This is a genomic window from Streptomyces polyasparticus, from assembly GCF_014493765.1.
In the GTDB taxonomy this organism is placed as follows: Bacteria; Actinomycetota; Actinomycetes; order Streptomycetales; family Streptomycetaceae; genus Streptomyces; species Streptomyces polyasparticus.
In genome coordinates, this window is record NZ_JACTVJ010000006.1 from 513,385 (window position 1) to 568,729 (window position 55,345).

At 71.4% G+C, this 55,345-nt stretch carries 52 protein-coding genes and 1 pseudogene (2 of these 53 running past the window's edge); 28 read left to right on the plus strand and 25 right to left on the minus strand.

From position 1 onward, the window contains the following. From H9Y04_RS14235 to H9Y04_RS14245, 3 genes are all read right to left on the minus strand, one after another. Positions 1-108 carry the start of a phosphocholine-specific phospholipase C gene (locus H9Y04_RS14235; protein WP_187814175.1) on the minus strand. The gene continues 1,950 nt to the left of window position 1, outside the view, so only the first 108 of its 2,058 coding nucleotides appear in the window; the start codon lies at positions 106-108; the stop codon falls past the left edge of the window. A 177-nt stretch (positions 109-285) separates the two neighbouring features. Then, positions 286-1,176, minus strand: coding sequence for an NAD(+)/NADH kinase (locus tag H9Y04_RS14240; RefSeq protein ID WP_187814176.1), 891 nt, complete (start codon positions 1,174-1,176; stop codon positions 286-288). Next, a complete protein-coding gene (locus H9Y04_RS14245) occupies positions 1,176-2,189 on the minus strand; it encodes an SPFH domain-containing protein (RefSeq protein WP_187814177.1) in 1,014 nt (337 codons plus the stop codon). Before H9Y04_RS14245 ends, H9Y04_RS14240 begins: the two co-directional genes overlap by 1 nt. 521 nt (positions 2,190-2,710) lie before the next feature. On the opposite strand from H9Y04_RS14245, the gene H9Y04_RS14250 reads away from it, so the two are divergent. From H9Y04_RS14250 to H9Y04_RS14260, 3 genes are all read left to right on the plus strand, one after another. After that, a complete protein-coding gene (locus H9Y04_RS14250; RefSeq protein ID WP_187814178.1) occupies positions 2,711-4,996 on the plus strand; it encodes an ATP-binding protein in 2,286 nt (761 codons plus the stop codon). A gap of 23 nt (positions 4,997-5,019) precedes the next feature. Then, positions 5,020-5,769 carry a sulfite exporter TauE/SafE family protein gene (locus tag H9Y04_RS14255; RefSeq protein WP_187814179.1) on the plus strand — a complete coding sequence of 250 codons (750 nt, stop codon included), beginning with the start codon at positions 5,020-5,022 and terminating at the stop codon, positions 5,767-5,769. Between the two features lie 88 nt (positions 5,770-5,857). Continuing rightward, positions 5,858-6,253, plus strand: coding sequence for a hypothetical protein (locus tag H9Y04_RS14260; protein ID WP_187814180.1), 396 nt, complete (start codon positions 5,858-5,860; stop codon positions 6,251-6,253). A 50-nt stretch (positions 6,254-6,303) separates the two neighbouring features. Here the strand turns inward: H9Y04_RS14260 and H9Y04_RS14265 are convergent, their stop codons facing one another. Both H9Y04_RS14265 and H9Y04_RS14270 read right to left on the minus strand, forming a co-directional pair. Further along, complete coding sequence (locus H9Y04_RS14265; RefSeq protein ID WP_187814181.1) at positions 6,304-7,065, minus strand: crotonase/enoyl-CoA hydratase family protein; 762 nt, start codon at positions 7,063-7,065, stop codon at positions 6,304-6,306. Positions 7,066-7,135: 70 nt separating this feature from the next. Then, entirely contained in the window at positions 7,136-7,930 is a 795-nt protein-coding gene (locus H9Y04_RS14270; RefSeq protein WP_187814182.1) for a maleylpyruvate isomerase family mycothiol-dependent enzyme, read from the minus strand. Between the two features lie 121 nt (positions 7,931-8,051). On the opposite strand from H9Y04_RS14270, the gene H9Y04_RS14275 reads away from it, so the two are divergent. After that, the gene (locus H9Y04_RS14275; protein WP_187814183.1) at positions 8,052-8,918 is read left to right on the plus strand and encodes a GNAT family N-acetyltransferase; all 867 of its coding nucleotides are present in this window, start codon (positions 8,052-8,054) and stop codon (positions 8,916-8,918) included. Positions 8,919-8,938: 20 nt separating this feature from the next. Here H9Y04_RS14275 and H9Y04_RS14280 read toward each other — a convergent pair whose 3' ends face one another. The 5 genes from H9Y04_RS14280 to rho form a co-directional block, all read right to left on the minus strand. Next, entirely contained in the window at positions 8,939-9,583 is a 645-nt protein-coding gene (locus H9Y04_RS14280) for a response regulator transcription factor (RefSeq protein WP_187814184.1), read from the minus strand. Positions 9,584-9,605: 22 nt separating this feature from the next. Next, entirely contained in the window at positions 9,606-11,084 is a 1,479-nt protein-coding gene (locus tag H9Y04_RS14285) for a sensor histidine kinase (protein WP_236070799.1), read from the minus strand. Continuing rightward, the gene (locus H9Y04_RS14290) at positions 11,077-11,874 is read right to left on the minus strand and encodes an ABC transporter permease (RefSeq protein ID WP_187814185.1); all 798 of its coding nucleotides are present in this window, start codon (positions 11,872-11,874) and stop codon (positions 11,077-11,079) included. Before H9Y04_RS14290 ends, H9Y04_RS14285 begins: the two co-directional genes overlap by 8 nt. Then, positions 11,871-12,635, minus strand: coding sequence for an ABC transporter ATP-binding protein (locus H9Y04_RS14295; protein WP_187814186.1), 765 nt, complete (start codon positions 12,633-12,635; stop codon positions 11,871-11,873). Before H9Y04_RS14295 ends, H9Y04_RS14290 begins: the two co-directional genes overlap by 4 nt. Positions 12,636-12,763: 128 nt before the next feature. Then, positions 12,764-13,939 carry a transcription termination factor Rho gene (gene rho / locus H9Y04_RS14300; protein ID WP_187814187.1) on the minus strand — a complete coding sequence of 392 codons (1,176 nt, stop codon included), beginning with the start codon at positions 13,937-13,939 and terminating at the stop codon, positions 12,764-12,766. Positions 13,940-14,366: 427 nt separating this feature from the next. Between rho and H9Y04_RS14305 the strand changes: the two genes are divergently transcribed. Continuing rightward, the gene (locus tag H9Y04_RS14305) at positions 14,367-16,253 is read left to right on the plus strand and encodes an ABC transporter ATP-binding protein (RefSeq protein ID WP_187814449.1); all 1,887 of its coding nucleotides are present in this window, start codon (positions 14,367-14,369) and stop codon (positions 16,251-16,253) included. A 98-nt stretch (positions 16,254-16,351) separates the two neighbouring features. On the opposite strand, the gene H9Y04_RS14310 is transcribed toward H9Y04_RS14305, so the two are convergent. Both H9Y04_RS14310 and H9Y04_RS14315 read right to left on the minus strand, forming a co-directional pair. Then, the gene (locus H9Y04_RS14310) at positions 16,352-18,835 is read right to left on the minus strand and encodes a penicillin acylase family protein (RefSeq protein ID WP_187814188.1); all 2,484 of its coding nucleotides are present in this window, start codon (positions 18,833-18,835) and stop codon (positions 16,352-16,354) included. A 115-nt stretch (positions 18,836-18,950) separates the two neighbouring features. Next, positions 18,951-19,529: an ankyrin repeat domain-containing protein gene (locus H9Y04_RS14315; protein ID WP_236070853.1), complete on the minus strand. Its 579-nt coding sequence runs from the start codon at positions 19,527-19,529 to the stop codon at positions 18,951-18,953. Between the two features lie 561 nt (positions 19,530-20,090). Here H9Y04_RS14315 and H9Y04_RS14320 point away from each other — a divergent pair. The 4 genes from H9Y04_RS14320 (at position 20,091) to H9Y04_RS14330 (ending at position 23,293) form a co-directional block, all read left to right on the plus strand. Further along, positions 20,091-21,359, plus strand: a complete 1,269-nt coding sequence (locus tag H9Y04_RS14320; RefSeq protein WP_187814190.1) for a DUF418 domain-containing protein — start codon at positions 20,091-20,093, stop codon at positions 21,357-21,359. A 100-nt stretch (positions 21,360-21,459) separates the two neighbouring features. Beyond that, the gene (locus H9Y04_RS47500) at positions 21,460-21,588 is read left to right on the plus strand and encodes a hypothetical protein (protein WP_268980473.1); all 129 of its coding nucleotides are present in this window, start codon (positions 21,460-21,462) and stop codon (positions 21,586-21,588) included. Positions 21,589-21,640: 52 nt separating this feature from the next. Further along, positions 21,641-22,645, plus strand: coding sequence for a LacI family DNA-binding transcriptional regulator (locus tag H9Y04_RS14325; protein ID WP_187814191.1), 1,005 nt, complete (start codon positions 21,641-21,643; stop codon positions 22,643-22,645). 129 nt (positions 22,646-22,774) lie between these two features. Then, on the plus strand, positions 22,775-23,293 hold the full coding sequence (locus tag H9Y04_RS14330) for a 2'-5' RNA ligase family protein (RefSeq protein ID WP_308800976.1): 519 nt from the start codon (positions 22,775-22,777) through the stop codon (positions 23,291-23,293). A 46-nt stretch (positions 23,294-23,339) separates the two neighbouring features. Here H9Y04_RS14330 and H9Y04_RS14335 read toward each other — a convergent pair whose 3' ends face one another. After that, on the minus strand, positions 23,340-23,486 hold the full coding sequence (locus tag H9Y04_RS14335) for a hypothetical protein (RefSeq protein ID WP_187814192.1): 147 nt from the start codon (positions 23,484-23,486) through the stop codon (positions 23,340-23,342). A 114-nt stretch (positions 23,487-23,600) separates the two neighbouring features. On the opposite strand from H9Y04_RS14335, the gene H9Y04_RS14340 reads away from it, so the two are divergent. Then, positions 23,601-24,302, plus strand: a complete 702-nt coding sequence (locus H9Y04_RS14340) for a ribonuclease H family protein (protein WP_187814193.1) — start codon at positions 23,601-23,603, stop codon at positions 24,300-24,302. Between the two features lie 46 nt (positions 24,303-24,348). Here H9Y04_RS14340 and H9Y04_RS46710 read toward each other — a convergent pair whose 3' ends face one another. After that, a complete protein-coding gene (locus H9Y04_RS46710) occupies positions 24,349-24,663 on the minus strand; it encodes an alpha-L-rhamnosidase C-terminal domain-containing protein (protein WP_308800989.1) in 315 nt (104 codons plus the stop codon). A gap of 59 nt (positions 24,664-24,722) precedes the next feature. After that, a pseudogene (locus tag H9Y04_RS46715) lies at positions 24,723-27,503 on the minus strand (family 78 glycoside hydrolase catalytic domain); the annotation flags it as partial. A 221-nt stretch (positions 27,504-27,724) separates the two neighbouring features. Here H9Y04_RS46715 and H9Y04_RS14350 point away from each other — a divergent pair. The 8 genes from H9Y04_RS14350 (at position 27,725) to H9Y04_RS14385 (ending at position 35,329) form a co-directional block, all read left to right on the plus strand. Continuing rightward, on the plus strand, positions 27,725-28,507 hold the full coding sequence (locus H9Y04_RS14350; protein WP_187814194.1) for a CoA transferase subunit A: 783 nt from the start codon (positions 27,725-27,727) through the stop codon (positions 28,505-28,507). A 1-nt stretch (position 28,508) separates the two neighbouring features. Continuing rightward, positions 28,509-29,183, plus strand: coding sequence for a CoA transferase subunit B (locus H9Y04_RS14355; protein ID WP_187814195.1), 675 nt, complete (start codon positions 28,509-28,511; stop codon positions 29,181-29,183). A gap of 72 nt (positions 29,184-29,255) precedes the next feature. Then, complete coding sequence (locus H9Y04_RS14360; protein WP_308800977.1) at positions 29,256-30,539, plus strand: extracellular catalytic domain type 1 short-chain-length polyhydroxyalkanoate depolymerase; 1,284 nt, start codon at positions 29,256-29,258, stop codon at positions 30,537-30,539. Between the two features lie 177 nt (positions 30,540-30,716). Then, on the plus strand, positions 30,717-31,901 hold the full coding sequence (locus H9Y04_RS14365; protein WP_187814196.1) for a substrate-binding domain-containing protein: 1,185 nt from the start codon (positions 30,717-30,719) through the stop codon (positions 31,899-31,901). Continuing rightward, positions 31,898-32,683: an ABC transporter ATP-binding protein gene (locus H9Y04_RS14370; protein WP_187814197.1), complete on the plus strand. Its 786-nt coding sequence runs from the start codon at positions 31,898-31,900 to the stop codon at positions 32,681-32,683. The genes H9Y04_RS14365 and H9Y04_RS14370 overlap by 4 nt, the downstream gene beginning before the upstream one ends. Further along, positions 32,680-33,375 (plus strand): ABC transporter ATP-binding protein, encoded by a 696-nt coding sequence (locus H9Y04_RS14375; protein ID WP_187814198.1) that lies wholly within the window; start codon positions 32,680-32,682, stop codon positions 33,373-33,375. The genes H9Y04_RS14370 and H9Y04_RS14375 overlap by 4 nt, the downstream gene beginning before the upstream one ends. Further along, a complete protein-coding gene (locus tag H9Y04_RS14380) occupies positions 33,372-34,238 on the plus strand; it encodes a branched-chain amino acid ABC transporter permease (RefSeq protein WP_187814199.1) in 867 nt (288 codons plus the stop codon). The genes H9Y04_RS14375 and H9Y04_RS14380 overlap by 4 nt, the downstream gene beginning before the upstream one ends. Next, the gene (locus H9Y04_RS14385) at positions 34,235-35,329 is read left to right on the plus strand and encodes a branched-chain amino acid ABC transporter permease (RefSeq protein ID WP_187814200.1); all 1,095 of its coding nucleotides are present in this window, start codon (positions 34,235-34,237) and stop codon (positions 35,327-35,329) included. The genes H9Y04_RS14380 and H9Y04_RS14385 overlap by 4 nt, the downstream gene beginning before the upstream one ends. A 49-nt stretch (positions 35,330-35,378) precedes the next feature. Here H9Y04_RS14385 and H9Y04_RS14390 read toward each other — a convergent pair whose 3' ends face one another. Next, positions 35,379-36,044: a TetR/AcrR family transcriptional regulator gene (locus H9Y04_RS14390; RefSeq protein WP_187814201.1), complete on the minus strand. Its 666-nt coding sequence runs from the start codon at positions 36,042-36,044 to the stop codon at positions 35,379-35,381. Then, positions 36,041-36,739 carry an NADPH-dependent F420 reductase gene (locus tag H9Y04_RS14395; RefSeq protein ID WP_187814202.1) on the minus strand — a complete coding sequence of 233 codons (699 nt, stop codon included), beginning with the start codon at positions 36,737-36,739 and terminating at the stop codon, positions 36,041-36,043. Before H9Y04_RS14395 ends, H9Y04_RS14390 begins: the two co-directional genes overlap by 4 nt. A 211-nt stretch (positions 36,740-36,950) precedes the next feature. On the opposite strand from H9Y04_RS14395, the gene panD reads away from it, so the two are divergent. The 4 genes from panD (at position 36,951) to H9Y04_RS14415 (ending at position 38,923) form a co-directional block, all read left to right on the plus strand. Continuing rightward, complete coding sequence (gene panD / locus H9Y04_RS14400; RefSeq protein WP_187814203.1) at positions 36,951-37,382, plus strand: aspartate 1-decarboxylase; 432 nt, start codon at positions 36,951-36,953, stop codon at positions 37,380-37,382. A 79-nt stretch (positions 37,383-37,461) separates the two neighbouring features. Beyond that, positions 37,462-37,806: a GNAT family N-acetyltransferase gene (locus H9Y04_RS14405; RefSeq protein ID WP_187814204.1), complete on the plus strand. Its 345-nt coding sequence runs from the start codon at positions 37,462-37,464 to the stop codon at positions 37,804-37,806. Between the two features lie 92 nt (positions 37,807-37,898). Next, on the plus strand, positions 37,899-38,336 hold the full coding sequence (locus tag H9Y04_RS14410) for a hypothetical protein (protein ID WP_214661191.1): 438 nt from the start codon (positions 37,899-37,901) through the stop codon (positions 38,334-38,336). A gap of 152 nt (positions 38,337-38,488) precedes the next feature. Beyond that, entirely contained in the window at positions 38,489-38,923 is a 435-nt protein-coding gene (locus tag H9Y04_RS14415; protein ID WP_187814205.1) for a nitroreductase family deazaflavin-dependent oxidoreductase, read from the plus strand. A gap of 403 nt (positions 38,924-39,326) precedes the next feature. Here the strand turns inward: H9Y04_RS14415 and gnd are convergent, their stop codons facing one another. Continuing rightward, positions 39,327-40,766 (minus strand): NADP-dependent phosphogluconate dehydrogenase, encoded by a 1,440-nt coding sequence (gnd, locus tag H9Y04_RS14420; RefSeq protein ID WP_187814206.1) that lies wholly within the window; start codon positions 40,764-40,766, stop codon positions 39,327-39,329. A 128-nt stretch (positions 40,767-40,894) separates the two neighbouring features. Between gnd and H9Y04_RS14425 the strand changes: the two genes are divergently transcribed. Further along, positions 40,895-41,881 (plus strand): acetylxylan esterase, encoded by a 987-nt coding sequence (locus tag H9Y04_RS14425; protein WP_187814207.1) that lies wholly within the window; start codon positions 40,895-40,897, stop codon positions 41,879-41,881. Positions 41,882-41,991: 110 nt separating this feature from the next. Next, the gene (locus H9Y04_RS14430; protein ID WP_187814208.1) at positions 41,992-43,293 is read left to right on the plus strand and encodes a transglycosylase family protein; all 1,302 of its coding nucleotides are present in this window, start codon (positions 41,992-41,994) and stop codon (positions 43,291-43,293) included. On the opposite strand, the gene H9Y04_RS14435 is transcribed toward H9Y04_RS14430, so the two are convergent. Further along, positions 43,283-44,452 carry a DMT family transporter gene (locus H9Y04_RS14435; protein WP_187814209.1) on the minus strand — a complete coding sequence of 390 codons (1,170 nt, stop codon included), beginning with the start codon at positions 44,450-44,452 and terminating at the stop codon, positions 43,283-43,285. The genes H9Y04_RS14430 and H9Y04_RS14435 overlap by 11 nt on opposite strands. A gap of 202 nt (positions 44,453-44,654) precedes the next feature. Then, entirely contained in the window at positions 44,655-45,371 is a 717-nt protein-coding gene (locus H9Y04_RS14440; protein WP_187814210.1) for a carbonic anhydrase, read from the minus strand. Positions 45,372-45,501: 130 nt separating this feature from the next. On the opposite strand from H9Y04_RS14440, the gene H9Y04_RS14445 reads away from it, so the two are divergent. The 4 genes from H9Y04_RS14445 to glgC all read left to right on the plus strand — a co-directional run bounded on the left by H9Y04_RS14445 (position 45,502) and on the right by glgC (position 49,856). After that, positions 45,502-46,263 carry an HAD family hydrolase gene (locus H9Y04_RS14445; RefSeq protein ID WP_187814211.1) on the plus strand — a complete coding sequence of 254 codons (762 nt, stop codon included), beginning with the start codon at positions 45,502-45,504 and terminating at the stop codon, positions 46,261-46,263. A 118-nt stretch (positions 46,264-46,381) separates the two neighbouring features. Continuing rightward, entirely contained in the window at positions 46,382-47,275 is an 894-nt protein-coding gene (locus tag H9Y04_RS14450) for a (2Fe-2S)-binding protein (RefSeq protein ID WP_236070801.1), read from the plus strand. Between the two features lie 77 nt (positions 47,276-47,352). After that, complete coding sequence (gene glgA, locus H9Y04_RS14455) at positions 47,353-48,516, plus strand: glycogen synthase (RefSeq protein ID WP_308800990.1); 1,164 nt, start codon at positions 47,353-47,355, stop codon at positions 48,514-48,516. A gap of 122 nt (positions 48,517-48,638) precedes the next feature. Then, complete coding sequence (gene glgC, locus H9Y04_RS14460) at positions 48,639-49,856, plus strand: glucose-1-phosphate adenylyltransferase (RefSeq protein WP_187814213.1); 1,218 nt, start codon at positions 48,639-48,641, stop codon at positions 49,854-49,856. 19 nt (positions 49,857-49,875) lie between these two features. On the opposite strand, the gene H9Y04_RS14465 is transcribed toward glgC, so the two are convergent. From H9Y04_RS14465 to H9Y04_RS14485, 5 genes are all read right to left on the minus strand, one after another. Further along, positions 49,876-50,898, minus strand: a complete 1,023-nt coding sequence (locus H9Y04_RS14465; RefSeq protein ID WP_187814214.1) for an ABC transporter permease — start codon at positions 50,896-50,898, stop codon at positions 49,876-49,878. Next, positions 50,895-51,857, minus strand: a complete 963-nt coding sequence (locus H9Y04_RS14470; RefSeq protein ID WP_187814215.1) for an ABC transporter permease — start codon at positions 51,855-51,857, stop codon at positions 50,895-50,897. The genes H9Y04_RS14465 and H9Y04_RS14470 overlap by 4 nt, the downstream gene beginning before the upstream one ends. Further along, positions 51,854-53,389, minus strand: coding sequence for a sugar ABC transporter ATP-binding protein (locus H9Y04_RS14475; RefSeq protein WP_187814216.1), 1,536 nt, complete (start codon positions 53,387-53,389; stop codon positions 51,854-51,856). Before H9Y04_RS14475 ends, H9Y04_RS14470 begins: the two co-directional genes overlap by 4 nt. Before the next feature lie 2 nt (positions 53,390-53,391). Beyond that, entirely contained in the window at positions 53,392-54,546 is a 1,155-nt protein-coding gene (locus H9Y04_RS14480; protein WP_187814217.1) for an ABC transporter substrate-binding protein, read from the minus strand. 212 nt (positions 54,547-54,758) lie between these two features. Beyond that, positions 54,759-55,345: the 3' portion of a LacI family DNA-binding transcriptional regulator gene (locus H9Y04_RS14485; RefSeq protein ID WP_187814218.1), read on the minus strand. 439 nt of this gene lie beyond the right edge of the window; 587 of the gene's 1,026 nt are visible here — the last part of the coding sequence; the start codon falls outside the window, past its right edge — the gene reads right to left on this strand; its stop codon occupies positions 54,759-54,761.

Here is a 55,345-nt window from a genome sequence, read left to right on the forward strand (position 1 = left end):
ACGGGCCGCGGGCAGCGAGGCGGCCCGGGCGATGCTGTCCGTCAGCGCGGCGAGACCCGCGCTCGCGCCGGCGATCTTGAGGAAGCGGCGGCGATTCAGTTCGGCCATGAGTGGGGGACCTCGGGGGCTCGTGGGGATGGGTCGGTGGAGTGTTCCAAGAGACCCCGGAGAGGGAAAGGGCGCGTGGTCCGGAAGTGAAAGAACACGGTACGGATGTCCAACAGCTGCACTCGAACGTGGTGTTCCGGATGTGTCAGCGCTCTTGACCTGCGTACATTTTCACTCTCAACCCAACAAATTCAATGCGGTGGCCGCCACGCCCACCCGCACGGTCTGCCCCCACACCAGCTCCAGTGCGTCCTGCTCCATCCCGTCGCCGAACGCGACGAGCCGGTCGGACTCGACGGTGAGCTCCAGCCGTGCGCCGGCGGGCAGTTCACCGGAGACCAGCGAGGTGCCGGTGGCGGGCGAGGGCCAGGCCTCGCGGACGAACCACAGCAGGCGGCGTTCGTCCGGCGCGGGCAGCCGCAGCGCGCTGCCCCGCTCCTGCCACAGCGACCGCAGCCAGCCCGTGGCCCCCGTGCCCGTACCGACGAGCACGCCGGACGAGGCCTGTGCCTCGGCGGACTCGCCGCTGCCGATCCGGTAGCGGACCGTCTGATGACCGGGCGGACCCAGATAGATCTCGTTGAGGGCGAGCAGCCGCTGGGTGTCGTCCGCCACGGCCTCGACCATGGTCAACTCCTCGCCGCCCGTGCCCTGCCGCAGGGCGGACGCGAGCAGCTTCGCCGCGTCGGGAGCCCGGTGGCGCACCAGGACGCCGGGGTTGCGGCCCGGGTCGGTGTCGATGCCGACCACCGGCTGCCCCGCCAGGTACTTCGCGGTGTTCGCCACCAGGCCGTCCTGCCCGACCACCACGACCACGTCCTCGGGACCGAACAGGAACCGGTCCAGATCCGCCCGCTCCACCCGGCTCTGCCGCCACGTGAGCGGCACGGCGGCCGCGACGTCGGCGAGCGCCGCGGCCGTACGGTGATGGCGCGCGGCGATCTCGTCGACGGAGCGGCCGCGTGAGGCGAGGAAGAACGCGGCTTGGCCGTGCGTACCGTGCCGGGCGAGCAACTCGGCGTACTCCGTGGTGCGGTGCACGAGCACCGCGCGCGGCGCGAGCGCCATCAGCGCTCACCGGCGCCGGCGGACGAGCCCAGCTTGGCGAGCAGTCCGGTCAGCACGTCGGGCGACAGCGTGAGGCTCTCGATCCGCGGCAGGTTCTCGGCCACGCGGCTCGCCGCTAGGGCGTGCAGGACCGCGGGATCGGTCCGCCCGTGCACCTCGAGCCAGGCCGCCTGTGCCTGCGCCCGTGCCGCGCCGACCTCCCGCGCCGCCTCGGCCTCCGCCTTGGCGATCCGTACCTTGCGGGCGGCCTCCGCCTCGGTGCGCACGCCGTCCGCCGCGGCCTTCGTCTCCGCCTCGCGCCGGGAGTTGGTGCCACGCTGGTCGACCAACTCCTCCTCGCGCCGGGCCAGTTCGATCTGGCTGGCCAGCTCGTTCTCGGCGATCGCCCGTTCGCGCTCGACGGCGACCGCGCGCCGCTCGTAGGTCGCGCGGTCGGCCTCCTGCTGGATGAGCTCGCGCGCCGGAGTGCGCAGCGCGCGCTCCACCTCGGCCTCGGGCCGGATCGCCACCACCCGTACCGCGACGACCTCGATCCCGGTGGCGGGCAGACGGGGTTCGGCCGCGAGCCCGGCGGCGATGCGTTCGCGCACCGCCGCGACACCGTCCACCAGAGCGGCGGCGAGCGGCGTACGGGCCAGGACGTCCAGGGCGTGCTGCTGGGCCGTCTCCGTGAGCAGGGTCGCGAGCTGCTCCAGGGGAGCGCCGCGCCAGGCGCCCGTGTCCGGGTCGATCGAGAAGTCGATACGGGCCGCGGCCGTCACGGGGTCGCTGATCCGGTACGTCACCGTGGCCTGGGTGGACACGTCCTGGAAGTCGGCGGTGCGGGCATGGAAGCTCATCGCCAACTCGCGGTCGTCCACCGGCACTTCGGACAGGGCCGCGCTGAGCGAGCGGTACCAGAAGCTCACCCCGGGACCGTCGTGGACCACCTTGCCCGCGCGGAGATGACGGATGTGCGCCGTGGGCGCGGAACGCAGATGGCGCAGACCGAAGCGCCGGGTGATGTCGGCCATGGACCCCCCTTAATGTCACTGCGACGATAATCGCGTACGACGGCTTTAGTGTCAAGGTGACTACATCAAGGGATGAGGGGTGCACAGGAGTTGATGTGGAGTGCACAGGAGATGGCGATCTCCGTCCTGCGGGAACCGGAGGTGCCCGTGCGAAGGGAGAGGCTGCAGCGGGGGAGGTGGACACCCTGACCCCGGGCGCCCCGCAGGCCCACGACCCTGAGGCCGGGGCGGAGGGGGAGCGCGGAACGGCGCCCGGGCGGGCGCTTCGGCCGGCTGGCTCACCGACAAGCCAGCCGACCGAGCTCGTGCCGTACGCGCACGAACTCGCTTGTGCCGTACGGGCAACACTTTGCCTGGTGGTGACCGCTTCCGACAGCGACGGCGGGCCTGATGCGTATACGGAACTTCTCCTGGGCCGGTCCTAGGTATACCGAGGACGTCCGGGCGGCCGACGCGTATCGTCGACGGCGGGAAGCGGAGGCGAACGCGCCGCACCCGTCGAACGCGCAGTGAGGATGGGAATGACATTGGCTCTTGTCCGCCGCAGGCCGGGGGAACTGCCGGTGGAGGTGACCGGGTTCGTCGGGCGGGGCAGAGAACTGACCCGCGTCGACGAGGCGTTGCGGCAGGCCCGCATGGTGACCGTGACGGGTCCCGGCGGAGTGGGCAAGACCCGGATCGCGCTGCGCAGTGCCGCGCGGGTCGCGGGCCGCTATGAACACGGGGTCTGTCTGGTCGAGTTGTCGCAGCTGCGCGATCCCGAGCTGCTGCCGCACACCGTGGCGGGCTGTCTGGGCTTGCCCGAGGGGGACACCCGTCCGCCGCTGGATGCCGTGCTGGACCATCTGCGGGAGCGCAAGCTGCTGCTGATCCTCGACACCTGTGAGCATCTCGTCGACGCCTGCGCGATGCTCTCCGACATCGTGCTGCACGAGACGACCGGTGTCTCCGTGCTCGCCACCAGCCGGCAGCCGCTCGACGTGCCCGGCGAACACATCTGCCAGATAGCACCGCTGCCCGTACGGGCCACCGGCGGCGACGCCGTCGAACTGTTCGCGCAGCGGGCGAAGGCGGTCGACCCGGCCTTCGAGGTGCACGACGGCAACCGCGCCGACGTGATCGCGCTCTGCCGCCGGCTCGACGGCATGCCGCTCGCCATCGAACTCGCCACCGTGCGGCTGCGGGTGCTGCCCCTGGAACAGCTCGTGGCCCGTCTGGAGGACCGCTTCCGGCTGCTCACCGGAGGCCGGCGCACCGCCCTGCCGCGCCACCAGACGCTGCGTACGGCCATCGAGTGGAGCCACGAACTGTGCACCGAGCAGGAGCAGTTGCTCTGGTCGCGGCTCTCGGTCTTCGCGGGCAGCTTCGACATCGCCGCCATCGAGGAGGTCTGCGCGGGCGGTTCGCTGCCGCGTGAGGAGATCCTCGAAGCGCTCGTCGGGCTCGTCGACAAGTCCGTGGTGCAGCGCGAGGGTGCGGACGGCTCGCGCTACCGCATGCTCGACACCCTGCGCGAGTACGGCGCCGAACACCTCGCGGCGCTCGGCGAGCAGGCTCAATTGCGTGAGCGCCACTACGCCCGCTATCTCAAGCTCGCCGAGGACTTCGACCGGCGCTTCCTCGCCGACGACCAGATCCAGCGCTACCACGCGCTGCGCGAACAGCACGCCGACATCCGCCTCGCCATCGAGTACGCGCTCGCGGCGCCCGGCAAGGACCACGAAGCCGCCGCGCTCGCCGGCGCCCTGTGGCCGTACTGGCATATCGCCGGCCTGCACACCGAGGGCCGCTACTGGTACGCGAAGATCACCGACCGCTTCCCCGGCCCCGTACGGGAACGGGCCTGGGCTCTCGCGCAGAGCGCGTATCTCGGTGCGTTCCAGGCCGACCCGAAGGCGCTCGAAGAGGCCCAGGAGTGCGTGCAGATCGCGGACGATCTCGACGATCCGGTGGTCGCCGGACGCGGACGGGTCTACCTCAATCTGTCGCTCACCTTCATGGAGCGCCACGAGGAGGCGGCCAAGGCCGCGGACGAGGCGTACCGGATCCTTGAGGAGGCCGGGGATGTCGTCGGCCTCGTGACGCTCGAGACGCAGATCGGCTACATGCGGCATCTGAGCGGTGAGCTCGATGCCGCGCTCGAAGTCTGCGAGCGGGGTCTGCGACGGCTGGGCGAGGGCTCCACCGAGGGCTGGGTGCGCGGCTATCTGCACTTCGTGATCGGTGTGGCCCGCTTCCGCCGCGGCGAGTACCAGCAGAGCCGTGCCTCGGGCGGCACCGCGCTGCAGATCAAGCACGAGCTCGGCGACGGCGTCGGCATGGGGTACTGCCTCGAACTGCTCGCCTGGCTGGCCGGCCACGACGGACGCCATGAGGAAGCCGTCTGGCTGCTCGGCGCCGCCGATCCGCTGTGGGCCGGCGCAGGGGCGCGGCTCGGCGGCACGAGTCTGATGGAGGAGTTCCATCAGTCGGCCGTGCGGGCCGCGCACGAGGCGCTCGGCGAGGAGCGGTGCAGAGAGCTGAGAGCGGACGGGGCGGCGCGCCCTCTGGAGCAGGTCGTCGCGCTCGCCACCGGCCGGGAGCAGAAGCAGGTGATCCCCGCGCCGCGTACCCAGTCGCACGACCTCACCCGGCGCGAGCACGAGGTGGCGCTGCTCGCCTCCGAAGGTCTGTCGAACCGCGAGATCGCGGAACGGCTCGTCATTTCGAAACGTACCGTTGATGCCCATCTGGAGCGGATTCTGGCGAAGTTGGGTGTTCCGGTACGCGGGGAGATCGCGGGACGCCTGGGCGAACTGGACGGCTGACGTCCCGTAGCATCCGTCCCCGTATGGACATATCGATCGGGGAATTCATCGTCCTCGCGCTCGCCGCGGCGCTCGTCGGCTTCTCCAAGACGGCCGTCAGCGGGGCGAACACGGTCAGTCTCGCCGTCTTCGCGGCCGTGCTTCCCGCGCGGGAATCCACCGGAGTGCTGCTCCCGATCCTGATCGCCGGGGACATCCTCGCCGTCCTCACCTACCGCCGTCATGCCCACTGGCCCACGCTGTGGCGGCTGTTCCCGGCGGTCGGCGCGGGCGTGCTCGCCGGAACCCTCTTCCTGATGTGGGCGGACGACACCGGGGTGCGCACATCGATCGGGGCGATTCTGCTGCTCATGGCCGGGGTGACGGTCTGGCGGCGGCGGGTCGCGGCCCGCCAGGAGGAGACCGCGGCAAGCGGCCGGGCGCGCTGGAAGGCGCCCTCGTACGGTGTGCTCGGCGGGTTCACCACGATGGTCGCCAATGCCGGCGGCCCCGTGATGTCGCTCTATCTGATCTCCAGCGGGTTCCAGAAGCTGGGCTTCCTGGGCACGTCCGCATGGTTCTTCCTGATCGTGAACACCTCGAAGGTGCCCTTCAGTATCGGCCTCGGCCTGATCTCCTGGCGGTCGCTGCTGCTCGACGCCGCACTGGTGCTCTTCGTGGTGCCCGGTGCCTGGCTGGGCCGCAAATGCGTGGACCGTATCGACCAACTCCTCTTCGAGCGCCTTGTGATCGGGGCGACCGTTCTGGGCGGAATTCAGTTGCTCGTGCGATGAGGGCGACGGCGATACAGGAGCGAGGGACGACGGCGATACGGGGGAGCGGGGTCCGCTCCGTACACATCAGCGATTACGATCGTCGGCCATGAGCTCATCCGATCAAGAGGCCGGCACCGCAGTGGATCCCCCGAAGACCGGCAGCGCCGCGGACGCCCCGGAGGACGCGAGCGCACTGGAGCCCGCGACCGCGACCGCGTCCGGCTCACCGGAAGCGGGCGACCGGCAGGGGATGACTCCGCGCCAGGCGCGGCGCCTGCGCATCACCGTGGCCTCCGCTCTGATGGTCCTGGCCGCCGTGGTCCTCGCGGTCCGGCTCGCCAGCCGCTCGTCCGTCCTGGTCGTCGGGGTCTACGGACTGCTGCTCGTGCTCTGCGGCCTGGTGATCGAGCTCAGCCGCCGGGGCCGTACGCGACTGGGAACGTATCTGCTGGGTGCGGGACTTGTGGGAGCACTGCTCGGGGACTGGGTGCTGCTGCCCTGAAGCGTGGCTTTGCCGCGGCCCTGAGGTTCCCAGCGGCGGCCGTGACGTTCCTAGGAGCCGAACGACCCGTGCCGGCCCGCGCCCGCCGCGAACCGGGCCGCGCCGTCGAGGCTCTCCACGAGCACGTCGGTGCCGCGCTTGAACTCGCCCGCGATGGCGGCGCGTTCGTCCAGACCCTCCTGGTCGAGTGCGGACGCACGGTCGCTGCGCAGGCAGGCCTGTGGGAACGCGGCGATCTCCGAGGCCAGTTGCTCCGCCGCGGTACGCGCGCCGCCCGTCGGCACCACACGGTCGGCGAGCCCCATCGCGTACGCCTCGGACGCCGGCACCGGACGGCCCGTGAGGATCATGTCCATCGCGCGGCCCGCGCCGACGATCCGCGGCAGCCGCACCGTGCCGCCGTCGATCAGCGGAACGCCCCAGCGTCGGCAGAACACCCCGAACACGGCGTCCTCCTCGGCGATCCGCAGATCGCACCAGAGGGCGAGTTCGAGTCCGCCTGCCACCGCATGCCCGCTGACCGCCGCGATCACCGGCTTGGACAGGCGCATCCTGGTCGGTCCCATCGGCCCGTCGCCGTCCGCGGTGACCTGGTTGCCGCGCTCCGTGCCGATCGCCTTGAGATCCGCGCCCGCACAGAACGTGCCGCCCTCGCCCCACAGCACCGCGACACTCGCCGAGTCGTCGGCTTCGAACGCGCGGAACGCGTCGGCGAGCAGCGCCGCGGTCGGCCCGTCGACGGCGTTGCGTGCCTCGGGGCGGGAGAGGACGACGGTGGTGACGGAGCCCGAGCGTTCGATGCGTACGGTCATGGCCGCAGTCTGCCGTGTGCAGAGCCTGTCTTTGAACCCCTGCATGCGCAGCGACGCCCCGCACGCACCCTCAGCGCCGCAGCCAGTCCCCTGCGGCGTGCACCCAGTCGGTGAACAGGCCCTCTTCACCGAAGACTTCGAGCGCGGCGTCCGGTGCGCGGCGTTCGTACAGGGCGAGCAGCAGGTCCTTGAGCGGGCCGCGCACGGCGGTGGTCGCCTTGTGGTGGCCGTGGCTCCAGCGCATCGGCGACCCGCCGAGGTCGATCAGCCACTCGCCCTGCCCGTCCGCCGCGTCCGTGCCGTGCAGATGGAGCGTGCGGTCCCGGGCGATCAGCCGCTGTTGCGCCTGGGGTGACGCGTAAGCCTGGGGGAGGGTGCTGAAGCCGAGCCACTCCTCGATGCCGTCGGCCGCCGTGGCGGCGTCGACGCGGTACGTTCCGCCCACCGCGGCCGTCGCGTCATGGCGGTGCACGACCGTCTCGTACGTCATACGGCGGGCCCAGAAGGCGGGCCTGCCGCTGGGCGCCACCGTCCACACCGGGGTGTCCTCGGGGGTGTCGAGCAAGGTGGCCGCGAACTGCTCGGCCCCGTCGAGCAACCAGGTGCTGAGGCCGGCCAGTTCGTCGTCCTCGCCGGGCGTGACGTCATTGACCTGATCGTCGGAGACGGGCGCGGTCGCCCGCGTACGGATCACGGTCTCGGCCCAGCGGTGGGCGCCCCCGACATGGCGGAGCAGATGCGCCAGCGTCCCGCCGCCGAGCCCCGGTACGGGGGTGGCGGCATCCGAACCTTCCACGGCAGCGGCCAACTGGCGGGTCTGGTCGGTGATCCGGGCGGCGTAGAGCTCATGGACTGATCGCGTCATGGTGGCACCGTAACGCGGCCGCATGGACCGTCCTGTGCGCCACCTGCCGCAAGGGCCAGGGGAGTTGGCGGCGGCGAAAACCAGGTGCGGCCGGACGCCGCGCCGGTGTGGGATACGGGGCATGACGATCGTTCTGCACGAGCCCGGCGTCGACGGACCGACCAGGGCCGTGGACGCCCTGCGCGCATGGCAGGACGACCGCACTCCGCTGCAACTCCATCCGGGGGACCTCGGCTGGGCCTGGGCGCTGGGTGCGGAGCGGCTGGCCGCGGCCGTCCGTATCTGGAGCGCCGGCGGACGGATCATCGCCGTCGGCTTCCTGGACGGCCCCGATGTGCTGCGTCTGACGACCGCGCCGGACCTGCGGCAGGACGGCGAGCTGGCCCGCCGGCTCCTCGCGGACCTCGACGATCCCGGGCGCGGGGTCCTGCCGGCCGGGAAGGCCGGCCTCGAAATCCCCGACAGCGCCCTGCTCCGAGAGGTCCTCCTGGCCGCGGGCTGGTACCTGGACGAGCCGTGGACGCCGCTGTGCCGCGACCTCGCCGGGCCCGTGCGGGACTCCGGGCTTCGGATCGAGGTGGCCGGTCCGCGGACGGCGGGAGTACGGACCGCGGTGCACCGCTCGGCGTTCGGCAGCCCGCGGTTCACCGAGGAGGTCTGGCACGTCCTCGCGGCCGCGCCGGTCTACGCCGACGCGCGCTGCCTGATCGGCTACGACGACCATGGCGACGCGGTGGCCGCGGCGACGGTCTGGTCGGCGGGACCGGGCAAGCCCGGCCTCCTCGAACCGGTCGGTGTGCACGCCGACCATCGCGGCCGTGGCTACGGGACGGCGATCAGCGTCGCCGCGGCGGCGGCGCTGCGGGAGATGGGTGCGTCGAGCGCGCTCGTCTGCACGCCGAGTGCGAACGCGGCCGCCGTCGCGGCCTACAGGGCCGCGGGATTCGTCCCGTCGGCCGAACGGCTGGACATCAGCCGCGGCGCGTGAGCAACGAAGCCGGCCTGCTCCTAGTCGCGCAGAAAGCGCAGCACCGCCAGGACGCGGCGGTTCATGTCCTCGGAGGCGGGCAGGCCCAACTTGCCGAAGAGGCTGGCCACATGCTTCTCGACGGTGCCGGCGGAGACATGCAGCGCGGCCGCGATCGCCGCGTTGGAGCGGCCCTCGGCCATCAGGCCGAGCACGTCGCGTTCGCGGGCGGTCAGGGTCGCGAGATCGTCGGTGCGGCGGCTGGCCCCGGCCAGCTGCGTGACGACCTCGGGGTCGAGCGCGGTGCCGCCGGCCGCGACCCGGTCGAGCGCCGCGGTGAACTCGGCGATGTTCGCCACGCGGTCCTTGAGGAGATACCCGACGCCCGCCGAACCTCCCGCCAGCAACTCGGTGGCGTACTTGGTCTCCACGTACTGCGAGAACAACAGCACGCCCGTGGCCGGGTGTTCACCCCGCAGGGCGATGGCCGCGCGCAGCCCCTCGTCGGTGTGCGTGGGCGGCATCCGGATGTCGACGATCGCCACATCGGGCCGGTGCTCGGCGACAGCCGTGCGCAGCGCCTCGGCGTCCGGCACGGCGGCACACACCTCGTAGCCGCGGTCGTCGAGCATCTGGACCAGCAACTCCCGCAGTACGGCGGCGTCCTCGGCGATCACTACACGCATGGCGCCCATGCTGGCACGACCGTCACGCACGCGGGGGCAGATCGACCGTGATCATGGTCGGGCCGCCCTGCGGACTGCGGATCTCCAGGGTGCCGTCGACCGTGCGCACCCGCTGCAGCAGCCCCGTCAGGCCGCTGCCCGTACCCGCTTCCGCGCCGCCGTGGCCGTCGTCGCCGATCTGCAGCCGGAGCGTGCCGTCGGGCCGGGTCACGGCGGAGACCGTGGCCCGGGCCGCCCCACTGTGCTTGATGACGTTGGTGAGCAGCTCGGCCGTGCAGAAGTACGCGATGGACTCGATCGCGGGTGAGGGGCGTTCGGACACGTCCACCGTGAGCTGCACCGGCACGGGCGCGCGGGCCGTCAGCGTCTCCAGGGCGTGCGCCAACCCCTCGTCCAGGACCGGCGGATGGATGCCGCGGGCCAGATCGCGCAGTTCGGTGAGCGCCTCCGTGGCGTTGTGGTGCGCGCCGTCCACGAGCCGCCGTACGGCGTCGAGATCCAGCGTGGACTCGTCCGCCAGCTTGGACTTCACCATGTCGAGGCCGAGCGCGAGGGCGACCAGCCTGACCTGCGCGCCGTCGTGCAGATCCCGCTCGACGCGGCGCAGCAGGGCGACCGAGTCGTCCACGGCGAGCGCGCGGGTCTCCTCCAGATCGCGGACGCGCTGGGCCAGCGACCCGGGACCGAGCAGCGCACGCATCAGCCGGCGGTCGACGAGCGCGACCGCCCGCGTGAACCAGGGCGCGATCAGCAAGGTGACCAGGCCCATGGGGATGCCGAGCAGCGTGCCCGTGAAGGAGTGCGCGGTCGGGCTGCCGCCCGCGGGCAGCGGCGTCATCAGGAGGATCCCGCCGCCGTCGCCCTGGCCGAACAGCCCCCAGCGCACCGGCGCGGTGAGGTTGATCAGTCCGATCACCCACCACTGCACGGCGTACAGGCCGACGAGCGACAGCGGCAGCTTCGCCAGGACGTAGCCCACCTGCCGCCAGCCGCTCACGTCCCGCAGCCGGTGGTCGAGGCGCCCGAACAGGCCGGCATCCGCGCGTGCGCCCGGCGCCCGGGGCGCCGGGATCCGCTCGCCGAGCAGCGTGGCGGCAAGCCGCCGGTGGAGCCGGCCTTCCGCGCGTGCCAGGCCGAGGCCGGCGACGGTGAGCAGCAGCCCGAGCACGGCGCCGAGCAGCGAGAGGACGAATCCGAACCCGAGGGCGAGCAGCACGAGCAGCAGCACGGCGCCGGTCAGGCCGGTCAGGCCGGTGATCAGGAGGTACGCCGCCTCGCGCCAGGCGCGGCGGTTCAGTGGGGCGCGCAGCACCTCGGTGAGCAGACCGGTGGGCGACGGGGCGGCGGGAGCGGAGGAACCGGCGGGCATGGCGTCGATGATCCCGTGTTCGGCGCCGGGATGCGCAGCGGGTGCCGCCCCGGCGCGTTCGGTCAGCTCACCGTCGCCGGGCCGCCGTTCGCCGGCCAGGCCGCCGACGCCCGCCGGCCCCGTCTCACGCATCGCGCCGCACCAGGACCCGCAGCCCGCCCGCGTACACGACGGCGGTGTAGACGAGCAGCAGGGCGAACCCCGTCCAGGGGGTGAGCATGTCCGGCATCGGACGGGACACGGCCAGCGAGTTCCCCGCGATCATCGTGGGGAAGAACTTGGCGACCGTCGTCCCCGTGGTGCCCGCGAGCATCGCCGGCACGACGAAGAGCAGCCCCACCAGAGCGCCGATTCCGCTCGCCGTGTGCCGGGTCAGCGCGCCGATGCCCACCGCCATCACGGCGACCAGACCCAGGTACGCCCCGGACATCAGGACGGCCCGCAGCACGCCGCCGTCGGTGAGCGAGGGCTGGGGGATCGCCGGGTCGAGGGCCGTGCGGCCCGCGAGGAAGGTGACGAAGGCGACGGCCTCGCTGAGCACCAGCGTCACCCCGCCGAACACCGTCGCCTTTGCGGCGAGCACCAGCGGACGGCGGGGTACGGCGGCCAGCGTGGAGCGCATCGAGCCCGAGGCGTACTCGCCCGTGACGAGCAGCACGCCGATCACTCCGACGACCAGCTGGCCGAGTGCCACCCCGGCGAGGACGTTGTTGGTGGGGTCGAAGCCGGCGGTCTTGTCGGCCGAGGGCACCTTGGTGTTGGCCATGGTGACCACTCCGATGGCGACCATGCCGGCCACCACGACGAGCAGCGCCCACCAGGTGGAGCGCAGACTGCGCAGCTTGATCCACTCCATGCGCAGCGCATGCGCGAAGCCGTAGCCGCCTGTGGGCAGTGCGGGGGAGAGGGCGGCGGTGGTCATCGGGTCCTCCGGGGGGACGAGCTGGCAGAGGTAGGGGGCGTGACGTTGGTGCCGCGATATGCAGCCGAGCCGCTCGTCAGCCGGAAGAAGGCCTCCTCGAGCGACCCGCCGTCGGCGGTGAGCTCTGCGACGGTCGTGTCGGCGAGCAGCCGCCCCTGCCCGATCACCACCAAGTGCTCGGCGGTGAGCGCCATTTCGCTGATCAGATGGCTGGAGACGAGCACCGTACGGCCCTCGGCGGCCAGGCTCTTCATCAGGTCCCTGATCCAGCGCACACCTTCGGGGTCGAGGCCGTTCACCGGTTCGTCGAAGAGCAGCACACCGGGATCGCCGAGCAGCGCACCCGCGATCCCGAGCCGCTGCGACATCCCGAGCGAGAACGTGCCCGCGCGCCGGTGCGCGACCTCGCTCAGGCCGACGGTCTCCAGGACTTCGCCGACCCGGGCGCGCGGAATGCCGCCGCCCGCCGCGAGCGCCGACAGATGCTGGTGGGCGCTGCGGCCCGGATGGTACGTACGGGCTTCTAGCAGGGCGCCCACCTCGCGCAGCGGCCAGGTCAGTTCCGCGTACGGGCGGCCGCCGATCAGGGCCTGGCCCGCGTCCGGGGCGTCCAGGCCCATGATCATGCGCATGGTGGTGGACTTCCCCGAGCCGTTGGGCCCGAGGAAGCCGGTCACCGCGCCGGGCGCCACATCGAAGCTCAGCTCCTCGACGGCGACGGCCCTGCCATAGCGCTTGGTCAGTCGGTGGACCGAGATCATCACAGCTCCCTCGGGCGGATTCGGACGGTCGTCTTCGTGCTCATGCTTCGAAGCTAGATCCGCCCGCGCGCCTCTGGAACGCGGCTTTCCTCCGTCATCCCTGGGGGAAATCCCCCAGGTCGGAAGCGCTACGCGCCCGGCACGGTCTGCTTGACCTGCCGCAGGAAGGCCGGGTTGTCGGGAGACTTGCGCAGTTGCTCGATCAGCGCCTCCGTCGCCTGCCCGTTGCGCGACTGCAGTGCGCGACGCAACGCCCGTACGGCCGTCAACTCGGCATCCGGTACGAGGAGTTCCTCGCGCCGGGTGCCGGACGGAGTGATGTCCACGGCCGGGAACACCCGGTGGGCGGCGAGGGCGCGGTCGAGGCGGAGCTCCATGTTTCCGGTGCTCTTGAGCTCCTCGAAGAAGAAGTCGTCGGCCTTCGAGCCGGTGTCGACCAGGGCCGTGGCGAGGATGGTCAGAGAGCCGGCCTCCTCGGTCAGCCGCGCGGCACCGAACAGGCGCTTCGGACCGGTCAGCGCGCCCGCGTCCACACCGCCGCTGAGGGTGCGGCCGCCTGCGGAGGCCGCGTTGTTGTAGGCGCGGCACAGACGGGTCAGGGAGTCGAGAAGCAGGACCACGTCGCGGCCCTGCTCGACGAGCCGCTTGGCGCGCTCGATCGCCAGCTCGGCGAGGGCGATGTGCTCCTTCGCGGGCCGGTCGAAGGTCGAGGCGAGCACCTCTCCGCGTACGGAACGCTGCATGTCGGTGACCTCCTCGGGCCGCTCGTCGAGCAGCAGCACCATGAGGTGGCATGCGGGGTGGTTCTCGGCAACGGCCCCGGCCAGTTGCTTGAGCAGCATGGTCTTCCCGGTCTTCGGCGGCGCGACGATCAGGCCGCGCTGCCCCTTGCCGACGGGCGACACGAGGTCGACGATCCGGGGCGTGATGCCGCCACCGGCGTGCTCCAAGGTCAGACGTTCGCGCGGATGCAGCGGCGTCAGGTCCTTGAAGTGCGGCCGTGCAGCGGGCATTTGGCCGTTGACCAGGGAGATCTGGCTGAGGGCGCGCCCCTTGGCGGCCCGTGCCGTGGTCCCTTCCACGGCATCGCCCTTGCGCAGGCCGTACCTGCGGATCAGAGCGGCCGGCACGTGGATGTCGCCGGGTGCGGGCAGCAGGCCCGGGGTGCGCAGCACGCCGTTGCCCTGCGTCGTGAGGTCCAGGACCCCGCAGGCCGTGGGCAACTCGGCGGCGGGCGCGGTGGGTTCGAGTGTGGTGGTGGTTGTCATGAGGGTGCGTCCTTTCGATGGACGGGGAGTTGGCATACGGGAGGGGGAAGGGCTCAACGCGACGCGAGGGCGGGGCGCCTGGGATCAGGCGCGCACCGCACGTCGGCGGAGCATCGGAACCGGCTGGTACGCGGTGTCGTGCCGGGAGGCGGAGCCGTCCCGCAGAAATGCCGCGATGGCGCGGTGAGAAGAGGACAGAAACTGTCCGAGAGCCCGCTGTGAGAGGGCAGAGACCCGACAGAAGCGGGAGAGGCCCGAAACGACCGGGAGACCCGATGGAAGCGGGAGAGGCCCGGAACGGCCGGGCTGAAGGGGTAACCGCACCGGCGCCCTGGAAATTCCGGGCGAACACAAGTGCCTCTCGCACTGTAGCAGAGCGCTTCCGCGCCGAAGTCCCCGTCTTCCGTACGGGCGGACGCTTGACCTCAAGTAAAGTCGAGGTTCTACGTTCTCAGGCATGAGCATGGAAACCACAGCCTGGACGCAGCTGCACAGCGTGATGAACGCACAGCAGGACCAGCGTCCCTTCGCCCGGGCCACACTCCGCCGCATCGCCGACTTCGCCCGCCCGCACCGCCGCCGTATCGGCCAGTTCCTGCTCGTCAGCGTGGCCATGGCGCTGCTCGCCGTGGCCACGCCGGTGCTCGCGGGCTGGGTCGTCGACGCCATCGTCGACGGCAAGGACTCGGGGGTCGTCGTCCGGCTCGCCCTGTTCATCGCCGTCATCGCCGTGGCCGAGGCCGGACTCGGCCTGCTCAACCGCTGGCTGTCCGCAGGCCTCGGCGAGGACCTGATCCTGTCTCTGCGCACCGCCGTCTTCGACCATGTGCAGCGGATGCCGGTGGCCTTCTTCACCCGCACCCGCACCGGCGCGCTCGTCAGCCGGCTCAACAACGATGTGATCGGCGCCCAGCGCGCCTTCTCCAACACCCTGTCCGGCGTGGTCTCCAACGTGGTGACGCTGCTGCTCACGCTCGCCGTGATGCTCAGCCTGTCCTGGCAGATCACGCTGCTCGCCCTGGTCCTGCTCCCCGTGTTCATCGTGCCGGCCCGGCGGATGGGCACGCGGATGGCCAAGCTGCAGCGCGAGGCCGCGACGCACAACGCGGCGATGGGCACCCGTATGACGGAGCGGTTCTCGGCGCCGGGCGCGACCCTGATCAAACTGTTCGGGCGGCCCCGTGAGGAGTCCGAGGAGTTCGCCGAGCGGGCCCGGCGCGTACGGGACATCGGTGTGCGCACCGCGATGGCGCAGGCCACGTTCATCACCGCGCTGACCCTGGTCTCGGCGCTCGCGCTCGCCCTGGTCTACGGCCTCGGCGGCTGGTTCGCGATCCGCGGCAGCCTGGACGCCGGCGCGGTGGTCGCCCTCGCGCTCCTGCTCACCCGTCTCTACGCGCCGCTGACCGCGCTGGCCGGTGCCCGCGTAGAGGTCATGAGCGCTCTGGTCAGCTTCGAGCGGGTCTTCGAGGTGCTCGACCTCAAGCCCCTGATCGAGGAGAAGCCGGATGCCGGCAGCGTGCCGGAGGGTCCGGTCGCGGTCGAGTTCGAGAACGTCCGCTTCGGCTATCCCGCGGCCGACAAGGTCTCCCTCGCCTCCCTCGAAGAGGTCGCGTCACTCGACACCCGCGGCGGCGAGGAGGTCCTGCGCGGACTCTCCTTCCGCGCCGAACCCGGCCAGACCATCGCCCTCGTCGGCTCCTCGGGCGCGGGCAAGTCCACCATCGCCCAGTTGGTGCCCCGGCTGTACGACGCCGACGAAGGCGTGGTCCGTATCGGCGGCGTGGACGTCCGCGACCTGAGCGCCGTCTCCCTGCGGCAGACGCTCGGCATGGTCACGCAGGACGGACACCTCTTCCATGACTCCGTCCGCGCGAATCTGCTGCTCGCCAGGCCGGGCGCCTCGGACGAGGACCTGTGGGACGCGCTGCGCAGGGCGCGCCTGGAGCCGCTGGTCCGTGCCCTGCCGGACGGTCTGGACACGGTGGTCGGCGAGCGGGGCTACCGGCTCTCCGGCGGTGAGCGCCAGCGTCTGACGATCGCGCGGCTGCTGCTCGCCCGCCAGCGGGTGGTCATCCTCGACGAGGCCACCGCCCATCTGGACAACACCTCGGAGGCCGCCGTGCAGGAAGCGCTCGCCGAGGCCCTGGAGGGCCGTACCGCCCTCGTCATCGCGCACCGTCTGTCGACGATCCGCTCGGCCGACCAGATCCTGGTCGTCGAGGACGGCCGGATCGTGGAACGCGGACGGCACGAGGAACTGCTCGCCGCGAACGGACGCTACGCGGAGCTGCACCGGACCCAGTTCGCCGGGCAGAACGGGCAGGAGCAGCTGGCCGAGGCTGCGTGAGCGCGGACGAGGGCCGGGACCGTACGGCGGTCCCGGCCCTCGCGTGTCACCGGCCTTTCGCGGGTCACCTCTGCAGAGAGATCACCACTGTGGAGTGGTCACCTTTGGAGAGTGGTCACCTCAAGGTGCGGATCCGCGAGAATCTCCGCCTCGGTGAACCGCTCGGTCACCCACCGGCCCTGCGAGAACAGCCGTGTCTGGTCCGAGTAGTGCGGCGAGGCCTCGTTCGCGGACTGCCCGTATGTGAGCAGGGTCGAGGTGCGCGGACCGTCGTCGGTCAGCGTCACGGCCATCAGGAAGCTGGTGCCGAACGCGCCGCCGCGCGGAGTGCCCGTACCCGAATCGGGGCTCGCCTCAAGGACGTTGAAGCACCCCTCGGAACCGTCGCACCCGGGCAGCGGCACCCCGGCCCACTTCTGGAGCGCGCCGACCGGGGCGTCCACCGGCACGCCCTGCGCCGCGAACTCCTGCACCGTGTCGGCGAGGGAGCGCTGGACCACCGGCGCTTCGCCCTTGATGCCGCGCGGTGTGGTGAGCGGCTGCCGCGGGTCGTACGGCACCTTGCTCCAGCTTTCCGACGTCCTCTGCTCGGTCAGACGGCCGTAGAACGAGATCCACAGCGCTCCGCCGCGGCTGTCGGCGTCCGCCCGACCGTCCCAACGGTCAAGCGCCGCACAGGCCTTGCTCACATCCACCACCTTGCCGTCGGTGGCTTCGAGGCGGGGATGCGAGCGGCACAGGGCGAGGACGTCTTCGAGGCCGGTCTCGGCCGACAGGACCCGGTTGCCGAGCATCGAGGCGCGCAGGGTGTTCAAGGTGAAGCCCGGTGCGCCCAGTCCGTCGCGTCCCGTTCCGCGTTCCTCGATCATCCGCAGCCCGAGCTGGGCGCGCGGGCCCAGGCGCGGGTCCACGTCGTAGACGGAAGGGATGCCGGTGACCGGGGACGCCGGATTGGTGTACTGCGGACCGTTGTTGGAGTTGGCCACGAAGTCGGTGCGGCTCAGCTCGGGCTGCCGCGCCGGACCGTGGATGCCGGGCACGAGCGCATCGGGATCGCTGCCCCAGGCGCAGGACGTCCGCGAGCCGTCCAGCGCGTCGGGGGCCTCCTCGCCGCCGCCCCGCACGGCGCAGCGTTCCAGCTGCTCGTCGGTGAGATGCGGAACGGCCGAGGAATCCGTGAAGTACGTCTCGCCGCTGGAGTCCGCGGCCAGGGTGTAGGTCCACGGGATGCCCTGGGACGCGTCCTGTGCGGCGCGCAGCTCGTCCAGATCGCGTGAACTGCCCATCGCCAGCCAGGTGTTCATCGACCGGAGATTGTGCTCGTTCGCATCCCGCAGCGCGTACGCGTGCGTCCCGGTCCAGCCGAAGTCCATGACCGCGCCGAAGCGCGTGCCGTACACCGTGCGCCGCTGGGTGCTCGGCTTTCCGTCCTCGCCCCGGACCGTGACCTCGACGGTGGTACGGGTCATCCGGATGCGCTTCCCGTCGACCACGTAGCTCGCGGGATCGCCCGGGGCGAGCTTCAGGCGGTAGAGCGAGGCGTGCTGGGCATCGCTGGCGGTGTGGGTCCAGGCGAGGGTCCGGTTGTGCCCGATCTCCACCATGGGGGTGCCCTGCAGGCTGGCGCCGGCCACGTCGAGCCTGCCGGGGATCGTCAACTGCACCTGGTAGAAGCGGGAGTTGCCCACCCAGGGCAGATGCGGGTTCGCGAGCACCATGGCGTTGCCCGCGCCGGGCCGGAGGACGTCACGGCCGAGAGCCCAGCCGTTGCTGGCGGGGCGGTGCGCCGGGGTGCGCAGAGCCCCTGGTGTGTGCGGTGGCTCCGTATCGTTGGCGGCCGCGGCTCGTGGCGGCTTCGCGGCGCCGGTGGCCCCGGCCTGAGGCAGCTTCGCGGCGCCGGTGGCTTTGCCTTGCGGAGGCTTCGCATTGCCGATCGTCGCGGCATAAGGCGCCGCTCCCGAACCGGCGTTGACGTCGTACACGAGCTGCCACAGGTCCTCGGCCGTGACCGGCCGCACCCATGGCTTGCCCTTGCAGCGCGCGTCCGGCAGCCGGTCGACACCGGTGTCCCGCAGATAGCGGTTGTACCCGTCGGCATACCCCGCGACCATCTCCCGGAGCTCGTCCACCGGCCCGAGCGGAGCCTTGCGGGCGAGCAGCTTCCGTACGGTGCCGGCCTTGAGCTGCGCCTTGTAGTAGGTGTCGCTCGCCAGGTTGTACGGGACGTCGGCACCGGGTCCGTCGAAGCCACCGTCCGTCGGATCGCCCCCGGCGCCGAAGTACCGGGCCCGCTCGCCGCGCAGCGTCACCACGGTGTCGGCGAGCTCGCACACGTTGTCCTGGGCGAACGCGTAGCCGTATCCGTATCCGAGCGAGCCGAAGTCGCGGGCCACGATGTGCGGGATGCCGTAGGCGGTCCGCCGGATCTGCACCGCGCCGTCACCGAGGTCACCGCCGTCACGGCCGGATGCGTCAGCGGTCGTCGAGGGCCACAGGAGCCCGGCCGCGAGCAGCCCGCATGCGGCGGCCGCGGCGACCGACCTGGCCTTGAAGGTTCTTGTTCCTGCTCCGAGTAAGCGCATGCGGCCAGGCTGTCCCCACCGCCGGTGCGGGGGCATCCGGCCCGGGGCCGGTTTCCGCGGTGTTCCGTCGGCCGGAGGGTGTAGTCCGCAGGACTACACGGGGACATTCCGAGGGTCAGGCTCCGGCCGCGCGCAGCAGCTCCACGATCTCGTCCTGGCCCTTGTCCTGTGCGTGCTGGAGCGGTGTCACACCGTCCCGGTCCGCGAGCTTCGGATCGGCGCCCCCGTCGAGCAGCAGCTCGACGACTTCCTGGTGGTCCGCACCGCCGTCGCCGAGGATGACCGCCTCCAACAGGGCGGTCCAGCCGAGGTCGTTGACGTGATCCACGTCCATGTCGGTGCTCTTCAGGACCTCGCGCACATAGTCCGCGTGCCCGTGCTCGCCGGCCGGGATCAGCGAGGTGCCGCCGTAGCGGTTCTCGAGCGTGTAGTCGGGCTCGGCGGGGATGAGCACCCGGGCCATCTTGACGCTGCCGGTCACTCCCGTGACCAGCCAGGCGCTGTCCTCCTGATCGTCCTGGGCATCGGGGTCGGCGCCCGCCTCCACCAGGATCCGCGCGGCCACGTCGTGGTCGCCGGTCGCGGCGAGCAGGAGCGGTGTACGGCCCCGGTCGTCCCGGGCCTCGATATCGGCACCGTCCGCGAGGGCCTCGCGTACGGCGTCGGGCTTGCCGTCCGCCGCGGCGGCGAGCAGCCGCTGCGAGGCCTCGGTGTCGGCCTTCGGCTGGCGGGAGGCCTGCTCCGTGGCGGAGGCCGAGGCGCTCGGGCGGTCGGCGGCCGCACCGCCCTGGTCGGAGGAACCGCAGGCGGCAAGCAGGGTTGCGGCGGAGAGCAGCAGCGCGGCCGGGACAAGGGTGCGGCGGCGACGGGTCCGTCGGGTCGGCTGCATGGAGGGCTCCTCACGATCGGGTCTTCGTCCGTCGATCCTCGCCGGATGAAGGGTGCCCGCACATCGCTCCACCGGCTGCCCCCGCGCGATACGGAAGGGCCCCTTCCGGGGATACGGGTGGCCTACGGCGGGGTCGGCCGATCGGTTGATGCGGTCGATGGTGGATGCGGTGGGCGGCCTGTGTGGAGCGGTCGATGGTGGATGTGGTGGGCGCCCTGTGTGGAGCGGTCGATGGTCGGTACGGTGAGCGGCCTTTGCCAGAGCGGTCGATGGTCGATCCGGTGAGCGGCCTTCGTAGACGGATGGCCATCGGTCCTGGTCCAAAGGCAGAAGCGGCGCTGTGACCTGCGTCCTTAGCGTCGCCATATGACTGTTGACGACACAGCGCACAGGGCGCAGGCCGCGCGCCCGGCCGGTATCCGGTCCACGGAACGCGCCCTCGCACCCGACCTCGCCCGCGGCCTGATGCTGCTGCTCATCGTGCTGTCCAACACGGCGTTCCACCTGTGGCGATCCGCGTACGGGCCCGCCGGATGGCAGCCCGTCACCGGCGGATGGCTCGACCACGCCGTGCAGTTCGCGATGATCACCGTGCTCGATCTGCGCGTCTACCCGCTCTTCGCGTTCCTCTTCGGCTACGGGATGGTGCAGCTCTACCAGCGGCAGCGGGCCGCCGGCACCAGTGAGCGCACCGCGGCCGGGATCCTGCGCCGGCGCAGTCTGCTGCTCGTCGTCATCGGGCTCGCCCACGCCACCCTCTTCATGGCGGGCGACATCGTGGGCTACTACGGCGTGATCGGCTTCGCCCTGGGCTGGCTCTTCCTGCGCCGCAGCGACCGGGCGCTCAACTGGTGGATCGTCGTCGCCACGGTCCAGCTGCTCGTCCTCTCGGCCGAACCCGTCGTATCGGCGCTGCTCCAGGGCGACTTGGGGTCCCTTGGCGAGGTCACAGGGACGCCCGCCTACGAGCCGTATGCGAGCGAGGAGGGCAACTGGCTGACAGCTGCGGGCACCCGCCTGTCCACGGGCCTGTTCGTCACGTTCGCGGCCGCTCCGCTGTCGCTGGTCGGCGGCGCGTATGTGGTCTTCCTGCTCGGCTTCTGGGCCGCGCGCCGCCGTGTCCTCGAAGAGCCGTCCCGCCATCTGCCGCTTCTGCGCCGCACCGCGGTCCTCGGCATCGCGATCGGCTGGCTCGGCGCGCTGCCCTCGGCGCTCGCGCACGTCGGGGCCCTGGACGTGCCCGGCCATGTGCAGAGCGAGTCCGGCGTGCTGATGATCGTGCGCGAGCTCACGGGGATGGCGGCGGGACTCGGCTATGTCGCGGCGATCGCCCTGTTCGTGCACTGGTGGTCGCGCCGCGCGTCCGCACGCCGGGCGTCAGGCTCCCACCGTGCCATCACGGCCGTGGCCGCGGTCGGCAAACGCTCCCTGTCCTGCTACCTCGCCCACTCCGTGCTCTTCGCCCCGCTGCTCGCGGCCTGGGGCCTCGGTCTGGGCGCCCACCTGACCAGCTCGACCATGGCCCTTTTCGCGACCGCGGTGTGGCTGGTGACGGTCGCGGGCGCGTACGCCTGCGAGCTCAAGGGGCGGCGGGGGCCGGTGGAAACGGTGCTGCGCAAGGCGATGTACCGGTAGGAGGCCCCGGGGTTGTCGGAGAAGCAGGCGGGCAGGAGCTCACGCGCCCCATCCCGCCTGCTCACCCCCGAACGGCGTTCGCGGTGAGGACGTCTCCGTCGTGCTGTGCGGCGGCCAGGGCTTCGGCGTCGACGAGGAGTGCCTTTTCACCGTCGGCAAGGACAGCGTCATCGACCTGGGCGAACCCACCGTTTTCGACAAGGGGAACATCGACCAGTACAAATTCTGAGTCAATACAACGAGAACGGGACCGCCGCTGCAGGACGGAGTACGCACCGCACATGGCCGGCATCAAGGATGTGGCGAAGCACGCAGGGGTGTCCGTGGGCACCGTGTCCAATGTGATCAACCATCCGGACATGGTCTCGGAGGAGACCCGCAAGCGGGTGCGCGCCGTGATCGAGCGTCTCGGCTATGTCCGCAGCGAGTCGGCCCGCCATCTGCGGGCCGGACGCAGCCGGATCATGGCGCTGCTCGTCCTGGACATGGGCAACCCGTTCTTCGTGGACGTGGCGCGCGGCGCCGAGCGCGCCGCGCGCCAGGCGGGACTCGGCGTGATGGTCTGCAACAGCGCGCAGAGCCCGGACGAGGAGGCCGACTACCTCGGCCTCTTCGCCGAGCAGCGGGTCCGCGGGGTGCTGCTCACCCCGGCCGACGCGTCGGGGCGCAACATCGAGGCCTTCCGCCGGCACGGCATCCCCTTCGTGCTCGTGGACCGGGTCGCCGAGGGCACCACCGAATGCTCGGTCTCGGTCGACGACGTCCTGGGCGGCGCGCTCGCCGTACGTCATCTCGTGGATGCCGGGCACCGCAGCATCGCCTACGTCAGCGGCCCCGCCGGGCTCCACCAAGTACGCGACCGCCGGCAGGGCGCCCTGAACGCACTCGCCGAGGCGGGCCTGCCGCCCGAGGCGCTGCGCGAGCTGCCCACCGAACACCTCGACGTCGCCGCGGGCCGTGACGCGGGCTCCCGCATCCTCGGGCTCGCCCAGCGCCCCACGGCCGTCTTCTGCGCCAACGACCTCCTGGCGCTCGGTGTGCTGCAGACCATGTACGCGGCGGGCGTCAGGGTCCCCGAGGACATGGCGATCGTGGGCTATGACGACATCGAGTTCGCGGCGGCCGCGGTCGTCCCGCTCACCTCGGTGCGCCAGCCGGCCGTGACGATGGGCGCCATGGCCGCGGAACTCCTCCTGGAGGAGACCGAGTCCGAGGACCACGAGCACCGCCGCGTGGTGCTCCAGCCCGAGCTGGTGGTGCGCCGCTCAAGCCTCCCGGCGCGCTGAGCCTGCCCTTCCTGCGCCGAGCGTCCCCGCGCGCCGAGCCCGCCCGTCCTGCCCCGAGCCTCCCCGCGCGCCGAGCCGGTCACGGCGTCCGGCATCCTTGAGGGCCGGCCGTGGGAGGGGAGCAGCACAGTGAGTTCGGGGTGGGCGCATGCCCTGGGGGAGACGGCGCTGACGATCCTGCTGCCCGAGGCGGATCCGCTGATACGGGAGGACTTCCCGGCCCATGTCTCGGTGCTCTTTCCGTTCCTGCACCAGGACCGCATCGACGCCTCGGTCCGCGACAGGCTGGGGGAGCTGCTGCGCGGCCATGAGCCCTTCGACCTCACGTTCGCGGAATTCGGCCGCTACCCCGGCGTGCTCTATCTCGACCCCTGGCCCGCCGGCCCGGTGCGGGCGCTGACCAAGAGCGTCGTGGCGGCATGGCCCGAGTGTGCCCCGTATCGCGGCATCTTCGGCGAGGACGGACTGCGGCCGCATCTGACCCTCGCCAACAGCCTCGGCCCCGAGGCGACGGCGGACGCGTACGACGCACTCGAAGCCGAGCTCGCCCCGCTGCTCCCGCTGACCTGCACCATCCGCCACGTGAGCCTGGTCACCTGGGACGGGACGGCCTTTCGGGAGACGGAGCGCTTCACGCTCGGCGTCTGAAGCGGGCTCCACTCCTTTCGGCGCCCTGGCTCCCCGGCTCTCCGCCTCAGCGCATCGCCGCCGCGAGCCGCGCGGCCCGTGCCTTGAGCGTCAACTCCTGCTCCTCGGCCGACGACTGGCCGCTCTTGGCTCCCTGGAGGTGCGGTGCGCCCCATCCCAGGGGCCATCGGCGACGAGGTTTCTGCGTGGTCATACCGGAGTCAACGACCGAACCGTGCTTCGGTCGCACATGTGATGCGGAGCGCAGACGTCCGGCCCCGGCGCCTTGTGTCCGTGGAGCGGCCGCGGAGCTGGCATCATCGAGGGCATGTCCGACTTGATCATCGCCGCCTGTGACGGTGCCGCCAAGAAGAACCCGGGCCCGGCCGCCTGGGGCTGGGTCGTCGCGGATGCCGAAGGCACCCCGCAGCGCTGGGAGGCGGGCCCGCTCGGTGTCGCCACCAACAACGTGGCCGAACTGACCGCGCTCGCCGAGCTGTTGGAGTCCACCGACGCCACCGTGCCGCTCGAGGTCCGGATGGACAGCAAGTACGCGATGCAGGCCGTCACCACCTGGATCAAGAACTGGAAGCGCAACGGCTGGCTCACCGCTTCGAAGAAGCCGGTCGCCAACCGTGAACTCGTGATCCGGATCGACGAGCTGCTCACAGGCCGCGAGGTCACCTTCCGCCATGTCGCCGCCCACCAGGCGGACGGCGACCTGCTGAACGCGATCGCCGACATCGCGGCCAGCGACGCGGCCGAATCGCAGCAGCCGGCCGGCACCGCGCACGGCAGCACCGAGATCCCCGCGCCCCGCGCCGACCGCATCACGGCCGCACCGGCCGCCCGCAAGACGGCGCCCGCCCGCAAGACCGCGGCCGGGAAAGCCGCGTCCGGGAAGGCTCCGGTGATCAAGGCCAAGTTCGCCGGCCGCTGCGCGTGCGGCACCTCGTACGACGCGGGGGAGAAGATCACCAAGCTGGCCTCGGGCGGCTGGGGCCACGTGGACTGCGCGACGACCAGCTGACCGTCACGGGGAGGTCCAGCGCCGCCGGGCCTCCCCGTGCCCTCGTTCACGCCCGCCCGCGAAACGCCCACTTTCCGTGCGGCGCCCGGAACACCACGTAGCCCGGCTCGGTGCGCACATACACGGCGCCCTCGGGCGCCTCGGCCTCGTCCCGCGCCGCCGCCGGCACATGCACCTCGGCGGTCGCACCCACCGGCACCCGTACGGCCATCCGTATCTCCTTGTCGATACGGGACCACGCCACGGCCGCCCGCCCCCGCACCGTGTCCAGCTCGGTGCGCGCCCAGTCGACCCCGTCGCGGGCGTCGGGCCGCACCGTGAACGTCCAGTAGCCCGCGTCGCCGGGGCGCAGGCCGGCCACGTTCCGTTCTCGAACCAGTGGCCCCAGCCGGGGTACGTGCGCTGCAGCGCCACCGCACGCGCGACGTCCGAGTGCCCGGCCGCGCTCAGAGCGCGCAGCAGCACGCTGGTGCCGAGGCACCCGGTGTTGAGGTGGTTGCCGCGCGCGGCGATATCGGCGAGCAGCGAGTCCGTGACGCTCGCCCGAGCACCCGCCGGCACCAGGCCGAAGGCGAGCGGGATGCAGTTGCTCGACTGCCGGTAGTGCGGGTCCTTGGCCGTGCGGTAGTGGCCTTCAGGGCCCAGGAACGCGGTGTTGAAGGTGTTCTTCAGATCCTCGGCGGCCCGCACAGAGCGCGCCCCGGTCGCGCTCTCGCCGACCAGCTCGGCCATCTCCGCGGTGTCGCGCAGCGCCCGGTACAGATACGCGCTCGCCGTGAGCCGGGTGTCCTCCGGCGGGATCTCGTAGCCGGGCGACACCCAGTCGCCGAGCGCCGTCACCGCGAGTCCGTTCTGCAGCCGCCCGAGCTCCCAGTCCAGATAGCGGGTCAGGGCGGACAGATGGCGGCGGGCGGCCGCCTCGTCCCCGTAGACCCGTTACATCTCGCGCACCAGGAACGGGTAGACCGTGGTCCACTCCGGCGCCGGTGCCAGCTCCTTGTAGCCCCAGCCGCCGCTCGGCACGATCACCGGCAGCTGCCCCTCCTCGTTCCGGCTGTCCGCCAGATCGCCCAGCCACTTGGTGAAGAACCGCTGCATGCCGAGCGCGTACATCATGATCGGCGCACCGACCTGGGCGTCCCCGGTCCAGCCGTTCTTCTCGAACATCGGGGTATCGGTCGGGATGCTGTGCAGATTGTTGAGGACGGTGCGCCGCATCGCCCGCTCCAACTGCTCGTAGAACGGCTCGGAACAGCGGAACATCCCGGTGTCCTCGACCCCCGAGTGCACCACGCGGCCCAGCACCTCGTCCGGCTCGGGCTTGCGCGGCAGCCCGCTGATCTGCACGTAACGGAAGCCCTTGTACGAGAACTTGGGCTCCCACACCTCCTGCCCGCGCCCCGAGCAGACGTATTCGTCCGTCTGGAACCGCCCCGGCACATGCCCCGTCTCGGCGTGCACACTCCCGTCGGCCTTGAGCTTCTCGCCGTGCTTGAGGCGTACGGTCGTGCCCGCGGCGGCCTGCACGGTCAGCCGTGTCCAGCCGGCCAGGGTGCGGCCCATGTCGACCAGCCAGTCGTCCCCGTACGCGGTGATCTTCACCGGCCGTACGGTCTCGACCACCTCCACCGGCTCCACGGACTGCGCCCGCAGCGCGCCCTGCGGCGCCTCCATCCGTACGGGCGTCCGCCAGCCCCTGTCGTCGAAGCCGGGCTCGGTCCACCCGGCGGGATGTTCGTGGGCGTCGTAAGTCTCGCCTGCGTAGGGGGAGTTGGAGAGGATCGGCCCTTCGGTCAGCCGCCACGTGTCGTCGGTGGCGAGGGTGGTGCGCGAGCCGTCCTCGTACGCGATCTCCAGCTGGCCGAGGAGCCGGGGCTCGCCGTGCCACTGAGGCCGGTGCCAGTTCCATACGTTCGGGGTCGTCATGCCGAAGAAGCCGCGGCCGAGCGTGACGCCGAGGGCGTTGGCGCCGCGCCGCAGCAGTCCGGTGACGTCGTGGGTGGCGTACAGGACGGTCTCGTCGTAGTCGGTGAACCCGGGGTCGAGCACCTGCCGGCCCACCCGTCGGCCGTTGATCTCGGCCTCGTAGTACGCGAGTCCGCTGATGTGCAGGCGGGCGCGGCGCACCGGCTTGGACACGGTGAACGCGCCGCGCAGCAGCGGTGCGGGAAGCTCGGGCGCGGACACCGTGACATCGTTGTCCCAAGGCCCCTGCCCGTACGGTACGAGCACGGCCGCCTCGGTCCAGCCGGCGTCGTCGAACTCGGGCCGCTGCCAGCCCTCCTGTTCGGTTCCGCTGCACCGCCAGCCCGGTCCGGTGGTCAACTCGACCGTGCCGCCGCCGTGTTCGACGACCAGACGCACCAGGAGACCCCCGGGGTTCACGGAGGCACCGCCGCGGTTCGTCGCCCGCACGGCCACCGCGAGGCGGCCGCCCGCCCTCGCCTGCGAGGTCGCATCCGCCAGGTCGCCGGTGCGCCAGCTGTCCGTCTGCTCGGGGGCGTGCAGCACCTGCTCGCCCTGGAGGTACAGGGTGTAGTCGTCGTCGGCCGTGGCGATCAGCGTGGCCTTCGACACCTCGGCACCGGCGGGCAGTTGGAGCGCGGCGCGGAACCAGACGGTGCCGGGAGGCGCGCCCTGCTCGGTGGCGCCCGGCGCCCAGATCCACGAGGCACCCTCGAAGGACGGAGCCTGCGGCGCGGCCCCGGCCCCGATCCGGTGCCCCTGCCAGTCCCCGGCGTTCAGCGCGGTCTCCCACCAGCGCTCGGCGCTCCAGTCCGAGACCCGCCCGTCGCCGTCCCAGACCCGTACCTTCCAGGCGTATCTCGTACGGGGAGAGAGCGCCGGACCGCCGTACGGCACACCGACCGTGCGCGCGGAAGCGACCTTGCCGGAGTCCCAGACGGTGCGCGATCCCGTGGTGACCCTGATCTGGTACGCGCTCTGCCCCGCCCCCTGGCCTGGGGCGGTCAACTCCCAGCCGTGCCGGGGTTTTTCGGTGTCCGTGCCGAGCAGGGTCCCCGCGTACTCGACCGTCGTACGCCCGATGCGCAGCGCTCCGGGTTCCCCGGCCGGTGCGCCGGCGGCGGTGAGCGCCTTCGCGTGCCCCTCGGGTTTGTGGCCTTGGTGACTGGCATGACAGGGGTGAAACGATTCAATCCACCGTCTTCGATCCTGGGAGCCCAGGCATGGGCACCTCAAGAGGCGTGCGGGGATTTGCAGTTGAGACGGATGACGGCAGGGGAGTGCGTATGGAGTGAAGGGCCATGGCAGGGCCGCAAGGTATGGGCCGGTCCGCCATGGCAGCAGGGCGGTGCGGGTTCCTAGCCTCGGTGGAGTCGCGACGGCTGTCGGCCTTCAGCCCTCGCCAGGACTTCTGCTGACCACACCGATACCGACCCACACCGAGGGGCGTGCTGCGCATGGGGCTGGACAAAGTGATCGACGACGCCGTCGAGGCGGTCGCGGACCTACCGCACGGTGCGTCGCTTGCCGTCGGCGGTTTCGGGCTCTGCGGTGTGCCAAGTGCCCTGATCCATGCGCTCCTTGAACGGCGCACCGGCGGTCTGCGCGTCGTGTCGAACAACTGCGGCGTGGACGACTGGGGGCTCGGTCTGCTGCTCCGTGAGGGCCTGATCGACCGGATGACCAGCTCGTACGTGGGGGAGAACAAGGAGTTCGCGCGCCGGTACCTGGGCGGTGAGCTGGAGGTGGAGCTTGTGCCGCAGGGCACGCTGGCCGAACGGCTGCGTGCGGGCGGCGCCGGCATTGCGGGGTTCTACACGCCCGCCGGTGTCGGCACCCAGGTCGCCGAGGGCGGGATCGCCTGGCGCTACGCCCCGGACGGTTCCGTGGCCGTAGCGGCGCCGCCCAAGGAGACGCGGGTCTTCCACGACCGCGAGTATCTGCTCGAAGAGGGCATCACCACGGACTTCGCCCTGGTGCGGGCAGCGGTCGGCGACCGGCACGGCAACCTCGTGTTCCACGCCTCCGCCCGCAACTTCAACCCGTTGGCCGCGATGGCCGGCCGGATCACCGTCGCCGAGGTGGAGGAGCTGGTGGAGCCGGGGGTGATTCCGCCCGGTGAGGTGCAGCTGCCGGGGGTGTTCGTGCAGCGGGTGGTGCCGGTGGCGGCCGACGACCCGGCGGCCGAGAAACGGATCGAGCGGCGCACGGTGCGCCCCGCAGTGGAAGGAGCCCGCTGACATGGCACTCACCCGCGACCAGATGGCCGCCCGCGCCGCACGCGAACTGCCCGACGGTGCATATGTGAACCTCGGCATCGGACTGCCCACCCTCGTCCCCGGCCATCTGCCGCCGGACATCGAGGTGGTCCTGCAGTCCGAGAACGGCATCCTCGGCGTCGGCCCGTATCCGGCCGAGGACGAACTGCATCCGGATCTGATCAACGCCGGCAAGGAGACCGTGACGATCGCTCCGGGCGGCTCCTACTTCGACTCCGCGCTGTCGTTCGGGATGATCCGCGGCGGCCATATCGACGTGGCCGTCCTGGGTGCCATGCAGGTGTCCGCGTTCGGGGATCTGGCCAACTGGGTCGTCCCCGGCAAGATGATCAAGGGCATGGGTGGAGCGATGGACCTGGTGCACGGGGCGCGCCGGGTCATCGTGCTGATGGAGCACACCGCACGGGACGGGTCGCCCAAGCTCGTCGACGAGTGCACTCTGCCGCTCACCGGCTGGGGCGTGGTGCACCGCGTGATCACCGATCTCGCGGTCCTCGACATCACCGTCGGCGGGCTGCTCCTTCGCGAACTCGCCCCGGGTGTACGCCTGGACGAGGTGCGGGCCGCTACCGGAGCCGAATTCGCCGTGGCCCCGGACCTCGCGCACACAACGGGCTTGGCGGAAGTGGTGAGTTGACACATTCCTGAGCGCCGACGGCCACCCCTACGTTCACGGAAACATTTCGCCCCCGTGAACGAGGAGTTCCCCGTGACGCTGCCCCACCACCGTCCGACACCTCGCGGGCGACGGCCCGGCTTCCTGCTGCCGGCCGTCGCCGCCGCGGCCCTGTCCCTGCTGCTCGCCGCGGCCATGCTGAAGGCCGCGCCGCCCGCGCGGGCCGCCTCCATCGAGCAGGTGACCGGGTTCGGCTCCAACCCCGGCGCCCTGAAGATGTACCGGTACGTGCCCGACGGTCTGCCCGCGGGCCGCCCGCTCGTCGTCGCCCTGCACGGCTGCTCGCTGAGCGGCAGCGGCCTCGCGGCCGACTTCGGCACCCGTACCGGCTGGAAGGAGCTGGCCGACCGCCACAAGTTCACCCTCGTCCTGCCGGAGACGAGCACCGCCAACAACTCCCTCAACTGCTTCAACTGGTTCAAGGCCGCGGACACCACCCGCGACCAGGGCGAGGCGCTGTCCGTCAAGCAGATGGTGGACAAGGCCACGGCCGATCAGTCCGCGGACCCGTCGCGTGTGTACGTCACCGGTCTTTCCGCCGGCGGCGGCATGACCTCCGTGCTGATGGCCGCCTATCCCGAGGTGTTCGCGGGCGGCGGCATCGCGGCAGGACTGCCGTACGGCTGCGCGCCGGAGACCAATGAGTGGACCTGTATGAGTCCCGGTGTCGCCAAGTCGCCCGCCCAGTGGGGCGCCAAGGTGCGCGCGGCCTCGCCCGGCGGCTCCGCGCGCACCGCCTGGCCGACGCTCTCCGTATGGCACGGCAGCAGTGATACGACGGTGGCGCCGGCGAACCTGCAGGAGCTCGTCGACCAGTGGACCGATGTGCACGGCGCCGACCAGACGGCCGACGTCTCCGACACGGTGTCCGGAGCCGCCCACAAGGTGTACGAGAACCCGGCGGGCCGACCCGTGGTGGAGAGCTTCACCATGAGCGGGATGGGGCACGGGCAGCCCATCGACCCGGGCACCGCGGCAGGCCAGTGCGGTCGGACCGGCGACACCTACCTCCCCGATGCGAACATCTGCGCCGCCCACCACATGGCCGCGTTCTGGGGGCTGACCGGCGGCGGATCGACGCCGTCCCCGGACCCGTCGAACAGTCCGTCGCCCGACCCCAGCACCCCGGCGCCCGCCGAGTGCTTCACGTCGAGCACCTACACCCACGTGCAGCAGAGCCGGGCCCACCAGTCGGGCGGCTACGCCTACGCCGACGGCTCCGACCAGGCGATGGGGCTGTGGAACACATACGTACAGGCGACGCTCAAGAAGACCGGTGACGACTACTACGAAGTGGTCGCCACCGGGTCCTGCTGAGGACGCCATGGGGGCCGCCGCCATCCGAACGCCGATGGTTGTGGCCCCCGCCCACATCGCTCCAACTGCCCCCGGCTCCTAGCCTTCCGGCCAGCAGCGCATCACCGCTGCTCCTCAACCGCCCTGTGGACGCGGGCAGTTGACCGACACCCTCACCCGCAGCGGAAGAGAGCCGACATGCACCGAAAGCGCCTTGCCGCCCTGGCCGCGGCAGCAGCGGCCCTGATCCTCACCACCTCGTGCGGCAGCCCCGGCAGCAGCTCCACGGGCAGCAAGGACTCGGGTCCCGTCAAGGTCGGCCTCGTGTATTCCAAGTCGGGGCCGCTCGCCACGTACGGCAAGCAGTATCTGGAGGGCTTCCAGGCCGGGCTCGACTACGCCACGAAGGGCACCGGCAAGGCGGGCGGCCGGGAGATCGAGGTCCACCAGGCCGATGACGCCGGCGATCCCGCGAAGGCGGTGGCCGCCACCAAGGACCTCATCGGCCAGGGCTACGACGTCATCGCGGGCGCCACCTCCTCCGGCGTCGCCACCCAGGTCAGCCCGCTCACCGAGCAGAACAAGGTGCTCTTCCTGTCCGGCCCCGCGGCCACCGACGCCGTCACCGGCGCGGGTCCGTACACCTTCCGCTCCGGGCGGCAGACCACCCAGGACATCAACACCGCCGCGGCCTTCGTCGGCGACATGAAGGGCAAGAAGGTCACGGTCTTCGCCCAGGACAACGCGTTCGGACAGGCCAACGTCGCCGGTGTGAAGGCGGTGCTCGAACCGCAGGGAGCCAAGGTCGCGCCGCTGCTCGTACCGGCCGCCGCGAACGACTTCACCCCGTTCGCCACGCAGGCGAAGAAGTCCGGCGCGGACATGATGTTCGTCGCCTGGGCCGGCACCTCCGCCAAGGCGATGTGGACCGCGCTCGGCCAGCAGGGCGTGTTCGACTCCACGAAGGTCGTCACCGGCCTCGACATCGCGGCCACCTGGCCCTCGTACGGGAAGGTGGCGGAGCAAGTCGACTTCCTCGCCCACTACTTCGCGGGCGCGGCGGGCACCGAGGCCGAGAAGGCGATGACCGAGCGTGTCACCAAGGCGGGCGGCGAGGTCGGCCTGTTCACCGTGGACGGGTTCACCGCCGCCCAGATGATCGTGCGCGCGGTCGGACAGGGCTCCTCCGCCGACGAGAGGGCCAAGGCCCTCGAAGGCTGGAGCTTCGAGGGAGTCAAGGGCAGGCTTACGATCCGGGCCGAGGACCACGCGCTGCTGCAGCCCATGTTCCAGGCGCGGCTCAGGAACGGCACGCCGCCCACCGCGGAACTGGTCAAGAAGCTCGAGGCCGACGCGGTCGCTCCCGGCGTGGTGAAGAAGTGACCGCCGAAGCCCTCACCGCCCCCACCGCCGCCCGGCCGGTCCTGCGCGTGCGCGGGCTCGGCTGGGCGGTCGGCGGAGCCCGGATCGTCTCCGGACTGGAATTCGATGTGGCCGAGGGCGAGTTCGTGGCCGTGATCGGTCCGAACGGAGCGGGCAAGACCTCCCTGTTCAACCTGATCTCCGGCCTGGTCCGGCCGACCGAGGGCAGCATCGAACTCGACCGCGCCGACATCACCGCCGACCCGCCGCACCGCCGGGCACGCCGCGGACTCGGCCGTACCTTCCAGTCCTCCAGCGTCTTCGCCGGCCTGAGTGTCCTGGAGAACGTCCGGCTCGCCGCGGCCGCCCACCGGGGCTCCTGTCTGCGCCTGTGGCGGCGCGCCGATTCCGGCACCGCCGCACGCGAAGCGGCCATGGGTGCGCTCGCCCGGGTCGGTCTGTCCACCCGCGCCGCGGACCTCGCGGGAGCGCTGTCGCACGGCGACAAACGCAAGCTGGAGATCGCCATCCTCCTGGTCACCGAGCCGCGCCTGATCCTGCTCGACGAGCCGATGGCGGGCGTCGGCACTGCCGACGTGCCCGCCCTGACCGAGGTGATACGGACCGTGCACCGCGAGGAGGGCCGCACCGTGCTGATGGTGGAGCACCACATGGACGTGCTGCTCGGCCTCGCCGACCGGGTCGCCGTGATGCACCACGGGCAGCTGCTCGCCCTGGACACACCCGAGAAGGTCACGGCCGATCCGCTGGTCCAGGACGCCTACCTGGGGGAGACGCTGTGACCGCACTGCTCGACGTCAGCGAGCTGACCGTACGCTTCGGGTCCTCGCAGATCCTGCACGGCGTCGGCCTCACCGTCGCGCACCAGGGCGTCACCGCGCTCCTCGGCCGCAACGGCGCGGGCAAGACCACCACGCTCAAGGCCGTGCTCGGCCTCGTGCCCCGAACAGGCCGCATACGCCTGGCGGATGAGGACATCACCGCCCTGCCCACGCACGCGATCGTCCGCCGCGGCCTCGGCTACGCGCCCGAGGACCGCAACGTCTTCGCGTCCCTGACCGTCACCGAGAACCTCGAACTCGCCGCACGCGGCAGCGGCCCCCACCACTACGACCTGGTCTACGACATGTTCCCCGAGCTGAAGCAGCGCGGAAAGCAGCGGGCCGGCAGCCTGTCCGGCGGGCAGCAGCAGATGGTCGCCATCGGGCGGACGCTGCTCAACGACAACCGGCTGCTGCTCGTCGACGAACCCACCAAGGGCCTCGCCCCGAAAATCGTCACCGAGGTCGCGGACGTCCTCGCGCGCGCCGCCGAGAAGGTGCCCATCCTCCTCGTCGAGCAGAACCTCGCCCTGGTCCGCCGGATCGCCGACCACGCCGTCGTCCTCGAACAGGGCAGCGTCGTGCACACCTCGGCCGCCGCCGATCTGCTCACCGACGCCGACCTCACCCGCGAACTCCTGGGAGTGGCATGAGCACCCTCGTCCTCCTCTCCCTCACCGGGCTCGGCCTGGGAGCCCTGTACTTCCTCGTCGCCTCGGGCCTCTCCCTGATCTTCGGCCTCGCCGACGTCCTCAACTTCGCGCACGGCCTCTTCCTCTCCGTCGGCGCGTACGGCACCTGGTGGGCGGCCGACCGTCTCGGCCTCGGTTTCGTGCCCGCGGCGGCCGTCGGCGTCGGCCTCGGGGCGCTGGCCGCCGTCCTCGTCGAACTGCTGCTCATCCGCCCGCTGTACGCGCGGCCCATCGACCAGGTCCTCGTCACCGTCGGTCTGAGCCTCGCGGGCGTCGCCCTGCTCCAGGCCGGATTCGGCGCCGACCCCGTGACGTTCCCCAAGCCGGCCTGGACGGAGGAGACCACCACGGTCCTCGGCGCGACCGTGCCGAACGACCGGTTCCTGCTGATCGGAGTCGCGCTCGCCGTCCTTGCCCTGCTCCAACTCTTCCTGCACCGCACCCGGTTCGGCCTGATCGTCCGCGCCGGAGTCGAGGACCGCGCGATGGTCACGGCCCTAGGCATCAACGTACGGATCGCCTTCACGGTCGTCTTCGCCATCGGCGGCGCGGCCGCGGCGCTCGGCGGGGTGCTCGCCGGCGTGTACTACGGCGATGTCTCACCCGGCCAGGGGACCTCGCTGCTCATCTTCGCGTTCATCGTCGTCGTCATCGGCGGCATGGGCTCGGTCGCGGGCTCGGCACTCGCCGCCGTCGTGGTCGGCCTCGTCCAGCAGTTCACCAGCTACTACGCCGCCGCCGGCGTCGGCGAGGCCTCCGTCGTCCTCGTCCTCGCCATGGTCCTGCTCGCCCGGCCCGGCGGCCTCACGGGGAGGACCGCATGACCAAGTCCGCCGTACTCACGAGTCCCGCGCAGACCGACCCGCCCGCCGCGGCCCCCGCGCCGCGCCGTCGGCAGCTGCTGCGCCGCGCGCTTCCCCTCGCCCTGCTCGTCGTCCTCGCGATCCTGCCGTACTCCACCCTCGACCTGCCGGCACTTCTGCCCGGCCCCGTGAACAGCCCGGGTTCGCTCCAACTGCTCGGCGTCTGCCTGGTGTTCGCGGGCCTCGCCGCCACGTACGACCTGCTCTTCGGCCACACCGGCCTGCTGTCCTTCGGCCATGCGCTGTACGTCGTGCTCGGCAGCTACACCGTCAACATCGCGGTCACCAAAGGGGGGTTCGGCCTCCCGGCCGCGCTCGCGCTGACCGTCCTCGTGGGCCTGGTGGTCCCCGCGCTCCTCGGCGCGCTCGCCCTGCGCGTCCGCGGGATCGCCTTCGCGATGGTGACCCTCGCGATGGCGCAGGTCGCGGCCATCGCCGTGGCGAGCGACCCGGGCCGCCTGACCGGGGGAGAGGAGGGCCTGTCGCTCCTGCCCTCGGCGATTCCGGACTTCCTCGCGGGCATCGACAACACGGCCCACCTCTACTGGCTGGCGCTGGCCTATCTGGTCCTCGTGGCCGGCGCCATCGGCTGGCTGGTCGACTCCGAACCCGGCCGGGTGTGGGCGGCGATCCGCGAGAACGAGCAGCGCGTGGCCGTGCTCGGCCTCCAGCCGTACCGCTTCCAGCTCCTCGCCTTCGTCATCGCGTCCTTCCTGGCGGCGCTCGGCGGGATGGTGCACCTGTTCCTGATGGGCGGATCGAGCCCGCAGATCACCACCTCCAGCTTCACGCTCGGCTTCCTGCTGATGGTGGTGCTCGGTGGTGCGGGCACCCGCTGGGGCGCGGTGGTCGGCGGCATTCTGTACGCCTACCTCGACCACCGGCTCGGCGCCCTGGGCACCTCGGAAGCCGTCGCCGGACTGCCGGGCTTTCTGCGGGCCCCGCTGTCCGAGCCGCTGTTCGTGCTCGGGGCGCTGTTCATCGCGGTGGTGTACTTCCTGCCGGGCGGCCTGTCCGGACTTTCGACGCGGATACGGGGGGACGGGCGCTGAGCGTTCGGGGTGTGCTCCCCGCCGCTGAGCGTCGGGGTCGTGCTTCCCCCTACCGCGTGTCCGACCCGGCCCGCAGCCCGGCGAGGACAAGGTCCACCGCGGCCCGGGCCCAGCCGGAGCGGGGAGAGCTCGCCGCCATGTAGTCGGCGTAGTACGGCCCGAGCAGCGCGGAGACCGCGCCCTCCAGATCGGCGTCCGGCAGGATTTCGCCCCGCTCGCGGGCCTGTTCGAGCACTTGGCGGAGCAGGGCGCGGCGGGGGAGGACCGTGCGTTCCCGCAGCAGCGCGAGCAGTTCGGGGGTGTGCGCCTCCTCGGCCAGACACGTGCCGATGAGCGCCATGCCCCGTACCCGCTCCACGGTGGCGGCGAAGTCCTCCAGGATCGCGATGAGTTCGGCCCGGGTGTCGCCGCTGGGTGCCGGGGCGTCCGCCATCCGCAGGGCCGCGAGCGCCGCCGTCAGGAGATCGGCCTTGGTCTTCCAGCGCAGATGGATGGTGGACTTGCTGACCTGCGCGGCCTCGGCCACCTGACTCAGGCTCATCCGCGTGTAGCCGTGCGACGCGAGGAGGTCGAGCGCCGCCTTGAGGATGGCGGCGTCCTTCTCGGCGGACCGCGGCCGCCCCGCGCCGCGCGTACCCGCGCCCGGCTTCCCGTCTCGCGTACCCGCGCCCGGCTTCCCGTCTCGCGTACCCGCGCCCGGCTTCGCGGCGGTCATACGGCGGGACGCGCGCCGGCGATGTGGAAGTTGAAGTCCGCGTGGCCGAGCGCCCCCATCAGCCGCAGCCAGAGGGGCAGCAGCATCTCGGTACCGCGGGCGGTCTCGATCCCGCCCAGGTCGATCACGCTGCTCGCGGGCCAGCCGAAGGACGTCAGGAGCGCGGTGACCGCGGCCTTCGCTTCGGCGTCCTCGCCCGAGACGAACACGCTGTGCTCGCCCGGCACCCGGGCCGGGTCGACCATGACCGCGGCGGTCATCGTGTTGAGCGTCTTGACGACCCGGGCGCCGGGGAAGGCCCGCTGGATCTGCTCGCCGAGGCTGTCGGTGTCGACCGGCGCCAGCGAGGGCGGAAAGCCCTGCGAGAAGTCGAGCGGATTGGCGACGTCGATCACGACCTTGCCCGCCAGGTTCGCGGCGCCCGCGGACTCGAGCGCCCGCAGGCTGGCCATGCCCGAGGTGGTGTTGACGACCGTCTCGCTCCCCGCGGCCGCGTCGGCGAAGGCCGCGAGCCGGACCGTCCCGTGCTCCGCCTGCCACTTGGCGAACGGTTCGTTCCCCATGGAGTCCGGCTCGGTGCGGGCGAGGGTTGCCCCGGGGTCCCGGGTGCCGATGGTGACCTGGTGGCCGAGCGAGTCCAGCTTGGCGGCGAGGGTGCGGCCGACGGATCCGGTGCCGAGCACTGCGTAGCGCATGAGAGGCCCCTCCTGGGGTGTGGGTCCGCCGGCCGGAAGCGTCGGCGTCAGCCCGTAAAACTAAACCGAGTGGTTCGGTATTTCAAGGGGGTATCCGTGCCACCGCAGTGACCGCCGTCATGGCCCGGGCGGCATGCCGCGCTGTACTCTGTCGGCACCGCACTTGACCTGCAGAAACGCAGGCAGGTAGCCGACCTCCAGGAGTAGCTTCATGCTGCGCACCATGTTCAAGAGCAAGATCCACCGCGCCACGGTGACCCAGGCCGACCTGCACTACGTGGGTTCGGTGACGGTCGACGCCGAGCTGATGGCGGCCGCCGATCTGCTGCCCGGTGAGCTCGTGCACATCGTCGACATCACCAATGGCGCCCGGCTCGAGACGTATGTCATCGAGGGCGAACCCGGCTCCGGTGTCATCGGCATCAACGGCGCCGCGGCCCATCTCGTGCACCCCGGCGACCTGGTCATCCTGATCAGCTACGCCCAGGTCGACGACGCGGAGGCCCGCACCCTGCGTCCGTCGGTCGTGCACGTGGACGCCGACAACCGCATCGTCGAACTCGGTGACGACGCCTCGGCCCCCGTACCGGGCACGGACCAGGAGCGCAGCCCGCAGGCCCGGGTGCCGGCGGCGCGGGTCTGACCACCGCCGACGACGTGTGCCGACCTGCGTCGGCGGCCCCGGCGGGACAGCCCGAGGCCGGGTTGGCACACTGGGGCGCATGGCAGACACCGTGATCGTCGACGACCGGCCGCAGGGCCGCCTCGAAGCCCGGTCCGGGGACGAAGTCCTCGGCCACATCCAGTACTTCGTGCTCGACGAGCCCGCCCCCGCGCTCGTCCCCGTGCACACCGTCGTGGAGCCCGCCCACGAAGGGAAGGGCATCGCGGGCTCGCTCGCGCGCGAGCTGTACGCGATCGCCGCGCGCGAGGGGGCCGCGGTGGCGCCGCTGTGCCCGTACGTGGTGCGCTGGGCGGAGAAGCACCCCGACGAGGCGCCCGCTGCGTCGCCGGAACTCCTGGCCGCGGCGAAGGCGGCGGTGGAGGCCGACCCCGCCAAGTGGTGACGGGCATCTCGCCCAAGGGCCAAGGGAATTCCCGTGTGCGCGCCGCCGTCGACGTGGCACGATGGCGCGCATGAATCAGCAGCGAAAGGTCCATGGCGCGTAGGCGGCCGCGGCAGGTCAGGGCCGCTCATCCGGACCGGCGCCGGCAGCGCGATCCGTACCGCCGCGAACCGGGAGTGCGTCCCCCGCACCGGCACACCCCACGTCGGCGCACGGCGTACCGGCGTGCACCGCGCGAGATCGACGGACTGCCGCGGCGCGTGCAGGCGGAGATCGACCGCCTCGAACGCACGCGCAACTACCTGTACTCCGGTTCCGTGACCGATGCGGTCCTGCGCTGGCAGGAGTTCGCCCGCAGCCCCGCGCGCACGCTGTGGGACCTCAGGGACGCGGACCTGGAGTTCTACTGCTGCGGAGACCCCTTCGCGGCGCGCGAACTGCTCGCCTTCGTGGAGCAGGCGCTGAGCCGTCCGGCCGCCCGTGCCCTGCGGGCCGTACTCGCCGAAGCGGATGCGCGCTGGGAGTGGTGAGTCCGCCCGTCGGGCAGGGGCGTCCGTGAGCTCCGCGCCGTCTTCGCGGCCTCTTCCGGGAACTCCCGCGTGCGGTTCGGCCGTTGGCCTTCGGGAATCCGGCGCTCGCAGCGGCGCAGGTGAAGCGGTGCAGTCGAAGCAGAGGAGCAGGCATGGCGCAGGACGATGTGATCGTCACCCCGGCCGACTGGGTGGCCAAGCAGGCTCGTATGTACGAGGAGTCCGGCGGCACGAAGGGCACGACCCAGCTCGGCGTGCCCTGTCTGCTGCTCGACTACCAGGGGCGCAAGAGCGGGCTGTGGCGCCGCACGGTCCTGATGTACGGGCGGGACGGCGAGGACTATCTGCTGGTGGCGTCCAACGGCGGGGCCGACCACCACCCCGCGTGGTACCTGAATCTGCAGGCGAACCCCGAGGTGCGGCTGCGCGTGAAGACCGAGCGGTTCGAGGCGACGGCCGAGACGCTCGATGCGCAGGACAAGGAGCGCGTCTGGCCCGGCCTGGTCGAGCTCTTCCCGCGGTACGCCGAGTACCGCGCGAAGACCGCGCGGGACATCCCGGTCGTACGGCTCCGGCGCCGTCCGTAGGCGCACCCCTGCTCATCAGCGGTTTCGCCGGGAATGAGTAGCTTCGCCGGGCAGGGGAAGGCGTGGCGGGAGACAGTGGGGAGGAAAGGCCTCCGTTCCCCGAGGAGGATCGCCATGACCTACCCGTACCCCGACCGCAACGGGCCGGGGCCGACACCAGGCCCGTACCCGCCGGACCCCGGCCGGCCCGGTCCGCCCCCGGATCCCGGGCCCCTGCCGGACCCGTTCCCGAGTCCCGTACCCGAGCCGGAGCCGTCCCCGTCGCCCGTGCCGCAGCCGCCGGGCCCTGACCCCGTGCCGGACCCGGAGCCGCAGCCCGATCCGATGCGTTAGAGGGCGGCACGTCGAGGGGCGGCAGCCGTGACGGCTGCCGCCCCTCAACTCACCTGGACGGTGGGCCGGTTCAGGCCGAGACCTCCGAGCGGTCCCCGCCCCACAGCGTGTGGAACGAGCCCGCGCGGTCCGTACGCCGGTACGTGTGCGCACCGAAGAAGTCCCGCTGGCCCTGCGTCAGCGCCGCCGGCAGCCGCTCCGCGCGCAGCGCGTCGTAGTAGGCGAGCGCCGCCGAGAAGCCCGGCGTCGGCACACCCTGCTGCGTGGCCGCGACGAGCACCGCGCGCCAGTCGTCCTGCGCCGTGGCGATCTCCTCGGCGAAGCCCTTGTCGGACAGGAGCGAGGGCAGATCGGCGCGGGCGTCGTAGGCCGCGCGGATACGGTCGAGGAACGCGGCCCGGATGATGCAGCCACCGCGCCAGATGGCGGCCACGGCGCCCAGGTCGATGTTCCAGTCGTACTCCTCGGAGCCGGCCTGGATCTCATGGAAGCCCTGCGTGTACGAGACGATCTTGGACGCGTACAGCGCCTGCTCGACCTTGTCCGCGAAGGCCGCCTTCTCCGCCTCGCCGAGCGGCGTGACCGACGGTCCGGCCAGGCCCCGCGAGGCCTCCCGCAGTTCCGTGTGGCCGGACAGCGAACGCGCGAAGACCGCCTCGGCGATCCCCGAGACCGGCACTCCCAGGTCCAGCGCGATCTGCACGGTCCAGCGGCCGGTGCCCTTCTGCTCGGCCTGGTCCTGCACGATGTCCACGAAGGGCTTGCCGGTGGCCGCGTCCACGTGCGAGAGCACCTCGGCGGTGATCTCGATGAGGTACGAGTCCAGACGGCCCTGGTTCCACGTACGGAAGATGTCGGCGATCTCGGCCGGGGAGTAGCCCGCGACCTCACGCAGGAGGTGGTACGCCTCGGCGATCAGCTGCATGTCGGCGTACTCGATGCCGTTGTGCACCATCTTCACGAAGTGCCCCGCGCCGTCCGGACCGCAGTGCGTGACGCACGGGGTGCCGTCGGCGGCCTTCGCGGAGATCTTCTCCAGCATCGGGCCGAGCGTGGCGTAGGACTCGACGGAGCCGCCGGGCATGATGCTCGGGCCGAGCAGCGCGCCCTCCTCGCCGCCGGACACCCCGGTGCCGACGAAGTGGATGCCCTGCTCGCGCAGCTCCTTCTCACGGCGGCGGGTGTCCGCGAAGTGGGCGTTGCCGCCGTCGATGATCATGTCGCCGGGCTCCAGGAGCGGGGCGAACTCGCGGATCACCGCGTCCGTGGGCTCACCGGCCTTGACCATGATGACCAGGCGGCGCGGCCGCTCCAGGGCGGCGACGAACTCCTCGGCCGTCTCGGCGGCGACAAAGGTCCCCTCGTCCCCGAATTCCGCCACGAGCGCGTGGGTCTTCGCGGCGGTGCGGTTGTGCACGGCGACGGAGTAGCCGTTGCGCGCGAAATTTCGGGCGAGGTTGCGGCCCATGACCGCAAGTCCCGTGACGCCGATCTGGGCTGAAGTGCTCATTCCGGAAGCTCCTGGGCCTGTTTCGAAGGTGCGGGGTTTCGATGTGCTGTCGAACGTAAGTATCGCTCTCGACCCTGCGATATCTTCCCGACAGTCTGTCCGATGATCAGTTGGGGGAGTGTTTCCGTATGGCTTTGTTCGATATGTCGATCAGTGAACTCCAGGAGTACCGGGCAGAGTTGCCGGCGCCCGAGGATTTCGATGAATTCTGGTCGAAAACGCTCGCCGAGGCCCGAGAGCACGAACTCGACGCGCGTTTCGAGCCCGTGGAGACCGGGCTCAGCGGAGTCGAGGTGTTCGATGTGACCTTCGCCGGATTCGGAGGGCATTCCGTCAAGGGCTGGTTGGTCCTTCCGGCCGGTACCACCGAGCCGGTGCCCGCGGTCGTCGAATACATCGGTTACGGCGGCGGGCGCGGCCTTCCCCATATGCATCTGCTGTGGGCCTCGGCCGGATTCGCGCACTTCGTGATGGACACCCGCGGCCAGGGCAGCGCCGGCTGGGCCGAGGGCGACACCGCGGACCCGGTGGGCAGCGGGCCCGCGTACCCCGGCTATATGACCCGCGGTATCGCCGACCCGCACGACTACTACTACCGGCGCCTCTACACCGATGCCGTACGGGCCGTCGAAGCCGCCCGCTCCCACCCCCTGGTGGACGCCTCGCGCACCGCCGCTGTCGGGGTGAGCCAGGGCGGTGGTGTGACCATCGCGGTCGGCGGTCTGGTGCCGGACCTCATGGCGATCGCGCCGGATGTGCCGTTCCTGTGCGACTTCCCGCGGGCGGTCACGATCACGGACCGGATGCCGTACCGCGAGATCGGCAGCTATCTCAAGGCCCGCCGCGCCGAGACCGCGCCCGTGCTGCGCACGCTCTCGTACTTCGACGGGGTGCACTTCGCGGCCCGCGGCAATGCGCCCGCACTGTTTTCGGCCGCGCTCGAGGACCAGACCTGCCCGCCGTCCACGGTCTTCGCCGCCTTCAACGCGTACAAGTGCGAGGACAAGGCGATCGAGGTGTACGACTTCAACGACCACGAGGGCGGTGGCCCCTACCAGCAGGCCGTACAACTCCGTTGGCTGCCGGGGAAGTTGAGGGGCGAGCGGGACAACTGACGGAAGGGTGGGTGCGGTTGGCCGAATGAGGCGGCTGAAGAACCTCTTGTCATGGCCTGTTCGGCGCTATTACTTTTGCGGGCCTTGACGCGTGTCGTTTGGGGGAGACCATGCCGGGCCGTCATCGCCGTCAGCAGCCGACCAGAATCAACCGCGCCTCGCTCACCGTCACGGTCGGCGGCGCGTCGATGGCCCTGCCGCTGATCGGCAGCGGCACCGCACACGCCGCCGATGTGGACACCTGGAACAAGGTGGCCGCCTGCGAATCCAGCAACAACTGGGCGATCAACACCGGCAACGGCTATTACGGCGGGCTCCAGTTCAAGCAGTCCACCTGGGAGGCGTACGGCGGCACGCGGTATGCGCCGCGCGCCGATCTCGCCACCAAGGATCAGCAGATCGCCATCGCCGAGAAGGTCCTCAAGGGCCAGGGCCCCCAGGCGTGGCCCGTCTGCTCGGTCCGTGCCGGACTGACCCGCGGCGGCGAGTCCCCGGACATCGAGCCCGCGCGGGCGGGAACGGCACAGAAGGCCTCGCAGAAGCAGGGCGCGGCCGGCGGGAAGAGATCCGGCCAGACGGACACCAAGCCCGAGACGACCCCGCAGTCCAAGGCCGGGCGCACCGAGATGTACACGGTGGTGACCGGTGACAGCCTCTCGGGGATCGCCGACGCACGCGAAGTGCGGGGCGGCTGGCGGCAGCTGTACGAGGCGAACCGCAAGGTCGTGGGCGGCGATCCGGATCTCATCCTGCCGGGCCAGCGGCTGATGCTCGACGTGGCGGCGGGCGGGGCCGCGGCGCGGCCGCCGAAGGCGGCGCCGGACGAGGACGGGCAGCCCGGCAAGAAGGCCGGATCGGGCAGCGGAGCCGGGTCCGGGCAGAAGGCCGGATCCGGGAAGAAGACCGAGCCCGCGAAGTCGACGGGTGACGCAGGAGCGGACAAGTCCGGCGCGGCCAAGTCCGATGCCAAGGTCCGGGACAACAAGCCCACCGGCCAGAGCGCGTCCCCGCTGCGGACCGCCCCCGTGGCCGCCTCCCCCAGCACTCCGTACCGCGCGGCAGGGGGCTCCTGGTCCAGCGGCTATCACACCGGCGTGGACTTCCCCGTGCCCACCGGCACCTCGGTCCAGTCGGTGGCCCGGGGCAAGGTGGTCACGGCCGGCTGGGGCGGTGCGTACGGCTACCAGGTCGTGATCCGGCACGACGACGGGCGCTACACGCAGTACGCGCATCTGTCCGCGCTGGTCGTCAAGCCCGGGCAGACCGTGAACGCGGGGCAGCGCATAGCCCGTTCCGGTTCGACCGGGAACAGCACCGGGCCCCATCTGCACTTCGAGGTGCGGACGGGGCCCGAATACGGCAGCGATGTCGACCCGCTGGCCTATCTGCGCGCCGGTGGCGTCAGGATCTGATCATGCGCTCGCAGGGCCCGCGGTGGCGGCGGACCACATCGTCGTGCCGGGGGTCCTGGGCGTCGTACACGACCGGCGGCGGCTGGCCGGGGATGCCGGGCAGCCTGCGCGGCCGGGTCACGTCCTCGGAGGCCGTGGCGACCGACCGTACGACCTCGTCGGCCGAGAGGGAGGCGGGGGAGTCCGGCACCTGGACGGTGTCGGGCACGAGGACTGCGTCGGACACGAGGACCGAGTCCGGCACGAGCAGGTCGGCCGAGGCGAGGTCCCGCGGGAACTCCTCGGCCGGCTCGGCGGTCTCGGAAGGCGCCCCGGCCGGGGCTGCGGACGCCTGTCCGATGCGCTCCGTGGTCAGCAGGATCAGGCCGCCGGCCGCCACCACGCCGAAGCCGAGAGCGATCATGGTGCCCGTCAGGCCGTACCGGAAGGTCTCGCCGAACAGGGTCAGACCGACCGCGGCGGCGACCACCGGGTTCACGACCGTGAGCACCGCGAGCGGGGCCGCGAGGCCTGCGCCCCGGTACGAGGCCTGCGAGAGGAGCAGGCCGCCGACCGCGAGCACGGCGATCATGATCAGGCCCGGCAGCTCGTGCATGACGCTGCCCGGAGTGAAGTCCACGGTGGCGTTCTTGGTGAACACCGAGGCCATGCCGAAGGAGATACCGGAGGCGACCGCGAGCAGCACGCTGCGCATCACGGGGTGCCGGTGCACGGCCTGAGCGGCCACGGTCAGTGCGGCCAACGCACCGAGCGTGGTGACCGCGACGAGCAGCTGCTCGGTGCCGTCCATGGCGTGCGAGTCGGTGGAGCCGGTCAGGGCCAGCATGCCCGCGAGGCCGACGGTCGCCATGATGGCGCCGCGCCAGGCGGTCGAGCCCGCCTTGCGGCCGACGAACAGGGCGGCCATGGGCAGGGCGAAGACGATGGTCAGCGCGCCCAGCGGCTGGACGACGCTGAGCGGACCGTAGGCGAGGGCGACCACGTGGAGCAGGCCGCCCATTCCGTTGAGGACGACCGCCAACCACCAGCCGGTGCTGCGCAGCGGGGCATAGGAATGGCTGCGTCCGGTGGTGGCCACGCGCTCCTGGACGATCGCTCCGCCCGCATAGGCGACGGCGGACACGAACGACAGAAGGACGGACAGCGCGAGGGCACTCATACGTCCCTCCGGGCGGTCTCGTGCGGAATGCGGTCGGCGTTCATAACATCCACGATGACGCTTTCATTCCGCCCGGTCGTCGTCCCTGAGCACGCATTCGCAGGTACTGCCGTTGGAGTACGCGCGGATATGTGTAGTCCCCAGGGTGGGCGCCGGTGACCTGCGACGGGAGTGCTCCCGCGGGGCGTGTGCGGCCCCGGGCTCAGGGCCTGCGGAACCGCACCCGGCCGGTGTCGAGATCGAAGCGCGCCCCCGTGACCACCGCCGGGCCGAGCGCCGGATCGTCCCCGACCTGGGCGACAACGCTGTCCACGTGCTTCCTGACGGCGTTGTCCACCCAGTCGCCGCCCTGGAAACGGGTCGCGCGGGCGGCCGGCGCGATCGCGTCCACGACCGGCGCGAGATGGCCCGACACATGTCCGCCGTCGCGTACGCGGGCGACCGCGGCGCCGACCGCGCCGCAGCGCTCGTGTCCGAGGACCACCACAAGGGGTACGCCGAGTTCCGCAACGCCGTACTGCACACTGCCGAGTACCGCCTCATCCAGGACGTGCCCGGCCGTCCGGATCACCAGGAGGTCGCCGAGCCCCTGGTCGAAGACGAGCTCGGGCGGCACGCGCGAGTCGATGCAGCCGAGCACCACGGCGAACGGATGCTGGGCGACGGCCACGGAGCGGCGCCGCTGCCGGCTCTCGTGGGGGTGGCGTGCGTGCGCCTCGGCGTAACGGGCGTTTCCGCGGCGGAGCCGGGCCAGCGCCTGCGCCGCGGTACGGGGCAGGGGCGCCTTGCCGTCGTCGGTGGCGCGTGGGGCGGACGGCTGTGCGGCGAGCGGGACGGCGGCGACCCCGAGCCCGAGAAAGGCACGGCGTCCGTGCCGGCGCGGGGCAGGGGCGTGGGGGTCCTGGCGTTCGGTCGTCATGGCGCCATGGTGAAGAGGGCGCGGGCCCGCCACGCCGGGGACGGGGCACGTTGCCTCCTGTGGGTGACGGGGCGGCAGGCCGGCGGGATACGCGACCGCGTGAGGTGCGGTGCGAAGGGGAGGTCGTGGGGTGACACGGAGGTTCGTCGTCCTCGTGGACCTGGACGACACACTGCTTCCGGATCGGAGCGCCGCCTGGGAGGCCGTGCGGGCCACGCTGCACGCGTGCGGCGTGCCGTGTCCGCCGCAGACCGTGCAGAGCGTGTTCGACGTCGCCCGGTCCCGTTGGCGGTCGGGGCCGTACTTCAAGGAGTTGAGGGACCTGGGCATCAGCTCCTGGGAGGCGCTCTGGGCGGATCTGACGCTTGCGTCGGTGCCGCGGGCGGCCGCGTGGGGGCTGCGGTACCGCGCGGAGGTCTGGGGCCAGGTGCTGCGCGCCGCGGGCGCGGACGCGGATCGCGAGGATGCCGCGCGGCAGTTCGTGCTGCGCCGGGAGGCGCTGGTGCGGCCCTTCCCGGGGGCGGCGGCGTTCATGGAGCGGACGGCTCGCGAGCACGAGGTCTGGTTGGTCACGAACGGGGCTTCTCGCCTGCAGCGTCTCAAGCTGGGCCGGAGCGGCCTGGAACGGTATGTCGCCAGGGTGTTCGTCTCCTCCGAGGTCGGACACGCCAAGCCGCATCCACGCTTCTACCAAGTCGTGAGTGAGGCGCTCGACCGCGACCGGACCGTATGTCTCATGGTGGGCGACAGCCTGGAGGGGGACGTGCGTCCGGCAGTGGCCCGGGGGTGGCCGGTGGTCCACCTGTGCGATGGTCCGGACGACGGAGACAGGCCCTGGACGCGCGTCGGCGTGATCGGCGACGTTGTTCTGCCGTGCGCGCACGGCAGCTGATGGCTGCGCGGGCTCACCATTGCCGAGGTGCTGTCCGCCGCGTGCGGTCGGCCCACTCCCGTGCGGCAGCGAAGCCCTTGCCGCTGACCGCTGCTCCCGTCACTGCGATCATGAACGAATGCCTGAGCCGCTCACCGCCGCAGACCTCCGCCAAGTCGCCGACATCGGGGGCTTCTTCGCGTTGCGCCTGGTGTGGCCGGAGGGTGAGGCGGAGAGGGCGGGCAGCGCGCCGGGGGGTGAGGCGGAGGCGGCAGGCAGCGCGCCAGGGGGTGCAGCGGAGATGGTGGGCAGTGCGCCAGGGGGTGAAGGGGAGGTGGCAGGCAGCGCGCCAGGAGCCGATGGCGGCAGCCTCGTGGGGGCCGGCCCCCACAGCGCCCCGCTCGGCGAGATCTACGCCGGCCGTCGTGCCCCCCTGGCCTTCCGCGTCGCCAAGGTCCGTGCCGCCATTGCCGCGCCGGAGGTCCGTATCGCCGCGTCCATCGCTCAACTCGGGCTCGCCGCCCGGCTGTCGTCGATCGCGCTCGGCTCCGCCGTGCTCCACGACCGCATCCCCGATTTCGATCCGGCCCGGCTGCACTGGGACCCGGACGCGTCGTCCCCGGACGACCTCTTCCTCGCCACCGCGGCCTCCCGCCCCGTCCCGGACCTCGCCGCGATCGTCCTCGACCAGCACCTGGCCCCGCTGGCGGCCGCCCTGCGCGTCGAACTCCGTATCTCCGAGCGCCTGTTGTGGGGCAACGCGGGCTCCGCCGTCGCCGCGGCGGCCCGGGAGATCCACCGCTGGGCCGGGCGGACGGGACACCCGCAGGCCGCGGCACGCGCACGGACGCTCGCCGACACCCTCTTCGCCGACCCCCGCCTGACGGGCACGGGCACGTTCGAAGCACCCGGCTTCCGCCGCCGCAGCTGCTGCCTCTACTACCGGATCCCCGGCGGCGGCGTGTGCGGCGACTGCTGTTTCCGTACGCCACCTGTCCGTACGCCCCCTAGCCCTTCCCGCCGAACTGGGTGACCATGAGGAGGCGCCACCACCGCACAGGACCTCGCACGCGCGACATCGTCATCGCGCAGCAGACCGGAGGGCTGGGAGTGAAGGTCGGGCTGCTCAGCCGGGAGTATCCGCCGGATGTCTACGGCGGCGCCGGGGTCCATGTGGAGTTCCTGGCACGGGAGTTACGGGCCCTCGCCGATGTCCGGGTGCACTGCTGGGCAGGGGGAGCGGGGGCGGAGCCCGGTGTCATGCGGCACGCCGCCGACACCGCGCTCGTCGAGGCCAACGACGCGTTGCGCACCTTCTCCGTGGACCTGTCCATGGCGGCCTCCGTCGCCGACCGCGACCTGGTGCACTCGCACACCTGGTACGCCAACCTCGCCGGTCACCTGGCCAAGCTCCTGTACGGCATTCCGCACGTGATGACCTCGCACTCCCTGGAACCCCTGCGCCCCTGGAAGGCCGAACAGCTCGGCGGCGGCTACGCGTTGTCCTGCTGGGCCGAGCGGACCGCCATCGAGGCGGCCGACGCGGTGATCGCCGTATCGCACGGGATGCGCACCGACATCCTGGAGAGCTACCCGGACATCGACCCGGCCCGCGTGCACGTCATCCACAACGGCATCGACACACAGCTCTACCGCCCCGACCCCGATCCGGACGCCCTGCTGCGGCACGGGATCGACCCCGGCAGGCCGTACGTCCTTTTCGTCGGCCGGATCACCCGCCAGAAGGGCGTGCCCCATCTGCTGCGCGCCGCCAGGCAGTTGGACCCGGACATCCAGCTGGTCCTGTGCGCCGGCGCCCCCGACACCCCCGAGATCGACCGCGAGTTCCGCGCGCTCTTCGAGGAGCTGAGCCGTACCCGGTCCGGTGTCCACTGGATCCCGGAGATGCTGCCGCGGCCCGAGGTCATCCATCTCCTCACGCACGCGGCCGTGTTCGCCTGCCCCTCCGTGTACGAACCGCTCGGCATCGTCAACCTGGAGGCGATGGCCTGCGCGACGCCCGTGGTGGCCTCGAAGGTCGGCGGGATACCCGAGGTGGTCACGCCCGACACGGGACTGCTCGTGCCGTACGACGAGAAGGACACGGACGGTTTCGAGTACGCGCTCGGCTTCGCGCTCAACAGCCTCGTACGGGACGGCGAACGCGCGGCCGGCATGGGAGCGGCCGGACGGCAGCGCGCCGTCGGCGCGTTCGGCTGGGACTCGGTGGCACGCAGGACGGCGGAGCTGTACGCGGCAGTGTCCGGGAGCTGAGGTGTACGAGGCGGTGTCCGGGAGCTGAGGTGCACGAGGCAGTGTCCGGAAGCCGAGTTGTACGAGGCGGTGTCCGGAAGTTGAGTCGGCGATCTGGCAATCTGGCGATCTAAGGGGCGGCGATGCGCGGCGGACCTTCGGTGCTCGGAATAGTCCTGGCAGGCGGGGAGGGAAAGCGGCTGATGCCGCTGACCGCCGACCGCGCGAAACCGGCGGTGACCTTCGGGGGCACCTACCGCCTGGTCGACTTCGTGCTCTCCAACCTCGTCAACGGCGACATCCTCAGGATCTGTGTGCTCACGCAGTACAAGTCGCACTCCCTGGACAGGCATGTGTCCACGACCTGGCGGATGTCCAGCCTGCTCGGCAACTACGTCACGCCCGTCCCCGCGCAGCAGCGCCTGGGCCCCCGCTGGTTCTCCGGCAGCGCCGACGCCATCCTGCAGTCCCTGAACCTCGTGCACGACGAACAGCCCGACTACATCGCGGTGTTCGGCGCCGACCACGTGTACCGGATGGACCCGCGGCAGATGCTCAACCAGCACATCGAGTCCGGCGCCGGGGTCACGGTCGCCGGCATACGGGTGCCGCGCAGCGAGGCCTCCTCCTTCGGCATCATCACGCCCGCCAAGGACCGCACCCGGGTCGAGCGGTTCCTGGAGAAGCCCGCCGACCCGCCCGGTCTGCCCGGCAGCCCGAACGAGGTCTTCGCCTCCATGGGCAACTACCTCTTCACCACCAAGACCCTCGTCGACGCCCTGCAGAAGGACGCCGAGGACCCCGTCTCCAAGCACGACATGGGCGGCTCCATCCTGCCGATGCTCACCGAACGCGGGGTCGCCCAGCTCTACGACTTCGACGACAACCACGTCCCCGGCGAGACCGCCCGCGACCACGGCTACTGGCGCGATGTCGGCACCCTCGACGCGTACTACGAAGCCCATATGGACCTGATCTCGGACCACCCGGTCTTCAACCTCTACAACCGCCGCTGGCCCATCTACACCCACCCCGGCCAGCTGCCGCCCGCCAAGTTCGTGGCCGGCGGGATCGCGGGGGAGTCCATCGTCAGCCCCGGATGTGTGATCAGCGGCCAGGTCACCGGGTCCGTGCTCTCGCCGGGCGTGGTCGTCGAGGCCGGCGCGGTGGTGCAGGGTTCGGTGCTGCACGACAACGTACGGGTGGGACGCGGCGCGGTCGTCCGCGGCGCCGTGCTCGACAAGAACGTGGACGTACCGCCCGGGGCGACCATCGGCGTCAACCCCGAGCGGGACCAGGAGCTCTACACGGTCTCCAAGGGCGGGGTGATCGCCCTGGGGAAGGGACAGCGCGTGGAGTGACGCCGAGCAGCCGACCGGTTCACAGCATCCGCCGCCGTCGGCCCAGCCAGGTCTGGGCGATGACGACCACCGCCAGGAACGCCCCGCTGACCACCTGCTGGTACGAGGAGTCCAGGGAGCCGATCTGGTTGATGATGTTCTTGATCACCTGAAGCAGCAGCACACCGGCGAGTGTTCCGCTGATGAAGCCGAACCCGCCGGTGAGCAGGGTCCCGCCGATTACCACGGCCGCGATCGCGTCCAGCTCCATGCCGAAGCCGAGGATGGTCACGCCCGACATCAGATACGCCGCGTTGAGCGCGCCCGCGAGTCCCGCGCACAGTCCGGACAAGGTGTAGACCGCGATCTTCGTACGGGCCACGGGAGCGCCCATCAGGGAGGCCGCGTCCTCGTTGCCGCCGACCGCGTACACGTACTGCCCGAAGCGGCTGCGGCGCAGCAGGAGTGCGCCGAGCACGAACAGGACCGCCGTGATCCACACGGGGACGCCCACCCCGAGGAGTTCCTCCTCGCCGAGGGTGGCGAGGAAGGACTTCTCCTCGACGAGGTAGGTCCGGGAGCCCTCGTCCGTGATGTTCAGGAGGATGCCGCGTGCCAGCAGCATCGCCGCGAGGGTCACGATGAACGGCGCGAGGCGGGACTTCGCGATCAGCAGCCCGTTCACGAGGCCGATCAGTCCGCAGACGGCGAGCGGCAATGCCAGGGCGACGAGCGTGCCGTACTGCGAACCCCAGGCGGCCAGGACCCCGCCGAGCGCGAAGGTGGAGCCGACGGAGAGATCGATGCCGCCCGTGACGATCACGAAGGTCATGCCGAGCGCGACGATCGCGAGGAACGACGAACTCACCGCCACATTGCCGAGATTGTCGGAGGTGGCGAACGAGTCGAAGCTCAGCGAGGCGATCAGGACGGTGAGCAGCAGGGCGACCAGGGCGCCGTGCTGCTGGGCCAGCGCCGTGAGGCGTTCGCCGCGGCTCGCGCCGAGCGGCTCGCCGTCGGGCAGTGCGGCGTCCACCACGGGGCTCTTCATCTCGGTACTCATCGCCTTCCCCGTTCCCGCGCCGCATAGACGGCGGCGATGATCACTACGGCCTGGGCGATCTGCGTCCAGGACGGCGGCAGATCGTGCTTGATGAGCGTGGCGGTCAGGAGCTGGATGAGGGCCGCGCCCGCGACGGTCCCGCCGATCCGGACGCGCCCGCCGCTCAGGGGAGTACCGCCGACGACCACGGCCGTGATCGCGGACAGCTCCATCAGATTGCCGAGCGAGGTCGGATCGCTGGCGGTGAGCCGGGCCGTCGCGAGGACCCCGGCGATCGCGGCGAGGGCGCCGGACACCACGTACACGATGATCAGGACGCGGCGGACCGGAAGCCCCGCGAGCTGCGCCGCGGGACGGCTGTCGCCGATGGCGAGCAGCTGCCGGCCGAACGTGGTGCGGCGGACGAGGAACGCGACGAGCAGGGCGAGCGCGACGGCGATCAGGACGAGATACGGGATGCCCAGGACGCTGCCGCTGCCGAGCGAGGCCATCGTGGGGTCGCGGACGTCCTTGAGCTGCGGCAGGAACACGTTCGCGAGGCCGCGGCAGGCCACCATCAACGCCAGGGTGGCGACGATGGGCTGGACCCCGATGAACGCGATCAGCGAACCGTTCGCGAGGCCCACGACCATGCCGCCGGCTACGGCGACCAGGATCGCCACCGCCGGTCCGTACCCGAGGTAGAGGGCGACCAGCGAAGTCGACAGGGCCATCACCGAGCCCACCGACAGGTCCACGCCCTCGCTGCCGATCGCGAGCGCCATGCCGAGCGCGACGATCAGGACGGGGGCCACCTGGACGGCCTGGGTGCGGAAGTTCTCGGCCGAGACGAAGTTCGGGGTGAGCACGATGTTGGCGAGGACGAGGGCGAGGACCCCCGCGTACACGCCGTACTCCTGCAGCAGCCGCATCGTGCGGGCGCGGTCCCACCGCAGGTCGCGCAGGGCGAGTTGGGTCATCGCTGCGAGCCCTCCACGTCCACGGGGTGTGCGGCGATCGCCGCGAGCAGCCGGTCCTCGGTCACCTCGTCGCCCGCCAGTTCGGCGACCACGGCGCCGTCCTTGAGGACGACCACACGGTCCGAGCCCTCGATCAGCTCCTCCATGTCGGAGGAGATCAGCAGGACACCGAGCCCGTCCTCGGCCAGTTCGTCGATCAGCTTCTGCACTTCGGCCTTCGCGCCGACATCGATCCCGCGGGTCGGCTCGTCGAGCAGCAGCACTTTGGGCTGCATCGCCAGCCAGCGGGCGAGCAGCACCTTCTGCTGGTTTCCGCCCGACAGTTCGCCGACCTTCTGGTGCGGTCCCGAGGCCTTGATCCGCAGTCGCTTCATGAAGGTGCCGACGATCCGGTCCACGCGCTCCTCGTCGACCAGACCGAAACGGGACAGGCTCGGCAGTGCGGCGAGCGCGATGTTCTCGCGGACCGAGAGCCCCGGCACGATCCCCTCGGCCTTGCGGTCCTCGGGCAGCAGGCTGATGCCGGCGCGGATGGCGGCAGGCGTCGATCCCGTACGGACCGGAGCGCCCGCGACGAGGACCTCGCCCGCATCCGTGGCCAGTGCGCCCGCCACCGCCTTCGCGGTCTCGCTGCGGCCCGAACCGAGCAGCCCGCCGAGGCCGACGACCTCGCCCGGACGGATCGTCAGCGAGACATCGTGCAGGGTGTGCCGGATCCTCAACCCCCGTGCGCTGAGGACCGGTTCACCCCCGGCGTCGTGGTCGCCGCTGAATTTGGTGAGGCCCTCGCTGCGGACCTCGCCCATCGCGCGCCCCAGCATCAGGGAGACGAGCCGCAGCCGGTCGAGCTCGGCGATCGGTCCTGTGTGCACCAGCTTTCCGTCGCGGAGCACCGTGACCGTGTCGCACACCTCGTACAGCTCCTCCAGGCGGTGGCTGACATAGATCACCGCGATGCCCCGGTCGCGCAGCATCCGGATCACGCCGAACAGGGTTCGCACCTCGCGGGGTTCGAGCGAGGAGGTGGGCTCGTCCATGACCACGACCCGCGCGTCCACCTGCACCGCACGGGCCAGTGCCACCATCTGCTGGGCGCCCACGCCGAGCGTGCGCAGGGCGCGCGTGACGTCCACGCGCACGCCCAGGTCGCGCAGCGCCTCGTCCGCCGCACGGTGCATCCGGCGGAAGTCGATCAGGCCGAACCGGTTGCGGGGCTCGCGGCCCAGGAACAGATTGCGGGCCACGCTCATCAGGGGGACGAGATTGACCTCCTGGTAGATCGTGGAGATCCCCGCGTGCTGGGCTTCGAGCGGTGTGCCGAAGGTCACCGGCTCGCCGAGGTGGACGACTTGTCCCTCGTCGGCTCGGTGGACGCCGGTCAGGACCTTGATCAGGGTGGACTTGCCGGCGCCGTTCTCGCCGATCAGCGCGTGCACCTTGCCGGGGTACGCGGCGAAGTCCACCCCGTCGAGCGCGAGGGCCCCGGGGAACCGCTTGGTGACACCCCGTACGGCCAGGACGGGTTCGCTCATGCTCAGTACGCCTTGCCGAGCTCGGTCTTGGCGTTCGCCTCGGTGTACTCGGTGTCCTTGATAACGATGTCCTGTCCGACCTCTTCGCCCTTGGTGAAGCTGTCCAGCGTCTGGAAGGCGAGCGGTCCGAAGCGCGGGTTGGACTCGACGACCCCGTGGATCCAGCCGTCGACGATGCCCTGCACCGCGTTGCGGGTGCCGTCGATCGTCACGATCTGCACCTCGCCGGGCTTCTTGCCCGCGCCCTTGAGCGCGTTCACGGCGCCCAGGCCCATCTCGTCGTTCTCGGCGTAGATCCCGGTGATGCCGGGCTTCGACTGGATGAGCTGCTCGGTGACCTGCTGGCCCTTCTCGCGGGCGAACTCACCGGTCTGCTCGAACACCACCTTCAGGTCCGGTGCCTTCTCCGCGATGCGGTCCTTGAACCCCTTGGTGCGCTCGGTCGTCACGTTGTTGCCGGGCGCCCCGAGCAGGATCGCCACCTCGCCCTTGCCGCCGGTGGCCTCGATCATCCGGTCGGCGGCGCGCCTGCCCTGTTCGACGAAGTCGGAGCCGATGAAGGAGACATAGTCCTTGCAGGCCGTCGCGTTGATCTTCCGGTCGATGGTGACGATCGGGATCTTCTTCTGTGCGGCGGTACGCAGGACCGGGCCCCAGCCGTCGGAGTTCAGCGGTGCGATCACCAGGACGTCCGCACCCTTGCTGATCAGGTCCTGGACGTCGCTGATCTGCTTGGAGAACTGCGACTGGGCATTGGCCGTGAGCAGTTTGATCCCGCGTTCCTTCGCCTCGGCCTTGATCGAGGCCGTCTCGGCGATACGGAAGGGGTTGGCCTCCTTCTCGGACTGCGAGAAGCCGACCGTGGCGCCCTTGAGATCGAGCTCCTTGCCGCCGAAGGTCTTCAGGTCGCACATCTTCTGGTCGCCCGAGGGCTGGGCGACCTCCTGGCCTGCGTTGGTGTCCTTGCCGGTGTCCTCGGCCCCCGACGGGTCGTCCTCGGACTTGGCGCAGCCGGCCGCGAGGGCCAGGCTCAGGCACAGTCCGGCGGTGAGCAGGGTGGGGGTGGACTTGCGGCGGTCGGTCTCGCGGTGATCGGTCTCGCGTTGTTCGGTCTGACGGGGGTCGCTCTTACGGCGCAGACGAACGGTCGGCTTCATGGAGTCCCCATTACTGCGCGGCCCCGCGGCGCTCAGGCACGCGTGGGAGATCGGCTGGTGCGGTCAACTCGCGGTCCGGTGCGGAAGATCGGGCGTGCCCCTGCCCGGTGGCGGACGGGGACGCCGGATGGTTTCGAGGATTGTTTACATCGTTGGAAGGAGGCTGTAAACCCTTCGCGCGACGGCCGTTCGACAGTCGTTCGACGAGGGCCTCATCGACGGCCGAGCGTGCTCTCCCGCTCCATCAGCCGGAATTCGGCGGCCAGTTCGCGCCCCTGCGGCTCTGACGTGGCGGTTCCCGCCCCGCGCAGCCGGCTGATGACCGACTCGACGGCCAGGCGGGCGATGGCGTGCTTGTCCGGCGCGATCGTGGTCAGCGAGACGGCGCCGAAGCGCCCTTCCACGATGTCGTCGAAGCCGACCACGGCCACGTCCCACGGCACCCGCAGGCCGCGTTCGTGCAGCACCCGCATGGCACCGATCGCGACGAGGTCGTTGTACGCGAACACCGCGTCGGGCCGCGTGCCCGCGTCCAGCATCCGCGCCATCGCCACCGCTCCGTCGGCGCGGTCCCAGCCCCCGACGGGACCGACCAGCGCGTCCGGTGCGCTCACGCCCGCGGCCTCCAACTCCTCGCGCCAGCCCTGGAGTCGCAGGTGGGCGGGCCGGTTCGCGGTGTCGGTACGGGCGCCGAGGAAGGCGATCCTGGTGCGGCCGAGACCCAGGAGATGGCGTACGGCCACGCGCGCGGCCGCCACATTGTCGATCGCGATGTGGTCGTACGGCAGGTCGTATTCGC

What these genes read in the sequence shown, in the direction of transcription:
- H9Y04_RS14305 (WP_187814449.1), top strand. Translation starts at nt 14,367, where the DNA reads ATGGAAACCACAGCCTGGACGCAGCTGCACAGCGTGATGAACGCACAG.
- H9Y04_RS14410 (WP_214661191.1), top strand. Translation starts at nt 37,899, where the DNA reads ATGGCGCGTAGGCGGCCGCGGCAGGTCAGGGCCGCTCATCCGGACCGG.
- H9Y04_RS14450 (WP_236070801.1), top strand. Translation starts at nt 46,382, where the DNA reads ATGCCTGAGCCGCTCACCGCCGCAGACCTCCGCCAAGTCGCCGACATC.
- H9Y04_RS14295 (WP_187814186.1), bottom strand. Translation starts at nt 12,635, where the DNA reads ATGATCTCGGTCCACCGACTGACCAAGCGCTATGGCAGGGCCGTCGCC.
- H9Y04_RS14285 (WP_236070799.1), bottom strand. Translation starts at nt 11,084, where the DNA reads ATGCGTGAGACGGGGCCGGCGGGCGTCGGCGGCCTGGCCGGCGAACGG.
- H9Y04_RS14470 (WP_187814215.1), bottom strand. Translation starts at nt 51,857, where the DNA reads ATGACCCAACTCGCCCTGCGCGACCTGCGGTGGGACCGCGCCCGCACG.
- H9Y04_RS14415 (WP_187814205.1), top strand. Translation starts at nt 38,489, where the DNA reads ATGGCGCAGGACGATGTGATCGTCACCCCGGCCGACTGGGTGGCCAAG.
- H9Y04_RS14260 (WP_187814180.1), top strand. Translation starts at nt 5,858, where the DNA reads ATGAGCTCATCCGATCAAGAGGCCGGCACCGCAGTGGATCCCCCGAAG.
- H9Y04_RS14430 (WP_187814208.1), top strand. Translation starts at nt 41,992, where the DNA reads ATGCCGGGCCGTCATCGCCGTCAGCAGCCGACCAGAATCAACCGCGCC.
- H9Y04_RS14350 (WP_187814194.1), top strand. Translation starts at nt 27,725, where the DNA reads ATGGGGCTGGACAAAGTGATCGACGACGCCGTCGAGGCGGTCGCGGAC.
- H9Y04_RS14280 (WP_187814184.1), bottom strand. Translation starts at nt 9,583, where the DNA reads ATGCGTGTAGTGATCGCCGAGGACGCCGCCGTACTGCGGGAGTTGCTG.
- H9Y04_RS14480 (WP_187814217.1), bottom strand. Translation starts at nt 54,546, where the DNA reads ATGAAGCCGACCGTTCGTCTGCGCCGTAAGAGCGACCCCCGTCAGACC.
- H9Y04_RS14385 (WP_187814200.1), top strand. Translation starts at nt 34,235, where the DNA reads ATGACCAAGTCCGCCGTACTCACGAGTCCCGCGCAGACCGACCCGCCC.
- H9Y04_RS14365 (WP_187814196.1), top strand. Translation starts at nt 30,717, where the DNA reads ATGCACCGAAAGCGCCTTGCCGCCCTGGCCGCGGCAGCAGCGGCCCTG.
- rho (WP_187814187.1), bottom strand. Translation starts at nt 13,939, where the DNA reads ATGCCAACTCCCCGTCCATCGAAAGGACGCACCCTCATGACAACCACC.
- H9Y04_RS14270 (WP_187814182.1), bottom strand. Translation starts at nt 7,930, where the DNA reads ATGACGCGATCAGTCCATGAGCTCTACGCCGCCCGGATCACCGACCAG.
- H9Y04_RS14475 (WP_187814216.1), bottom strand. Translation starts at nt 53,389, where the DNA reads ATGAGCGAACCCGTCCTGGCCGTACGGGGTGTCACCAAGCGGTTCCCC.
- gnd (WP_187814206.1), bottom strand. Translation starts at nt 40,766, where the DNA reads ATGAGCACTTCAGCCCAGATCGGCGTCACGGGACTTGCGGTCATGGGC.
- H9Y04_RS14440 (WP_187814210.1), bottom strand. Translation starts at nt 45,371, where the DNA reads ATGACGACCGAACGCCAGGACCCCCACGCCCCTGCCCCGCGCCGGCAC.
- H9Y04_RS14275 (WP_187814183.1), top strand. Translation starts at nt 8,052, where the DNA reads ATGACGATCGTTCTGCACGAGCCCGGCGTCGACGGACCGACCAGGGCC.
- H9Y04_RS14435 (WP_187814209.1), bottom strand. Translation starts at nt 44,452, where the DNA reads ATGAGTGCCCTCGCGCTGTCCGTCCTTCTGTCGTTCGTGTCCGCCGTC.
- H9Y04_RS14245 (WP_187814177.1), bottom strand. Translation starts at nt 2,189, where the DNA reads ATGGCCGACATCACCCGGCGCTTCGGTCTGCGCCATCTGCGTTCCGCG.
- H9Y04_RS14405 (WP_187814204.1), top strand. Translation starts at nt 37,462, where the DNA reads ATGGCAGACACCGTGATCGTCGACGACCGGCCGCAGGGCCGCCTCGAA.
- glgC (WP_187814213.1), top strand. Translation starts at nt 48,639, where the DNA reads ATGCGCGGCGGACCTTCGGTGCTCGGAATAGTCCTGGCAGGCGGGGAG.
- H9Y04_RS14325 (WP_187814191.1), top strand. Translation starts at nt 21,641, where the DNA reads ATGGCCGGCATCAAGGATGTGGCGAAGCACGCAGGGGTGTCCGTGGGC.
- H9Y04_RS14395 (WP_187814202.1), bottom strand. Translation starts at nt 36,739, where the DNA reads ATGCGCTACGCAGTGCTCGGCACCGGATCCGTCGGCCGCACCCTCGCC.
- H9Y04_RS14380 (WP_187814199.1), top strand. Translation starts at nt 33,372, where the DNA reads ATGAGCACCCTCGTCCTCCTCTCCCTCACCGGGCTCGGCCTGGGAGCC.
- H9Y04_RS14310 (WP_187814188.1), bottom strand. Translation starts at nt 18,835, where the DNA reads ATGCGCTTACTCGGAGCAGGAACAAGAACCTTCAAGGCCAGGTCGGTC.
- H9Y04_RS14465 (WP_187814214.1), bottom strand. Translation starts at nt 50,898, where the DNA reads ATGAGTACCGAGATGAAGAGCCCCGTGGTGGACGCCGCACTGCCCGAC.
- H9Y04_RS14355 (WP_187814195.1), top strand. Translation starts at nt 28,509, where the DNA reads ATGGCACTCACCCGCGACCAGATGGCCGCCCGCGCCGCACGCGAACTG.
- H9Y04_RS14265 (WP_187814181.1), bottom strand. Translation starts at nt 7,065, where the DNA reads ATGACCGTACGCATCGAACGCTCGGGCTCCGTCACCACCGTCGTCCTC.
- H9Y04_RS14335 (WP_187814192.1), bottom strand. Translation starts at nt 23,486, where the DNA reads ATGACCACGCAGAAACCTCGTCGCCGATGGCCCCTGGGATGGGGCGCA.
- H9Y04_RS14425 (WP_187814207.1), top strand. Translation starts at nt 40,895, where the DNA reads ATGGCTTTGTTCGATATGTCGATCAGTGAACTCCAGGAGTACCGGGCA.
- H9Y04_RS14290 (WP_187814185.1), bottom strand. Translation starts at nt 11,874, where the DNA reads ATGACCACCGCCGCCCTCTCCCCCGCACTGCCCACAGGCGGCTACGGC.
- H9Y04_RS14255 (WP_187814179.1), top strand. Translation starts at nt 5,020, where the DNA reads ATGGACATATCGATCGGGGAATTCATCGTCCTCGCGCTCGCCGCGGCG.
- H9Y04_RS14390 (WP_187814201.1), bottom strand. Translation starts at nt 36,044, where the DNA reads ATGACCGCCGCGAAGCCGGGCGCGGGTACGCGAGACGGGAAGCCGGGC.
- H9Y04_RS14320 (WP_187814190.1), top strand. Translation starts at nt 20,091, where the DNA reads ATGACTGTTGACGACACAGCGCACAGGGCGCAGGCCGCGCGCCCGGCC.
- panD (WP_187814203.1), top strand. Translation starts at nt 36,951, where the DNA reads ATGCTGCGCACCATGTTCAAGAGCAAGATCCACCGCGCCACGGTGACC.
- H9Y04_RS14240 (WP_187814176.1), bottom strand. Translation starts at nt 1,176, where the DNA reads ATGGCGCTCGCGCCGCGCGCGGTGCTCGTGCACCGCACCACGGAGTAC.
- H9Y04_RS14340 (WP_187814193.1), top strand. Translation starts at nt 23,601, where the DNA reads ATGTCCGACTTGATCATCGCCGCCTGTGACGGTGCCGCCAAGAAGAAC.
- H9Y04_RS14250 (WP_187814178.1), top strand. Translation starts at nt 2,711, where the DNA reads ATGACATTGGCTCTTGTCCGCCGCAGGCCGGGGGAACTGCCGGTGGAG.